Below are 57,671 nucleotides of genomic sequence, written 5' to 3' on the forward strand. Positions count from 1 at the left end.
GTGCTCATGCGCTCAAACGTTTCGGTGACGTACTGCGATGGGTAAGGGATCGCGGCGGCAAGCCGGCGACCAGCTTGTCAAGCACGGCCTTGGCGCGAAACAGGGCCATGCTGCGACGGGGGATATGATCGCACGAAACTAATCACCTACCTAGCCGTCCCGTCCATATCTGTTTGTTGACAGTGGCCTGGCGCCCAATCCGCCGATGAAGCAAATGCCATCAGCTTTGTCAAAGCCATTTTCTTTGCTCTATTCCCGTCCGCCTTGTGCATCTGTAAAGCCCGAATATGGCACGCAATGAAATCTGCATCTTTCCTATTCGCAGCCTCTGCTTCTAACTTTCTTAAAAAATGCATTACAGGATAACGAGCCAGTATTGCAGTATACCAATACTGCAATTCAGCTAATCTTCCGACTGCAAAACAAAGTTGGATTACACGTTCCAGTAGCTCTTTGTCTTTGAACTGCCTAAGAACAACTCGAAGACCAAGGGCGCGCGCATTGGCCTTGGGATGAGTAAGCAGCTGATTCACAATTTCCCAAACACTTTCAGTGTCTAATGTCTGAAGTAAAACAACGATCGAGTTTTCAAAGGCAGAATCCAAAGTGGCCGTTGAGATGCATTCCCGCGCCTCGGATAGAGTACTAAAGATAGTGGATTTATTAGTCATGCTTATACGCCTTAAATTTATCAAGCGGCAGCCTGACCGAACTTTCCCAACTCGATTGAATTGGCTCGGGAAGATAGTGCCCAGAAGTATTATCCCAAAAATTCAATATCCCTTTAGTGCTCTTGCCAGAACCAAAATAAATCTATCCAGCATAATCCACGGCATTACCACTCGCTATATCAACGTGTCCTTGGAACGCATCACCTGTGCCAACATACACTTTACCGTCCTGTACCACGAAGTTGTAGGAGCCTTTGGGGGTACGAGGTTTACCTGAGCCAAATATTTTCCAACGCCCATCACCAGTCTGCCGTAGTTCAGCCCGACCAAGATTAGTCGGATCAGGCAAGTCGTTCTCAAGCGTATTGACGAATTTCCCGTTTGCTCCACGCAGTTGAGATCCTTCGGCATTAAACAAAAACCGCTCACCTGAACCCACCGTGCTATTTGCTCCGTTAATTCTGCTCGCAAGCGGAATTCAACTGCTTACCGTACCTATTCACCCAGTCCAGTAACGGATACATGCTTTCATCAACGACCCAATGACCTTTTCGGACCATCGCGGGCACGCGATTGATTACCAGTCCGATTAATGGATCGAACATTGCCTCCCGTCCTATAGTAGACGGATGTCCCGACTCACATAGTGCCGCCCACTCCAACGCACGCATGACAAACACCTTATCATAAGAAAGTGGCGATTGCCCGGCCAATTTTTGACCTTCATCAGCGATCGATTGTTGAACATGTACATCTTGCACTCCCAATACTTGAAGTGGACTTGCAAACGGAGTCACCCCCTGATTCGAAGCCTGCTGATTCTCCAAGATAAAGCGCGCATACATTTGTAGGTATGCAGTTGTGCCCTCCAAATCCTTGTGATCCGCTGGTTGAGGTGCAGCAGCCCAATTTACAGCGCGGAGTGCATTCAATATTTTTTCAGTATTAGTCATAGAATTGGCGTTCCCGATGCGCCAGGTAATCCTTCACCTGCCCGCCCACCATATAGCAACCGTTGCACCGGTGACTCAAGTTGCGGGCCGACCAATGTATTTACTCCAATAACTTAATTCAAATTTGCGGGCTCCCCAGCACAGCCTCAATATCGATTAAAAAATTACTTACTTGATCCAGCGGACATTCAATGAGGCATGAATCAATCGTTTGCAGTAATTTTGGTTCATTGCCGATGGTCCGCAACTTCTCAACGACCTCTCGTGTGAAGTCGCGTCGGCTTTCGTCGAGTACGCAAATGCCACATCGCTCGTCCCCATATGCGACAACAGCGGTATGATTTCCTACCGTCCACCATTCGCGACGTCCCAAGATACCCTTGGCCTGTCCTTTAATTAATTTAATGGCCATCATTTCACCCGATAATTATCAAATTGGTCGAAGACGCTTCTACGTCCGGCACTATTAACGATCACACTCCGCTGCTGGTTGAGAAGATCGAGGACGTAGCGGTCGCCTTGTGGCTTCCCAAAAACGCCAGATGCATCAAGAACAATATCGCTTGTACCAGGATGCGAGTGGCCCGACCATTTGTATCCCTGCTCCCGCAAGGCAGTAATTTCCTCTGGCAACAATGGCACACCGCGATCACTTCCTCGAATTACCAATCGCTGACTTCCTCGTGTAAATAATGCAAATTCATCTCCTGTTTGGGCCGTCATTGCCGCCAGATCCGTTACGCTGACCTGTGACTTCCTAAATGTTAATTGTGACAACGTTTCGGGAAGCTGATCGAGTACTCCCTGTTGTCGCGTGGATAGTTTTCCGTATCCCCACGCGATTTCGGCCGGCGAACTTGCTGCAATCGTGGTATTTGCCCCTGCCGCCACCCACCGCGCCGCGTTAGCGGCGGCGGCCGTGGCCAGCTTGCTCACCGCGTTCACCCCGCGAACAAGCGCTCCGCCGCCCCCAAGCAATCCTGACGCGACATTCAGATCTTTTTCAGTCTTGCGCGCAACGGCCTCATTGTAAGCCTTGGTGCCATCATCCGGTATCGCATTGGCGATCGGATCGCCATTCGTGCAGCCTGCCGCCGGACAGGATGCGGCCAGCGGGTAATACGCGGTGCCATCGACCATCACCGTCACTCGTTGGGTGCCCGGTGGCGCTGCCGGCAGCGACGGTCCGTTCGTATACACTGGTCCAAACGTCAGAATGTATGGACTCGCTTTTCCTCCCGTGTTTTCGATAATAAAACTGATCAATTCATTGCTTGGGCGCGTAGGCGGCTTTTCGAGCAGCGTGACGGAGTCGCCGCCAACAAAAGGTATCGTGGGATCTTCTTTGACGGTGTCCTGCACCGATATACCCGTCTTGATATTGACGTTCTTGACGAACGTCTCTTGCGTTCCCTCCCCGACGATCACGTTGCCCTGGCTATCCTTGAGGCCGGAATAGCGTAACGCCGCCAAGACCTGCGCCGCCGAGAATTGGCCGCCACTCCTCGCCGCCAGTGCTTTGGCCGTCTTGCGATCCTCGCTATGCATCATCCGGTTGTTGACATCGGTATTGAACGCCCCCGCCACGCCGGCTCCGCCGCCCGCCACCGCGCCGATGGCGCCCGCCGCCGCCGCGCTCAGCGCCTGCCTGACCGGCTCAGGCAAACCCATGTCGTCGATCAGGTCGCCAATGACAGGCATCGCCTTCGCGCTGAGTCCCGCCCCGAGCGCACCGCCCAGGCCGCCGCCCAGCGCGCCCGCCGCAGCGTGCGCCGCAACGCGGTACGCGCCGCCCTCGTCCCATTTCGCCGCTTCGGCCGCGTCGCCGCGGGCGATGGCGGCATCGCGCTGCCTGTCCGCATAGTCGCCTATGCCCTTGGCCGCCGCCTGCCCGAATGCCGCAGTGATCTGCACCTGCGCCTGCACCTCCTGCTCCATGCGTTTGCCGTCCCAGCCCTTGGCCAGCGCACCGCTGCCGTCCTTCTCGCTGCTCACGTCCCGGTTCAGCCCCGCCACCGTCTCCTCGCCTGTCTTGCCGGTCAGCGCCGCTTGCTGCGCGCCGTCGCGTATCGTCACCGTCCCGCCGCTGATGCCGGCCGGCGTGCTGCTGTCCTGGCCGCCGCTGGCGCTGCCGATGCCGGCGCTGCCGCTCGGCGTGGCCTTCCCGTTCGCCGCGCTCTTGTCGGTTTCCGACGCGGCGCCGCTCTGGTCGCCCATCTTGCCGCTGAACGTCGCACCCAGGCTGAAACCGCTGGCCGCGTGCTCGTCCTTGTTCCGCAGGTCGCTGGTGCTCAAGGTGCCCGTGCTCAGCGCGTTTTTGCCTTCTCCTGCCGCCTTGTCCGAACTGGCCAGCACGCCCCCCTTCAAGTCCGTGTTGCCGTGGACCGCGACCTGGAAGCCGCCGTCGCCCGCCTTGATGCCGCTTTGCTCGGTCACGCTGGCGAAGTTACCCTTGGCCTTGCTTTGCGAGACACTGCCGCTGGCCGTGCTCACGCCGTAGCAGAACGGCGGAAGGCACAGGTTCACGCCGAAGCCGCCACCGCTTTGCTTGCTGTCGTAGCTGCTCGTGTCCTGCAGGCTGGCGATGCGCAGGTCGCCGCCCACGTCGGCCTTGACCGCGCCCGCCGCCAGCACGGCGCCGCGCAGCACGGTGTCGCCGCCGCTGCCCAGGCGCGCCGTATTGCCCGCCCGTACATCCGTGTTGCTCGCGTAGTCGTCCGCGCCGTTCGCGTTGCCGCGCGCATGGTTGATGCCCATGTTGAAGGTCATGCCGTTCTGCGCGCCGCCGGCCGCGAAGCCGACGCCGAAGCTGGCGCCGCTGCTGCTGTTTTTGCTCGTCTGCTTGCTGGTGTTGTGTGCAGCCAGCAGGGCGATGTCGCCGTCGGCCCGCAGCTCGACGTCGTTGCCGGCGTTGATCTTGCTGCCGACTACGGTCAGGTCGCTGTCCTTGCCCGCGCCGCCGGCGACGATGCTGACGTCGCCGGCGGCCTTCACCGCGCTGCCGACCGCCTCGCTGCCGGTTTGCAGCGTGTTGCTCTCACTCTTGCTGCTGCCCAGACTGATGCTGATGCTGACGCCTCCGCCCCCCTGCGCGATGGCGTTGTACGCGGCCTGGCCCTTCACCGCCACCGTCGCCGCCGCCAGCGCCTTCATCCGTCCGTCCTTGGTCTTGCCGGCCGCCTTGCCCAGCTCGACGAGGTCCTTGCCGGCGCTGATCGCGTCGATCAACCCGATGCTAGCGCTCGCGCCCAGCGACACCTTGCTGAATTCGGTGTGCTCGCGCGCCATGCTGGTGTTGTAGGCTTCGTTGATCAGCACGCTTTGGGCGCCGATCGCTATGTCGCCCGGCAAGCCACCATCCACTCCCGTTCCCAGCGCCAGCACCTCGCTGGCCGTCTGGGTGTAGCGCGCCCCCGCCGTCAACGCCACGTCGCCGCCCAGGCTGGCGATCTGGCTGCCCGCCTGGCTCACGCCGCCAGTCGTGCCGTCCTGACTCGATTGCATCTTGCCGACCCAGGGCTTGAAGAAGCTGCCCCCGAAGCCGGACTGGCTGCTGCTGCTCTTGGTCACGCTGCTATGCGTGTCCTGGGCGCTAAGCACGTTCAAGTCACGCCCGGCCGCCACGTCGACGTCACGGTCGGCGACGACCGTGCTGCCGCGCACGACGATGTCGCGCTCGCTGGCCAGCGCGACGCTCCCGCCGCTGACGCTGGCGCCCGCCTGCGTCGTCCCTTGCGCGCTCATGGTCTGCTTCGCCGCGCTGCGGCTGTAGCCGATGCCGGTATAGAAATTCCCCGAGAAGCCGCTCTTTTTCACATCGATGAAATGGCTCTCGCTGTGCGTGTTGGTGGCCGAGGCGATCGTCAAATCGCGGCCGGCGGCCAGGCTGGCGGTGTCGTCGGCGCGCACGGCCGAACCGTTCAACGCCAGATCGTTACCGGCCAGCATGGCCACCGTCTTGCCGCCCAGGCTGCTGCCCAGGGCCTCGACCGTGTCCAGCGTGTCGCGCTTTGTCGTCGTCTTGCTGGACCACATGCCCTCTTCCTTCTTCCGGCTCGCCGCGTCGAAGTGGTGGGTCGCCACGCCCGCCGTGACGTTGATGTTGTTGCCGGCGCTGACCAGCAACTGGGCGCCGGCCTGCACGTCGCCGGCGCGCACGTTGACATCGTTCTTGGCGCTGAGCGCCAGGCTGCCCGCCGCCTGGATCTGGCTGCCCGCTTCGCCGCTGCGGTTTTCCTTGCGGTAGTTGGCCTCGTCGTGGATGTAGTTTTGGCTGCTGGACGTGGCCAGCGTGCCCACATTCAGGTCGCGCCCGGCGACGACGCCGGTGGCGCCATCCTTGCCGGCGTTGCCGATCACGCCAGCCAGCAGCTTGACGTCGCGCCCGGCGACGACGTTCAGCGCGCCGCCATTCTCGTCCGTCACATACAGGCCCGCCACCTTGTCGACGTGGGTGCCGGCGAAGCTGGCTCCCCCGTATTTCAGTTCCGAACTGAGGGTGGTGCTGACGATGTTGACGTCGCGTCCCGCGCTGGCGAGCAACTCCTTCCCGGCCGTCAGCGTGCTGCCGCTGTTGTTGATGTCGTTGCCGGCCAGCGCTATCAGCGTCGCGCCCGCCTTCACCGTGGCCAGGGTGGCGTTGATGTCGTTCTTGGCGTCGAGGCTGACGCTGCCCACGCCGGCGATCTTGCTGCCCGTGTCGGCGCTGCTGCCGTCCCGGCCCTGGTAGTCGGCGCCCCAGACCATGCTGGCGCCGTTGCCGGTGGTGACGACGCCCAGGTTCACGTTGCCGCCGGCCTTGACTAGGGTGGCGCCGTCCTTGCCGCTGTTGCCGATGACGCCAGCTTGCAGCGTCACGTCGCGCCCCGCCGAGGCCAGCAGCGTGCCGCCGTCGCCCGTCACGTATAGGCCGGCGACGCGGTCGATGCCCGTGCCGCTCAGGTCGATGGCGCCCAGCTTGCCCCTTGTGCTGCTGATGGTGGCCGTCAGCTTGATGTCATGCCCGGCATCGACCGCCAGGGCGCTGTTCGCCGAAATGGCCCCGCCGATGTTGTTCAAGTCGTTTTTGGCGGCGATGCCGACGGCCTCGCCGTGGATGCGCCCGCCCAGGTTGTGTACATTGTCCGCCGTCAGCCGGACGACGTCGCGGCCGGCGATGGTGCCGCTGTTGCTCAGGTCGCCGCCGAGCTTGATGTCGATGTCTTTGCCGGCCAGCAGCGCGCCGCTGACGTCGAGGTCGCCTTCGCGCAGGCGCACATACACTTGCGGCACCAGCGCCTTCTGGGTCGAGCCGTCGGCCAGCGCCACGTCGCGCTCGACCAGCCAGACGATGTCGTTGGTCAGCCCGGCCATCTGCTCGGCGGTCAAGGCCACGCCGGGGCGCAGATGCCATTGTTTCGCGTAGCTGGCGGCGGCGTCCATCAGGCCGCGGTATTGCTCTTCGTCGGCGCTGTAGTTGCCCAGGAAGCGCTGGCCCGTCAGTTCGGCGATTTGCTCGCGCACCAGGCGCTGCTCGTAGAAGCCGTCGCCCAGGCGTTTTTGTGTCACGGTGGGGTCCAGTTTCACCAGGCTCAACAGATAGTCGGAGTTGCTCCATTCGCGGTAGTTGGCGAAGCGGGGGTCGGTTTCGACCAGGTAGCGCGCGTCCGGTGCCGGGCTGACCTTGAACAGGCTGGCGTTGGGCAGCGTCACGGCCGGCGGGACGGTGCGCACCAGTTGCGCGCCACCCGATGGCTTGGCCGGCGCAACGGGCGCAACCGTGCCCACGCCGGCGGTGCCGCCGACGGGTTTCACGTCGCCGGCTGGGATGCCGGGCAATACCAGGATCGCGATCTGCGCGCCGTCGCCAGCCGCCGTGCGGGCGCGCTCGGCCACGGCACCGGTGGCCACGCCGACGGCGCCAGCCGCGCTGAGGCCATCCGTGCGCGTCGTCGACAAGGAACCGCTCGCGCCCGTCGCCGCGCTCGCGCCCAGGCCGCTGGCGCTGTTCACGCCGCCCACCTGCGTCGGATCTTTCGCTATGCTCGACACGTTCACGCCGGCATTGGCGCTGCCGGCGGCACTGGTGTTGCCGCTGACGCCGGCGCTTGTCGCCGCCGCCGGCTTCGTGCCCGTCGCCGCCGCAAGCGTGTGTTGCTCGACGCGCGAACCGCTGAATGCCGCGGTGCTGGTGGTTTCCAGCTTGTACACCTCGCTCCGTATCATGAGGGGCGGCGCCATTTCAGTGCTGCCCTGATTGTCATTGAAGCGGTAGGTGGTGGCCGTGCCGACATCGCTCCTCGTTTGCGTGCCTTGCGTCGAGTTGTTTGTCAGCGTCGCCGGATCCATCGCCAGCAGGCCACCGGCGATAATATGGCTATTGTCGTTGAATACGTTTACCGCCTTGATCGCCAGGTTGCCACCGGCAACGATGCGTCCGGGGTCGGAGCTAAGAATGGTGCTGCCGCGCGTGGTGCGCGAGTACTCGTATTCAGTCCACTCATAATCTTTGTTAAATTTCCAGCATACCGAACCTGGCCCCACGCACGGCGGAGTGAGTTCCGAGGTGCGTTTCGACGCCCCCTTCGACTGGTATTCAAGAATCCATTCCGGCGTGTCGGCAGCGCCCGGCTGCGTCGAGAAATGGTTGTTCAGGTTGTTGACCTGGACCGCGTTCAGGTTCAAATTGCCCAACGCCTCGATGCTGGCGCTGGCGTTGGCGACGCTCCCCGCCTGCCCCGCCGCCTGCCGGCTCGCGTCGATGCTGCCGCCGATGGCAAGGTCGCCGGCGCTGAAGATCAATGCATGCTCGTGGTTGTTGATGGTTTGCGCGCCGATGTCGAGGCGGGCGCGGGCGGCGATGGTCGCCGCCACGCCGTTTTCGACATCGTTGTTCAGGACGCCGGCGGCCACGCTCAGTTGGTCGCCGTAAATACGCCCCGTGCCCGTGTTGTCGAGCCTGGCCGCGTTCAGTTCGACGCGCAGGCCGTCGATCACGCCCCGGTTGCTCAACATCCGGGCGATGCTGAGCCGCGTCAAGCCCGCGTTGATGTCGCCCGTCGCCGTGTTGTCGATATTGTCGGCGCGGATGTCGAGGGTGCCGCCGGCCTGTAATTTTCCGGCATTGCCCAGGTTGCCGGCGACGATAAGGCTGACGTTGCGGTTGGCCGCGATTTCGCCGCCCGCGCCGTGGCTGTAATTGCCCGTCACGTCAATTGTCAGGTCTTGCTTCGACAGCAGGCGACCGCCGCCGCTGATACTGGCGGCGCGAATGTCGAGGCTTTTCGCGGCGATCGCGGTGCCGTCCGCATTGGTGACGGCCAGGCTGCGGCTGGCGCCGTAGTCGCGCAGGCTGAGGGCGTTGCCCGCACTCAGCAGGCCCTGGCTGTTATTGACGGTGCCGGCCCCGTCGATGCTGAGATTGTTGTCCGCCCGGATGGCGCCTGTGGTGTTGTTCAGGTCGGCCGTCTTGACGACGACGTCCATGCCTTCGATACCTTGCTCGCTGCCTTTCGTCGCGCTGTTGTCGAGCGCCGCTGCGCTCAGCGTGACCGCAGCCCCGGTGCGCAGCAGTCCCTGGCGGTTGTCGATGCGGCCGGCGCCGGCGTTCAGGTCGATGTCGCCAACGGCTTGTATCTGCCCACCCTGGTTGTTCAGCCCGGCAAGATCAAGCTTCAGGCTGGAGCGCCCAACGATTTTCCCTGCGGCGGTATTGTCAATGTACCCGCTGCGCCCGCTGATGGCGCCGGCCGCGCCAAAATAGCCGCCCGCATTGTTCCAGTTGCCGATGTTCAGCTTGGCGGCGCCGCCGCTGCTGATGCCGCCCGCGCCGGTATGGCGCGCGGCATAGCCGGCTGCGTTGGTGTTGAGCAGCGCCTTGCCGCCGGTATCGATGGCGAGCGCCGTGCCGGCCTGGATCAGGCCCGCGTCATTGTCGATTGCGCCGCTTTGCAAGTCGACGCCCTGGATGCCGGCGATGGTTCCCAAACGGTTGTTCAGCGCCTGCCCATTGGTGTTGATCGCGACGTTGCCTCCGATGATGCTGGCGGCCCCGGTGTTTGCCAGCCCGCCATTGTTCAGGCTGACGTCGCCGGCGGCCTGGATTTTGCCGCCGTCGTTGCCGGTCGCGCCGATCGTAGCAAGCCGCACATTGCCCTGGATGGCGGCGAGTTTACCGCCGGCGTTATCGAAGCTTGCCGCCTTCAGGTCGACGTTGGCGCTGGCCGCCAGCAAACCTTGCGCATTGTCGAGGCCCTGGGCCGCAGCGAGGTCCAGATTGCCGCCGGCGGTGATCTGGCCGAGCTGGTTCAGGATCACGCCGCCGGCCACGGTGGCATTGCCGCCCGCGGCGATGGTGCCTTTGTTGCCATTGTCCAGCCTGCCGGCTGCGCTGATGTTCAAGCCGGCGGCGCCGGCCGCTTGCAGCGTGCCGCCCTGGTTATTCACCGTGTCGGCGCCGATGCTGGTATCGCCGTTGCTGGCGATGCCGCCGCCGCGGTTGTCCAGGTGACGGCCAACCACGATGCTGGTTTTGTCGCCGCCAAGCTGGGTAATGCCGCCCTGGCTGTTGTCCAGATTGCCTGCGGCGATGCTGATCTGCCGCGCGACGATGTTGGCGCTGCGGTGGTCGATGCTGTCCGCGCCCAGGTTCAGCGCGCCGTTGCTGACGATGCGTCCCCGTTGGCCATTGAAGGTGACGGCATCGATGGCAAATGCGCCGCCGCCGGCGTGCTCCATGCTGCCATCGACGTTGATGACGGTGTGTGCGCCTAGCGTCAGGTTGCGGCTGTTGACAGCGATGCGGCCGGAGGTATTGTCCAGTTGGCCGCTTGGCGAACTGACATTGATTGTCGTGTCGCCTGTACCGGTTTGGATGATTTTCCCTGTGCTATTGTTCAGTTTGCCAACTTGCACGGCCAACTGTCCCGCGCTCACGGCGCCGTGGATATTCGTCCAACTTTGCGCGTCTTGCGCCCGCGCGCTGATCGCCAGGGTGCCGGGGGTGCCCACTTCCGCGTTGCTGGTGCTGACGTTGCCGCTGTGGGCCGTGATGGCGATATTGGCGGCGCCGGTCTGGCTTCCCGCGATATCGACGAACGCTCCACCCAGCGTCATGTCGCCCGCCGCGAGGTTCTGTCCCAAGGCAGCGATGCCTTGCGCGGCGCTGACGCTCAGATTGCCCGACTGCGCCAGTGCGCCGTCGAGCTTGACGCCGGCGCCCAGCAGGCTGGCCGCGCCACTGTGCAGGCTGCCGGCGCGAATGTCGACGTCGCCCAGGGCTGCAATTACCCCCTTGTTGCCGACCGTTCCGCTGGCGAGCAGGGTTTGCTTGCCGGCGGCGTATAGGTTGCCGCTGTTGTCGACGTTGTCGGCAACGGTGTGCAAATCGGCCCCGGCCACGAGGTTTCCCGCCTCGTTGTTGAAGTCGGCCACCTGCAGCGTCGCGTTGCCGGAAACGGCTTGAAGCACGCCGCGGCTATTCTTGACGTTGCCTGCCGTTAGCACCAAGTCCTGGCTGGCGGCGATGGTGCCGTCGCTATTGTCCAGGCCCAAGACGGCGCCGACGCTGGCGCTTTGGCGCGACGTGATACGGCCCTTGCCATTGTCGAGGGTGGCGGCGGCGATGCTCGCCGCGCCGTTGGTTTCGATGCGGCCACCGGCATTGTCGAGTTTCTGGCTGACCTGGACACTGGTGTGGCTATTCCCGAGCTGAATGAGTTGACCCGCGCGATTATCCAGGTCGCTCGCCGTCACCGTGATCTGGCGCGCAACGGTGCTGGCGTCGCGGTGGTCGACAACGCCGGCGCTCATGTTCAAGGCGCCATTGGCGGTGATCTGGCCGCGCTGGCCGTTCAGGGTGGCCGCCTCAATTGCCAGCGTACCGGCTCCCGCGTGCTCAATCTTGCCGCCGGCATTGCCGAGCGTGCCCGCGCGCAAGCTCAAGTTTGCGCTGTTGACGGCGATGCGTCCCGCCGTATTGTCCAGCACGCCGGTATCGATGGTCGTGTCGCCGGCGCCGGTCTGCACAATGTCACCCTTGCCGTTACGCAGATTGGCCAGGTTCAAGAGCAACTGGCCCGCGCCCAGCTTGCCTTCGGTATTCACCAGGGCCTGGGCATTGTTCGCGTTCGCCGTGATGCGCAGCAGGCCGGCCGCCGACACCGTCGCCGTACTCGTGTTCACATCGCCGCTGGCGGCCGTCAGCGCGAGGTTGGCGGCGCTGGTCTGGCTGCCGCCGACGTCGACGCCGGCGCCGCTCAGCGCGGCATCGCCGGCGGCCAGGTTTTGGCCGCCCGCCTGCAAATTTTGCCGCGCAGTCAGCGTCAAATTGCCCGCCGCCGCGAGGCTGCCGTCGCCGTTGACGCCGGCCCCGAGCAGTCCGCTGCTGCGCAGGCTGCCGGCGGCGATCGCCGCGTTGCCGCGCGCCGCCATCGAACCGGTGTTCGACAGCGCGCCGCCGACCTCCACGCGCTGGTCGCGGCCGGCATACATCAGGCCGGTATTACGCAGGTCGCCGCGCATGCCCACGCTCATGTCGCCGCCCGAACGCAGCACGCCGCCGATATTGCTGGCGCTGCCGCCCGTCAAGCTCAAGTCGTGCTCTGCGGCGATCAGGCCGCCCGTGTTGTCGAGTACGCCGTTGGACGCGCTCAGCGCGATGCGGCTGTTGCCCGCGCCAACCTGGACGACGGTGCCGTCCGTATTCGTGAGGTGGCCGACGTTCAGCTCCAGTTGCCCGGCGCTCAAGCGGCCCTTGCTATTGTCCAGAGTCTGGCCGTCGTTTGCCGTCGCCGTCATGGCCAGCGTGCCGGCCGCGCCGACGACGGCGCCGCGGGTGGTGATGTTGCCGTTCAGCGCCGTCACGGCGAGGTTCGCCGCGCCGGTCTGGCTACCGCTCAGGTCGATCGAGGCCGCGCGCAAGTTTGCGTTGCCGGCGGCCAGGTTTTGGCCGCCGGCCCGCATCGCCTGCGTGCTGCTGACGTCCAGATTGCCTGTATTGCTCAGACTGCCATCGACCTTCACGCCCGCGCCCAACAGGCTGGCCGCGCCGCTGTGCACGAGGTTGGCGCTGATGCTGTTGTCGCCCTGCGCCGCGATCACGCCCGTATTGCTGACGGTGCCGCTGGCCCGCAGGGTTTGCTTGCCCGCCGCGTACAACTTGCCGCTGTTGCTGACGTTGGCGGCGCTGGTGCTCAGGTCGCGGCCGGCGTAGACGCTGCCGGCGCTGTTGTCGAGATCGTTTACCTGCAACGTCAGGTCGCCGGCGTAGGCTTGCAATATGCCCTGGTTGTTGTCGAGGTCGGCGGCGCGCAACACCAAGTGCTGGCCGGCGGCGATAGTCCCGCCGGCATTGTTCAAGGCCGCGCCGGTGGCGACGCGCACGCTCTGGGTGGATGTGATGCGTCCCTGGGCATTCATCAAGGTGGCCGCGCTGATGCCGGCATTGCCTGCAGTTTCGATTTTGCCGCCTGTATTGTCCAAGACCTGGCTGACGTTCAGCGTCGTTTGCCCCTCGCCCGTCTGGCTGATACGCCCCGCGCGGTTGTCCAGCGTACCGGCGTTGATGCTGAGCTGGCCGCCGACCATGGTGGCATCGCGGTGGTCGACGGTGCCGGCGGCGATGGCGACCCCACCGTTTCCGGCAATTTTGCCGCGTTGGCCCAGCAAGCTTGCCGCGGCAATCGTCAACGTGCCGGTGCCGGCGTGCTCGATCGAACCGGCGACGTTGCCGAGTGTGTCCGCGCCCAGGGTCAGGTTGTGGCTGTTGGTGGCGATGCGTCCACCGCTGTTGTCCAGCATGCCGGAAGTCTGTATCGACATATCCTGGACGCCAAGCTGCAGAATCTGTCCGCCGGCGTTGGACAGGTCGTGGGCGCGAATGCCGATTTGATTCGCCGTCAACGCGGCGGAGTCCGTGCGCAGGTCCTGCCGGGCAGCAATCTCCAGCGCGCCTTGCGTCGTGATGGCGGCATGGCTGGCGTCGACGCCGCCGTTGCTGGCCTCCAGCGTCAGGTGGGCGCCGCTGACGCCGGCATTGCGCAGGTCCAACTGGGCGCCCGAAATGCGGCCATGGCCGCCGGATGCGCTGCTGCCGTGGATGGCCACGGCGCCGCTCGCCCGCAGCTCCAGATCGCCCGCCGCGCCCAGCGTGTTGTCGGCGTTCAGGCCGCTGGCGACGACGGCGCCGGCGGCGATGTCGACGCGCGAACCCGCGCCCTCGGCCAGCACCGCCGTGTGGTTGCGCGCGCCGATCAGGCCGCTGCTGGCGATGTTCCCCTGCGCCGTCACGCGCGCGTCGCCGCCCGCGTAGATCGTACCGGCGTTGCCGATGTCGCCGGCGGCGCTGAGCGCGGCCTTGGCGCCCTCCGCCGTCGCCTGGATGTTGCCGCTGTTGCTCAGCCAGCCGTTCGACTGCAGCACGAGTTCGCCCGCGGACGCCGCCAGCACGCCGGCGTTGCGCGCGCCCATGCCGGCCTCCGTGCCGATCAAATGGATCTTGCCGGCGTACATGCCGCCCAGTTGCGCGACGTCAAGCGCAAACGTGGGCGCCGCGCCCGTCCCGGCCACGGCCGCCGCTGCGCCATGCCCGGCGTCGATCTGGTTGGCGCCCGTCACCACGCGCAATTCCTTGGCCCAGATGCCCGCGTTCACCTGCACGGCGCGGGCCAGGATGCCGGTGTAGTCGCTGGCCGCCGCGTCCAGGCCCTTGCCGTTGATGGTCACCATGCCGCGCTGCACCAGGTAGCCGTCCAGGCCGCCGCCATTGAACACGGGCGCGCCCGTCGTCAGCGTCACCCGGCTGGCGTTGATGAAGCCGGCGCCGTCGACATTGACGCCGGCCGGATTGGCGATGACGACCTCGGCGCGCTGGCCCGCCACCTCGACGTAGCCGCGCAACTGGCTGGGATTGCTCGAATTGACTTCGTTGAGGATCACGCGGGCGCCGCCGGCCGTCAGCCAGGGATTGCCCTGGAGCCAGCCGCCGAGCTGGGTTTGGGCGTTGTTGCGGCTGTTGTTGAGGATGGCGCCGCCGCTCTGCACGTCGAACTGGCTGTAGCTGTTGCGCGAGACGCCGGCGGCGCTCGGCGTCTGGATATTCACTTGCGTGACGCCGTTGGCCGTCTGCACCACCGTCGGTCGCTGGCGGGCCGGCGCATTCTGGTCGGCGACGATTTGCGCGTGGGCGGCGCCGCCGGGCAGGCCCATGCCCAAAGCCGCCAGCACGGCCAGGCCCAGCGGCCGCAGCGCGGCGGCCGGACCGCCACGCCAATCGATACCGGAGCCGCCGCCCGCGCCCACGCCTTCGCCGCCGGCGGCCTTGCCCTGCGAGGCCGCGCTTTCAGAAACGACCATCAACTGGCCGCGGCGTTTATTGAAGACGATCCGGTACAAATTCTTGTTCATGGCACGGCCTTTTACATTGAATGATTGCGTTTCGGTACAGTGACTTACTTAGAAGCTCATATTGCTGCTGAATCCAGCCGTGCTGGCGGCGCTCTGGAAGCGCTCCGGCTTGCGCAGCGGACGGCCAAAAAAGACCTCGTACTGGACTCTCCAGAGCTGCCCGCGCAGGCCGAGCGCCACGCCGCTCAGGCGTTTGTCGAGCAAGAATTCGCTGGAAGGGCCGGCCACTTCGCCATGGTCCAGCGCCACATAGCACTCGTGGCCGGAGCCGCCGAGGGTCACGCCCAGTTCGTTGCGCAGCACCCAGCCGCGCTCTGCGGACAGGCTGCTTTCGCCGTCATAGCCGCGCACCGTGTAGCGGCCGCCGATGGCGAAGCGGTCTTGCGGCACCAGCGGCGTGCGGTTGACCTGCATGCGCCAGGCCCCCGTGTATTTCAGTTGCAAGCCGCCCAGCTTGAACGGGGCGTTCAGATTCGCGTCGGCGGTGAACAGCGCGGCGCGCGAACTGCCTTCGCCGAAGGCTTCCTCCGGCGCCGCCAGCGAGCCCAAGGCCCCGGTGCCGCGCCGATAGTTGAGGTTGGCGTCGAGCGTGGCCGCGCCCAGGAACTCCTTGTGCGCCAGGCCCAGCTCCCAGCCGGCCGTGCGCCGGCGCTGCACTTCCACCTCGGTGTCGTCGATGAAGTTTTGCGAGGCGCGCATCCAGCCGCGCAGGGACACGGTGGTTTTTCTGGCGGCGTCGCGGTAGACCAGGCGCGACAACTTGACGTCGCCGTTGCGGCTGCTGCCCCGGTACAGATAGGTCTGGCTGGTGCCGGCCACTTGCTGGCGGTAACCGCCGCTGCTGGTGCTCAGCGCCAGCAGCCAATAGCCGAAAGGCAGCGAATAGTGGACGACCATGCCTTCCGTGCCGTGCCCGGCGGGCTTGGCGCCGTGCAGGTTGCGGTTCAGGCTGATATAAAACAAGTCGTTCAAGGTCCACCAGTTGTCATACGACAGTGTCAGGCCGCCCTGGTACTTGCCCGTTGCCGCGCTGCCGGAGTCGTCGGCGGAGACGCTCAGCCGGAACGGGAAGCCCTGGTGCCACTGGACCACCAGGTCGCTGTCGCCGGGCCGTCCATCGCCCCCCTCGGCCGGCGCGATCTGGATGTCGGCCTCGGCGGTCGGCACCCGCTTGAAGTTTTCCAGCGCCTGCTCGGTGTCGCGCAGGTTCAGCAAATCGCCGGGCGCGGCCGGCACCGCATTCCAGCGCGTGGCGCGGCCGTCGCTGCCGGGCGCGAAGCGGACGGCGCGGACGCGGCCCGGGACCAGCCCCAGCTTCAGTGTGCCGCCGCTCAAATCCTGCGGTCCGACCAGCACGCGGGTGGTCACATAGCCGCGCTTCAGGATGGCGTTTTGCACGCGGCGCATCAGTATATTGATGCCGGCCGTGCCCAGGCAACGGCCGGGCGCGGCGTCGGCCTTGCCGTCGGCGCCGCGGTTGGCGGCGGCCAACGCCCATTGAAACTGCTCGGAGGAATCGCCCTCCAGAACGATGCGCGCCACCGCGAAGCACGGCGTTTCCGCCTCGGGCAGGCGGTCGGCTTCGGCGACGCCGGCGGTGGGCGAGCGAACGTCGGGGTTGTGTTGCTGCTGCTGGCGCACTATGCGCTCGCGCTCCTGTTGGCGCAGGAATTCCTGGTTGGCGCCGGCCGCGCCGGCACCGGACTGGGCGTAGGCGGCCGGCAGCCAGGCCCAGATGGCGGCGGCCACCGCAGCGCGCAGCAGCCGCGCGCGAACCGGGCAACACTGTGTGGCAGGCAGATCGGGGTGGGAGGTGGCAAGCGGAGCACAGAAAGGAACGGACACCATGCCGCGCCGCAGCATGGGATGCTGATGCATATATTCCTAATAGAATTATTTAGAATATAGCAATTATATACTTTGCATTTCCGTATGGCAATTTTAAGTTTCTTTATGCAATATAATTTCTGAAATATTTATTGCGGATGTGGCGTTAACGTCACTCTTGCTTTGCCCGTCGGCCTGCCAGCCAGGGCCGCCCAGCTTTGGCGCTCGCTTGTGGCGCCATCAACACAAGCCAAGGGCGATTAATCGCTGCCTGCTCTTGCATCCCATCTTCACGTCAACAAATTTCTTGGCCCGCCAATTTGCTTATGCTATAAGGATAGTGTTAACTGCTTGACAATATGTTGAGCTCGCTTGCTTGATGGCCAGTCTTTTGCGGCATGGCGCGGCGGCCTTCGGCGCGGCCCTTTCCCATCCTTTGACTCATCAACTGCGGCAAGTCCGTGGCACTGAAAAGTATATCAATATTGCAATAATTGGATAGAATTTCCAACATTTAACTATGTGAAACTTATGAAATTATATTTACTTAATTACCATGAAAATTCACACGCCGACCACAGCCAATAGCCGCCGCGCCAAACAAGGTGGCCGTTCCACCAGCGCGGGAACTATGTCGGCAAGCGGAAATGGCGCGCCATGATTCACGCCGCCATCGAGCACCTGGCCCAGCACCTGAACCAGTTTTTGCGCCGCACCCACAAGCTGAGCGACGATATCGTCGTCGTCTCCAATGTCGTGGCACAGGACGGTACGGTGGCGCCGCATATTGCCAACAAGCTGGTGGTGTGTCTGGTGAACATAGAAAAGGACACGCTGCCCCAGCAGGCCCATGTCGCCGCCAGCGGCGCCGGCCGCGCGCCCGTGTATGGCAAGCCGCTGTTCCTCAATTTGTACATGCTGGTGGCCGCCAATTTCAGCGACAAGAACTACCCCGAAGCGCTCAAATTCATTTCCAGCGCCATCGGTTTTTTCCAGCACACGCCCGTATTCGACCACCAGGTCACGCCCGACCTCGATGAGCGCATCGACAAACTCCTGCTCGACATGGAGAACCTCAAGACCCACGAGCTCAGCAATCTGTGGAGCATGCTGAGCGGCCACTACCTGCCTTCCGCCCTGTACAGGGTGCGCATGGTCGGCTATGGCGCCGACACGCTGACGGGCCAGGTGCCGACCGTCGCGCAGCCTGTGACCAGCGCGGGCCACTGAGCGATGGGCGGCGCCTACTCCATCCTGCTGCAACTGTCGGCCGAGCACGCCTACTTTCCCGCCGCCTCGGCCGGCAACGTCCAGTTCGAGCCGACGCCGCAGTGCGCCGCCCTGCTCGACAGGCTGGGCATTCTGCGGCGCCCCGCCGCCAACGGCTTGACCCTGCTCGGCCAGCCGGCGGCGCGGGCCGCGCTGCTGGCCGCGCCGGAGCGGCTCGACGAATTCGAGTTCCAGGTCTTTGCCGTCGACCGCCACTTTTCCCTGTACACGGCCCTCGATGCGCCGGACGCCGAAGCCTGCCTGTATTTCCACAGCACCCAGGCGCGGCAGGAGCAGCCGGGCCGCTGGCGCCTGCACGCGGCGGAACAGGCCGACCAGACGGCCTGGAGCCAGGCCGTCGCGCCCAACAAGGCGGCGGCGCTGGCGGGGCCCAGCTTCCGTCCCGCCAGGCCGGCGTTCTTCATGGTGCTGGCGCCGGCGGATGTGGCCGCCGCCCTGGCCGGCGGCCAGGCGCCCGTCTTCCTGGTGCGTTTCGGCGCCCGCAAGAGCCATTGGAAATATTATTTTTTGAGCGATCCGGGCTTGCCGCATCCAGCCATCGTCGACCTCGACGGCGAGCTGCGCTTCACGGCGCGCGGCTACACCGCCCTGCCCGGCAAGCGTCCGGCGCTGACCTTCGTCAGCGAACAGGCCGTTGAAATGCGCCAGACCCATGCACAGCGCCTGCAATTGCGCGAACAGGGGGAACTGGGGGAAAGAATTCTCATCAAGCGGCTGCCCAATGCCAGCGTGGCCGCCGTCGGGAGGGAACTTGCAGAAGGCAGTACGGTAACAGTACTAGTGTCAGAAATCTATATCCCCTGATTCCACACTTAAAGGACGCAAAATGGCGCAGTATAAAACTCCCGGGGTCTACATCGTTGAGAAGAACGCCTTCCCCAACTCAGTCGTCGAAGTGGCCACGGCCGTGCCGGCCTTTATCGGCCATACCCAAAGCGCCAGCTACAAGGGCGCCTCGCTGCGCGACAAGCCTTGGCGCATCACCTCGATGGCCGAGTTCGAGGCGTGCTACGGCGGCGCGCCCGTGCCGAACTTCACTTTTGCCGTGGCCGGCGACAACGACAGCGCCGATTTCGCCGCCGTCGCCCCCGCCGACGCGGCGGCGGCCGCGCAACTGACGCTGCGCGCCAAGGCCGACGAGAGCGCCGCCGCGCTGCGCCAGGCCCGCGGCGCGCTCGCCGGCAGCAGCGAGGAAACCCGGGCCGAGCTTGAGGCGGCCTATACGGCGGCGCAGGAGGCCGCCAAAACGGCGGCCGAGGCGGCCGGTCTGACGCTGGACGCCGAGGCCAGCCAGTCGGCCCAGGACGTCGAACAGTCGGCCACGGCGAAGGCCATCAAGCTGCGCCGCGACGCCACGGCGGCGCAGGCGGAACTGGCGGCCGCCGCCGAGGGCGACGAGAAGACGGCCAAGGCCGCCGCGTACAAGAGCGCGGACGAGGCCGCGACGGCGGCCGAGGCCGGCGCGGCGCTGGAGGCCAAGGCGGCCGCCGAGAAGAGCGCGGCGGCGGCAGCCGAAAGCAATGCCGCCGCCGTCAAGGCCGAGGCGAGGCGCGCCCGCGCCGACTACGTGCTGACGCGGACCGCCGGCAAGCACCTGCTCTACCACAGCATGCAACTGTTCTTCCAGAACGGCGGCGGCGCCTGCTACATCGTGTCGGTCGGCGATTACCGGGCCGAGCCGGCGGCCGACAGGCTGGAGGCGGGCATCGACGCGCTGCTCAAGGAGCAGGAGCCGACCATGCTGGTCATTCCGGAAGCCATGCTGCTGGCGCAGAACGATTGCTACTCGCTGCAACAGCAGATGTTGATGCATTGCGGCTACAAGATGAAGAACCGCTTCGCCATCCTCGACGTCTACGACGGCGCCGCCGAGTTGCAGGACGGCCCCGTCAACACTTTCCGCGACCAGGTCAGCAGCAGCTTCCTGGCCTTCGGCGCCGCCTACTATCCGTGGGTGAACACCACCATCGTGGCCCTGAAGGATTTGAATTTCACGCATCTCGACCTGGAGCAGCGCGGCCGCCTCAAGGACTTGCTGCGCAACGAGCTGGCGCCCGTGCTGTACGCCGACACGACCAAGAACCCCAGCGCCAAGCTGAAGGCCGAGCAGATCGGCCGGATACTCGACAGCATAGAGACGGACTGGTCCAAGCAGGACGATGGCGCCAAGCAGGTCGAATCCATCCACAACACGCTGACGGCCATCAGCTCCCTGTACACGCGCATCCTGCTGGCCGTGCAGCGCAAGGTCAACCTGATGCCGCCCGGCGCCGCCATGGCCGGCCTGTACACGATGGTCGACAACACCCGCGGCGTGTGGAAGGCGCCCGCCAACGTCGGCCTGGCCTCGGTCAGCTCGCCGGCCGTCAACATCACGCACAACGACCAGGAAGACCTCAACGTCAGCACCACGGGCAAGTCCATCAACGCGATCCGCAGCTTCATCGGCGAAGGCACGCTGGTGTGGGGCGCGCGCACCCTCGACGGCAACAGCCTGGACTGGCGCTACATCAATGTGCGCCGCACCATGATCATGCTGGAGGAATCGCTGCGCCTGGCCAGCAAGGCCTATGTCTTCGAGCCCAACGTGGCCAACACCTGGGTCACCATCAAGAGCATGGCGCGCAACTTCCTGACCAGCATCTGGAAACGCGGCGGCCTGGCCGGCGCCTCGCCGGACGACGCCTTCAGCGTCGCCGTCGGCCTCAACGAAACCATGACGGCCGACGACATCCTGGAGGGCATCCTGCGCGTCACCATCCTGGTGGCCGTGAGCCGCCCGGCCGAGTTCATCGAAATCACCTTCCAGCAGCAGATGCAGAAATCCTGATACGCGCAGCGGCAATCCCCCCTTTGTACACCGACACATGAAAGAGGTTCGCGATGGCAGATGATGGCTCGAAACAATCCACGGCGGTATGGCCGCTTCCCAAGTTCTATTTCCAGGTGAAATGGGACTCCCAGGTGATGTCCTTCCAGGAGGTCAGCGGACTCGACATCCAGTCCGAGGAAATCAAGTACCGGCACGGCGACAGCCCGGAATTTTCGGTGATCAAGATGCCGGGCCTGAAAAAGGTCGGCAACGTGACCATGAAAAAAGGCGTGTTCAAGTCCGACAACAAGTTCTGGGACTGGTTCAACCAGATCAAGATGAACACCATCAAGCGCGTGCCCGTCACGATCAGCCTGCTGGACGAAACGGGCGCCCCGACCATGGTCTGGACCCTGGCCAACGCCTGGCCGACCAAGATCACCGGCACCGACCTGAAGGCCGAGGGCAACGAGGCGTCGATCGAGACGATCGAGATCGTCCACGAAGGCTTGACCATCGCCAACGGCTAAGAGGGCGGCCCGCACCATGTCCATGCTGTCTTCCCTGTTCGGCAAGGACGACTACCCGCCGTCCGCCTTTTACTTCAAGGTCGTGCTGGGCGCCACGCTAGGCATGACCGACGCCTCCTTCCAGGAGGTGTCGGGCATGAACGCCGAGCTCGACACGGAAACCGTCATCGAGGGCGGCGAGAACCGCTATGTGCACACGCTGCCGACGGGCATGAAGTCGCGCAGCCTGGTCCTCAAGCGCGGCATCGCCCCCTTCCACTCGCCGCTGGTGCTGTGGTGCCGCTCCGTGTTCGAACTCGATTTCATCGTGCCCATCGTGGCCCAGCCGGTAGGCGTCTACCTGATGAACGTCCACCGCCTGCCGATCCGCGCCTGGTCGTTTGCCAACGCCTACCCCGTCAAATGGGAGGTGGAGAAGTTCAACGCGACCAGCAGCGAGGTGGCGATCGAAAACATCACCCTCAGTTATACCTATTCCAACCGTCTGATTTAAGCCATGGCCATCGAGATCCAGCAATTACACATCAAGTCCAGCGTGGTGCAGGGCGCCGGAGGCGCCGCCAAAACCAGGCCGGCCGACGCCGCCGCAAGCGACTGCAGCAGCGCCGGGGACAGCTGCTCGGCGGCGCAGCGCGAGCTGGTACTGGCCGAATGCCGGCGCCTGATCCGCACCGCCCTCGGCCAACTGCAGGAGCGCTAGATGGCCGGACTGAGCACGGGCTTGAAGAACAAGCTGACGATCTCGCTCGTCGACAGGGACAATCGCACGGGCACCAGCCAGACCGGCGTCCTGGGCGAGTTGGCAAGTAAGGCGGCGTCCGTGGCGGGCAAACGCTTCGAGGTGCTGATCAACCCGTCCGGCTACCAGCATGAGCTGAACGTCAAGTACAACAAATGCCTCACCCTGGGCCAGAGCGGCAGCCACATCCAGTTCAACGCCGCCCACTCGGAGCAGATCAAGCTGCCGCAACTGGTGTTCGACGGCACCGGCGTGGTGGCGCTATATGGCATGAAAAGCGTCGCCACCCTGATCAAGGAATTGCTGACCCTGGTGTACTACGTTAACGGCACCAGCCACGAGCCGAATCTGGTGCGCTTCCAGTGGGGCGCCGGCATGATGTTCATCGGCCGCGTCACCAAGATCGACATCGACTACACGCTGTTCAAGCCGAACGGCAATCCGCTGCGCGCCAAGGTGACGCTGCACGTGCTCTCGGACATGAGCGTGCAGGAGATTTTACTGCGTGCCAACAAGTCTTCGCCCGACCTCTCCCACCTGGTGGAAGTGCGCGCCGGCGACACCCTGCCGCTGCTGTGCAACCGCATCTACCGCGACCCCGGCTACTACATGGCCGTCGCCAGGTTCAACGGGCTGGTCAATTTTCGCGACCTGAAGCCGGGCACGCAGCTGCGTTTTCCGCCATTAAGCTGAAGCCATGTCCAAGCCGCCCCCCTCCCCCGCACTCGCCGCCAACGGCGTCCTCAACCTCATCATCAGCAGCAATGGCGCGGCGCTGCCCGGCACCTTCCGCCTGATTTCCTTGACGGTGACGAAAACCGTCAACAAGCTGTCGCAGGCGCGCCTGATATTCAGCGACGGCGACATGTCGGCGCAGGAGTTTGTGCTCAGCGACAGCGACAGCCTGGTGCCGGGCGCCAGCATCGGCGTCGAGGCCGGCTACGGCAGCGACGCGGTGCCGATCTTTGCCGGCGTCGTGGTCCGGCATGGCCTGCACGTCGCCGCCGATAACCAGGCCCACCTGATTGTCGACTGCCGCCACCCGGCCTTCGCCCTGACACTCAGCCGCAGCAACGCCAATTTTATCGACAACACCGACAGCGCCGCCATCACCACCATCCTGCAAAGCTGTTCCGGCCTGAAGGTCGACGTCGCCGCCACCCAGGCCAGCTACCACGGCCTGGTGCAGTACTACAGCAGCGACTGGGACTTCGTGCTGGCGCGGGCCGAGGCCAACGGCCTGCTCGTCATCACCGCCGACGGCGGCGTCACGGTGCAGCCGCCCAAGACCGACGGCGAGCCGGTGCTGAGCGTCGCCTACGGCACCGACCTGATGCACTTCGAGGCCGACATCGACGCCCGCACCCAGTTCAAGCAGGTCGTCGGCGTGACCTGGGATCCGGGCGCGCAAGCCATCGCCGAGCAGAAGGCGCCGGCCGTCGCGCTGAAGCTGCAGGGCAATCTGGCCGCCGCCGCGCTGGCCGCCGTCGGCGGCGTCGAGACGCTGCGCCTGCAAACGCCGGCGCCACTGGAAACGACGGCATTGAAGGCTTGGGCCGACGCGCGCCAGCTCAAGGCGGCGCTGGCCAGGGTGCGCGGCAGCATGCGTTTTCAGGGCAGCGCGCTGGCCGTGCCGGGCGCCCTGATCGCGCTGGCCGGCGTCGGCAAGCGCTTTAGCGGCAAGGTGTTCGTCAGCGGCGTCGAGCACGTCATCGCCGACGGCAACTGGTACACCGACGTCGTTTTCGGCCTGGCGCCCGACTGGAACGCCGCGCCCCAGGGCGGCGCCGGCGAGGCGGCGTCCGGCCTGACGCCCGGCGTCGGCGGCCTGCAGATCGGCGTGGTGAGCAAACTCGACGCGGACCCGGCCGGGCAGCACCGCATCCAGGTCACCATCCCGGTGCTGCAGGACAAGAGCGCGGGCGTGTGGGCGCGCCTGGCCAGCGCCTACGGCTCGGAGCAGGTGGGCGCCTTCTTCATTCCGGAAATCGGCGACGAGGTGATCGTCGGCTATTTGAACAACGACCCGTCCAACCCGCTGGTGCTCGCCAGCCTGTACAGCAGCAAGCGCGCCCCCCCTTACAGCCTGACGGCGGAAAACTACATCAAGGCCATCGTCACCAAGGGCTTGCTGAAGATCGAGTTCGACGACGAGAAAAAGGTCATGACGCTGCTCACGCCGGCCGGCAATTCGGTGGTCATGAGCGACGACGCCAAGTCCATCGTCGTCAAGGACCAGAACGGCAACAAGGTGGCGCTCGACCAGCAGGGCATCCTGCTCGACAGCCCCAAGGACATCGTGCTCAAGGCCGGCGGCAAGATCACCCTGCAGGCCGGCACCGACATCGAGGCGAAGGCCATGAATATCAGCAGCAAGGCGTCGGCGGCGCTGACGGCCGAGGGCACCACCAGCGCCGAACTGTCGGCCTCCGGCCAGCTCACGATCAAGGGCGCGACGGTGATGATCAACTGAGTCCGCCACCGCGCCGCCCCCTCCCAGCCAATAGAAAGGAACTGCCATGCCGCCCGCCGCCCGCCTGACCGATATGCACCTCTGCCCGATGCAGACGCCGGCCGTCCCCGCGCCGATTCCCCATGTGGGCGGCGCCGTGGTGGGACCGGGGGTGCCGACCGTGCTGATCGGCAAACTACCCGCCGCCGTCGTCGGCGACCAATGCCTGTGCGTGGGGCCGCCCGACAGCATCGTCATGGGTTCGACGACCGTCATGATAGGCGGCAAGCCGGCGGCGCGCGTCAACGACCCCTGCGCCCACGGCGGCTCGATATCGCTGGGCTGCGCCACCGTCATCATCGGCGGCTAGCGCACACCACGATGAGCATCGACCATTCCTTTCTCGGCCGCGGCTGGGCCTTCCCCCCGACGTTCAGCAAGGACGAGCGCGCCGGCGGCGGCCGGGCGGCCATGGCGGCCGGCGAGGACGACATCCGCCAAAGCCTGTTCATTTTGCTGTCGACGGCGCCGGGCGAACGGGTCATGCGCCCCGAGTTCGGCTGCGGGATCAAGACCCATGTCTTCGACAACGTCCACGACGGCACCCTGGCCGAGATCAAGGACTTGATCGAGCGCGCCATCCTGTTCTTCGAGCCGCGCATCACCCTCAACGACATCGAGGTCAGCGACCTGGAGATCGGCAACGGCCGCCTCGACATCAGCCTGCATTACACGGTCCGCATGACCAATACGCGCAGCAATATGGTATATCCCTTCTATTTTGTGGAAGGCAGCAATGTCAGCCCCTGAGCCGGACCAGCCGCAACTGTTTGTGCGCGACGGCAGCAGCCAGGAGCAGCGCCAGCTGCAACCGCTGCAGGAGGGCTACTTCGCGCTGGCCGAGATGCCTTTCCCCGACTTGCTGGCGATGGCCGGCGAGTATGCCCGCCTGGTCAAGTTCTACCAGCTCGACAACACGCCCGACGGCGACTGGCAGGCGTATTTCTCGGCCGACGAAACCCTCGTCATGGCGCGCATCCTGTCGACCAGGCTGGCGCCGCTGCAAGCGCCGTTCGAGCAGTGGTGGGACGGCGCCGCGGCCCGGTCCATCGAGCAATTACCGATGACGCCGCTGGCCAGGCTGCTCGACGGCTGGATCGGCGACCTGGCCGGCGCGCAGGGGCGCGCCGGCCGCAAACTGTATGCGCTGCTGGCCGACGTGATCGCCAGCCTGTGCGAGGACGGCCACGGTTTCGCCGCCCTGCTGCCGGCGCCGCAACTGGGGCTGCGCGCCCACTGGCGCCGCCCGCCCGGCGCCAGCGCGCGGCCGACCCTGAGCGGCATCAAGTCCAACTACTACGCCTTCGTCAAAGCCATCGAGATGGTGCAGCAGGAGGCGGCGCGCGAACTGCCCGGCTCCCTCGTCAGCGGCGAGCACGAACCCGGCGCGGCGCTGCTGATCGCCTTCATCCGCATGGCCGAGCGCCTGAACGCCAGGCTGAACCGGTTTACCGGCCAGCACCTGGACTTCTATTACGACCGCATCCTGCGCGCGCCCGCCCTGCCCGCCGTCGGCGACCACAGCTATCTGGTGGTGGCGCCCTGCGCCCCCGGCGCCAGCGTCGAAATCCCCGCCGGCACGGCCTTCCTGGCCAAGCCGCCCGGCGGCGGCCCCGAGCTGGTCTACCTGAGCGACACGCGCCTGCTGGTCGGCGACGCCAGCGTGCAGGCATTGCACACCCTGTATTTCAACCGCGACCGCAACGTCTCGCCGGAGACGGAAATGGACAAGGGCGGCAGCGCGCCGGCCCGGCACGCCTGGCCCAGCCATGCCTGGATCGAGCACATCGCCCCGCCCGGCAAGCAGGTCACTACCGACCCGGCCCTGCTGCGCGCCGTGCCGCTGATGGGCGCGCCGAAAAACCCGGCCGCCGCCGGCCAGGCGCGCCATGCACGTCTCGGCTTCGCCCTGGCCAGCAACGTCCTGCTGATGCGCGAAGGCCGGCGGCGCCTGTCCCTGACGCTGCAGTTTGCCAACCAGGACTTGCAATGGCGCCTGCGCCAGCTGGAAAGCGTGATCCGCCACAAGAAGCAGCAGGCCGGCGACACCATCGACGCGGTCGAGCAGGAGGATGTGTTCCTGCGCATTCTGGGCAGCCTGTTCACCATGGAACTGACGGGGCCGGCCGGCTGGATCGCGCTGCCCGCGTATCATCCGTCCACGCCGGCGGCGGGCGGCCGGCATGCGGCGGGCTACACGCTGCGCCTCGAATGCGAGCTGGCGCTGGAGGTGCCGCCGGTGGTGGCGTATACCCCGGCCCTGCACGGCGAGGACTTCCAGGTGGAAGTGCCGATGCTGCGCCTGCTGCTCAATCCGGATGGCTATGTCTATCCCTACGGCCTGCTGCGCGACCTGAAGCTGAGCGCGGCGAGCATCGAGGTGGGCGTGAGCGGCTGCCGCCAATTCTCCCTGAACAACCAGATCGGCCAGTTGAGCCCCGCCGCGCCGTTCCAGCCCTTCGGCCCCGTCCCCGTGGTCGGCTCCTACCTGATCGTCGGCGCCGGCGAGGCGGCGGGCAAGGAATTGCGCCACTTCCACGTCGACCTGGAATGGGGCGAGCTGCCGGCCGACAGCGGCGGCTTCAAAACCTATTACCACGACTATTCCACCACGGTGGAGACGGAAGACTACGTCGCCGGCGTGGCCGTGCTGGCCGACGGCGTCTGGCGGCCGGACGAGGACCAGGCCCCCCTGGCTGCGCTGTTCGGCAGCGACTACGCGCGCACGGCCAGCCGGCGCGTGCTCAAGCATAGCCGGCTTTCCTGCGACGCGGTGCTGGGGCACATCCGGCCGGGCGCCGCCCTGCCGGCCAACGGCGCCGCCTACAGCGCGGCCTCGCGCAACGGCTATTTCAAGTTCACGCTGGCGGGTCCGCGCTTCGCCTTCGGCCACCGCGAGTATCCGCAAGCCCTGGCGCACGCCATGAAGCGCAATCTGCGCGGCAAGGGCGACAACTTCATGGCCGGCGTGCCCGAGCTGCCCTACACGCCGCTGGTGGCCGCCATCACGACCAGCTACGAGGCCGTGGCGCACATCGCGCTGCAGCAGGGCGGCGCGGCGCCGGACGGCGGCTGGAACAACACGCTGCTGCATCTGCACCCGCAGGGCTGGGAGGCGGCCAACGCCTCGGCCGCCGGGGGCGCCACGCTGATTCCCAGTTATACCGAGCTGGGCTACCTGCATATCGGCCTGTCGGCCAGCGAGCTCGACACCACGCTGACGCTGTTCTTCCACCTGCAGGACGACTCGCTGCCGGAGCAGCCGGCGCCGGTGCGCTGGTCTTACCTGAGGGGAAATCAATGGCTGCCCCTGCCGCAACGCAACATCATCTCCGACAGCACCGACGGTTTCATGAGTTCGGGGGTGGTGGCGCTCACTATCCCGGCCGACATCAGCCTGCAGCACACGGTGATGGCGTCGGGGCTGTACTGGCTGCGCATCAGCGCCGCCGAAGGGCTGCGCAACTTTTGCAGCGTCTACACGGTCTGCACCCAGGCGCTGCGGGTGCGCCGCGAGGCGGCCGACATGCAGTCGACGTCGCTGCTGACGCTGCCGGCCGCCAGCATCGAGCGCAGCCGCACGCCCATCCCCGGCCTCGGCAAGCTGACCCAGGTGATCGCGACGCGCGGCGGCCGGCTGGGCGAGAACCGCGCGCAGCGCCACACGCGGCTGGCCGAGCGCCTGCGCCACAAGGGCCGCGCGGTGACGCCGGCCGACTACGAGGCGCTGATCCTGCAGCAGTTCCCAGAGGTCTACAAGGCCAAGTGTTTCGCCAATCTGCGCATGCAAGGGCAGACGCCGCGCGACTGGGTGCGGCCGGGCAATGTGCTGATCGTCCTCGTGCCGCCGCTGCCAGCCGGCGCCGCCGCCCACCGCATGCCGCAGTTGAACGGCAAGCTGGTGCGCGAGGTGGAGCGCTATGTCACGGCGCTGGCGCCGCCGGCGGCCGCCATCGCGGTGCGCCATCCCGTCTACGAACAGATCCAGGTGCGCTGCACCGTGCGCCTGAAGGACGGGCTCGCCGGCGGGCTCTACATCACCCGCCTGAACGAGGACATTTCGCGCTTCCTGTCGCCCTGGAGCGCGGTCGGCAACCGCATCCACTTCGGCTGGAGCGTGCGGCTGCACGAGGTGGTCTCCTACATCATCGGCCTCGATTACATCGCCGACGTCAGCGCCTGCTCGATGCTGCGCATCGCCCCCACGGACGAGGGCCGCTACCTGCTGTCCGACACGGCGGCCGAGCAGAGCAGCGCCATCGCCTGGCAATACCCGTGGAGCGTCGCCGTGCCGGTCGACAAACACCTGATCGCCATCAGCGACAAGGAGGGCACGCTGCACAGCGCCGACCTGCAGACGCTCGATATCGGTTCCACATTTATCATTTCAACGAAGGCTTCCGATGGCACAACATAGCCGCGACACACTCAAGCGCCTGTTTCAGCAAGGCGCCATGCCGGCCCAGGGCGCGTTCGCGGCTCTGATCGAGTCGATGCTCAACATCGTCGACCAGCAGTTCGACAAGACCCCGACGGACGGCCTCAAGGTCGGGCAGATCGGCCAGGGGCGCCTGCTCAGCTTTTACCAGGACATCGCCCACAAGAGCGCGATCTGGTCGGTCAGGATGGACGCGCCTAGCCGCAGCCTGGTGTTCGGCACCGGCGGCATGCAGGAAGACGACGGCAAGCCCGGCGACGGCTACCGCAAGGCGATGGAGCTGCGGCCGGCGCCCGACAACGTGGCCTTTGCGCCGCTGGTCGGGCCGGCCGGCCCGCCGGACAGCCAGTTCCAGCTGGACGTGCAGGGCCGCGTGGTGGCCGACGGCCGCATCGGCCGCGCCGTCGCCACGGTGCCGGCGGACGGCGCCTGGCACGACATCACCTGCGACTTGAGCGGTTGCCACGCCTTCGAGGTGATGGCCGGCACCGGCAAGCAAGGCTCCGGCAAGTATGCGCTCATGCACGCCTACGCGCTCAACGCCTTCCAGGGCGGCAAGAGCGAAATCACCTACCACCAGGCCCATTGCGGCAGCAAATGCAGCCGCATCGCGCTGCGCTGGACCAGGGAAACGGCTTCGGCCAACGATCCCTACCGCCTGCAGATCCGCACCGGCTGCGCGCTCGACGAGGCCGGCACGCCGGAGGCGCGGCGCACCTGCATCCGCGTCTACCTGACCCAGTTGTGGTTCGACCCGAGCATGGCGCAGTGCCAGCCGCAGGCCGGCAAAGGCGCCCGCTGATGCCGGCGCTGACCCTGGCATTGCGCACCGACGAGGGCGCCCTGGTGATCGAGGCGCTGGCCGAGCTGCCGTTCAAGCACGTATACGATTTGATCGGGCGCCTGAATCACCAGGCCAACGCCGGCGCCGCCAGCGACGGCGGCGGGCCTGGCCGCTATGTGCTCTGTTGGGCCGACGCGGAACTCATCGTCGCCGCGCTGGGCCGGCTGCCCTACCAGCGCGTCCACGCCCTGCTGGCGGCGCTGCGGGAACAGCTCGGCGAACGCCTGCCCGGCCCCGCATGATCGCACCGGCCACCATTGCCCGGCTCGAAGCGGACCGCGACGGCCTCGACTTCGCCTCCCTTCAGCAGGCCGGCATGGCGCTGCTGCAGGAACTGTGCGGCCGGCACTGGACCGACTACAACGCCCACGATCCCGGCGTGACCATGCTCGACCAGCTCAGCTACGCGCTGACGGAACTGGCCTTCCGCTCCGCGCTGCCGCACGAGGACTACCTGGCCGGCGGCGACGGCGCCATCGACCTGGCGCGCCACGCGCTGCATCTGCCGCAGGACATCTTCCCCAGCGAGGCGGTCACGGCCGACGACTGGCGCCGCCACCTGTACGACCGCGTGCCGCAGATCGAGGACGTCTGGATACACGAGAGCGGCGCCCGCAACGGCCTGACCAGGATAGAACTGAAACTGGCCGACAACGGCGCCGCCGCGGCGCCCGAGGCCGCCGTCGCGCCCGCCGTCGACGCGATCTTCACGGCCGGACGCGCACTGTGCCAGGACCTCAGCCGCATCACCGTGCTGCGCACCAAGGACTTCTACCTGGCGGGCGACATCGAAATCCACAGCCTGCGCGACCCGGCGGAAATCTACGCCGACATCTTCTTCCAGTGCGCGCACCAGGTGATCTCCGGCCTGCAACTGGGCGACTACGAGCATGCGGCGGCGGACGGCGTGCCGCTCGACGAGCTGTTTTCCGGCCCCTACACCGAACACGGCCTGATTCTGGAAAGCGGCCAGCGCGACCCGCGCGCGGCCATTTCGCTGGTGCGCCTGATCGGCCTGATACGCGGCATCGAAGGCGTGCAAAAGGTCCACGCGCTGCAGCTGTGCGACCAGCATGGCCAGTTGCTGACCGAGGAGTCGGCGCGCCAGCTGGAAGGCGACGTGCCGCGCCTGCGCTTTCCCGACACGGCGCAATTGAAACGCCAGTTGCGGCTGCACTTCATACGCAATTCCGACAATTCCGACGCCGCGCCCGGCGACGACGGCGCCAACGCCGCCGCGACAGCCGCCCTGGCCGACGAAGCCTGGGCCAGCCTGAAAAAACTGCAGTTCGAGTCGCGCGCCAAGCGCGAGCGCAAGGCATCGCTGGAACACTTCATCAACGTGCCCACCGGCGCCGGCATGCCGCTCGACGAGTATTACTCGATCCAGCAGCAGTTCCCCGCCATCTATGGCATCAACGCCTACGGCCTGCCGGCCAGCGCCACGCCGGCCGAGCGCGCCAGCGCCCGTCAATTGAAAGCGTATCTATACGTATTCGAACAGGTGATGGCGAACTACCTGCGCAATCTGGCCAGCATCCGGCGGGTGTTTTCCGTCGACGCGGATTTGCGGCAGTCCTATTTTTGCCAGCCCATCAGCAACCGGATGCTGCCCGATATCGAAGCGCTGTACACCCGCGACAACGACGGCATCGCCCGGGAACTCGACGCGATACGCGAGCGCTTCGACCCCTTCGACGAGCGCCGCGACCGCGTGCTCGACGTCATGCTGGCCATGTACGGCGAACGCTACACGCAACAGTCTCTGCGCAAGTTCAACTTCTATTTCGCCGGGCGGCGCGAGCTGCACGCCTGGCTGCTGGAAAACAAACTGGCCTTCCTGACCCGCATCGTCACCCTCGGCAGGGAGCGCGCCGCCGGCTTCCGCTACGACAAACCGGCCTGGGACACGGACAACGTCAGCGGCGCCCAGCGCAAGATCGCCATTTTGCTGGGCCTGCACAAGCTGCCCTGCTGCCGCTCGCTGTGCGAACCGATGCGCCGCCACGGCCTGCGCATCGTCGCCGACGAACACCCCGCACCGGACACATTGGCGCAGTTGCTGGCGCGGCTGCAAACGCCGGCGGCCGCGCCGGTGCTGCATATCTCCGCGACGCTGCTGCGCAATGTGTGCGCGCGCGGCGGCCACGGCGCCGATGCGGAGAGCGCGGCCTTGACCCCGCAGCAGAACGCGCAACTGCGCCAACTCAATATGGATTGCGAAGGTTTCCATCTGGTCGAACACACGCTGCTGCGCCCCCGCGTCGCCGGCCATGCCAGCCATCCGGAGACGGCCGAGGGCTTTTACGCCTTCCAGGTCAGCGTCGTGTTTTCCGGCTGGAGCGCGCGCTTTGCCGACCCGGAGTTCCGCAAGCTGGCCCAGGAAACCGTCAGCCTGAACCTGCCGGCCCATGTGCTGCCCACCTTCTTTTGGCTGGGCGACGTCGAGATGCAGGATTTCGAGGCCCGCTTCCGCAGTTGGCTCGACAAGCTGCGCGCGGCGGCCCTGGCCTGGCAGCAGAGCACCACGCCGGCCGGCGCCGCGCTGCACGAGCTCGACGACGCCTCGGCCTACCTGCTGCGCTTCCTGCTGTCGCCGCGCCGCCGGCCGGTGTTCAACAGCCATTGGATGTGAGCCGATGAACCCCGCCCACCGCATCGGCGCCCTGCATCTCGACCTGACGTTCGAGAGCGACGCCCCGCGGCTCGTCGCCATGGCGGAGGACCAGTTGCTGGCGCTGGCGCGCGAACAGGTGCTGCCGACGTTGGAGCTGGCGCTGGACGAGGCCGACGATGGCCGGCTGCGGCGCATCGGGCGGCTCGATATCGACCTGGGCGAGATTCCCGCCCACCTGCTCGACTCGGAACTGCCGCGGCGCCTGCACGAACTGCTGCGCAAGGCGCTGGGCGAGGCATTGCGCGACAGCGCGGACGACGCGCAGGCGGGGACGGCGGCGCCAGCCGGCGATGGCGCTCAGCTCGAACGCTTCCTGCGCACGGGCCGCATGGCAGGCGCCCGGACGGCGGGCGACACAAGGACGCACTGGTCGCACCCCGAAGGACTGCTGGCACACCTGCTGGAACGCCCCGACGGCGCAGTGCCGGCCATGTTGCGCCGCAGCGCCGCGCAGCCAGGCGTGCTCAAACGCCTGGCGCAGCAGTTCGCGCCGCAGCATCTGCGCCAGTTGCTGCGCCTTGCGGCGGACGCCGGCACGGCCGACGGCTGGCTGGCGCTGGTGGATGATATCGAACGCGCCCTGCCTCCCGGCGAAGCGGCGCGGCGCCAGCAATTGCGCCTGCTGTGGGAGCTGGTGCTGGCGCAGATACTGGGCGGAGCGCCCGTGAGCGCCACCGCGCCGCTGCGCGCGGCCGCTGCCAATGCCGGCATCCGGCAGCGGCATGCGGGTCCACAAGCGGCCGCCTTGTGGCGCGCTATCGATGCCGGCGATACCAGCCGGCGGCGCGCTCCGGACACGATGAGCGGCGCAACAGCGCCATTCGATGTGCCGGCCGAGCGCCGCCCGGCGGCGCTGCGCGCATGGCTGCGCGCGCCGGGGCATGTCGCCGCCGGCCAGTACTCGACCGGGCAATTACAGGAGCTGCTGGACGCCTTCCCCGGCATGCCAGACGAAACGCTGGACGCCATCGCGCGGCATCTGCCGCGCACGCAGGACCGGCAGCGCTTCCTGGGCGCGGCGCTGCAGCGCCTGCTGCGCAACGGGGCCAGCGCCAGCGAGCGGCAGCGCGAACCCGGCCGTGCCGTCGCCGCCGGCAATGCCCTGCCGTCCAGGGAGGAACGCATGGCACATGCCTTGTCGACGGCCGACGCGTCGGCCATCCGCGCCGACTGGGACGCGCTGATGGCCGGCGGCGCCGCGCTGCTGCGGGCCGCCCTGGTGCGCCATGGCGCCCGCCGGGATGCCTGGCGGCGCATCGCCGATCATTTCCCCCGACCTATGCTCGACGACATCGCCGCCCTGCTCGCCTCGCCGCGCAGCATGCTGGCGCCCGCGCCGGCCGGTTCCGCACCGGACGCAGGCACCCGCGCGCGCTGGCTGGACGCGGTGCTGGCAGGGATCGAGGCAAGCGCCGATACCGGAACTGACGTCGAAGCCAAGGCCGCATCGCGCTCGGTCGGCGCCCGGCGCCCAATCGAACAGCGCATTGCCGCCGCTCGGGCGCGGCGCAGCAACCACGCGCAGCGCTTCCTGGCAGCCGTCCGCAACGATCTCAAGCAAAGCCGAACTGCGGATGACGGCGCCAGCGCCGCTCCGCGCGACAGCGCCCCGACGCTCGCGGAGCGTCTGGAACATGCCTTGTCGACGGCCGACGCATCGAGCATTTACGCCGACTGGCACGCGCTGGTGCGCGACCATGCCGGACTGCTGCGAGCCACGCTGCTGCGCCACGGCGCACACCGGGACGCCTGGCAACGCATCGCCGAGCGTTTTCCTCCGTCCATGCTCGACGATATCGCCGCCCTGCGCGCCGGACCACCAGCCTTGCCTTCGCCCATGCAAGCCGGCTTGGCCCCGGACGCCGGCGCCTTGCCCGAGCTTGAACTGGACATGGCGGCCGCCGACGCAAGTCCGGGCGGCGGCTTCCTGCAGCGCGCCATCGCCGCCCGCGCAGCAGGCAGCGGAAATGTGCAGCGCTTCCTGGAAATCGTCCTCGACGATCTGCGGCAGGGCCGCATGATCGACCTGGAGGATATTGCCGAACGCGCCTGCAACGCAGACATCGCCCAGTTCACGCAGGCGCTGCTGGACGGCGCACCGGAGCACCTGCCGCCGCAATGGCCGGCATTGCTCAACGCACGTGCCGATCTGCTGGCTGACGCAATGCGCCGCATCGGCGCCCAGGATGACATATGGCGGCGTGTGGAGCAGCGCTTCCCGCCTGCCTTGCTGGCCGAGCTGACGGCACTGCTGTCGCCGCTAGCGCCGTCCATCCTGCAAGAATGCGAGGACGAAGCGGCACCGTCCATCCCCGTGCGCAGCCTGTGGCTGGCCAGCGTCATGCATCTGTCTGCCACGGCATTCGACGCGCCGCGCTACCGCGCCGCATTGCACGCCGCCAGTAGCGCCCAGACCACGCAGGCGCCGCAGTTCAAGGCGGACAACCCGCCCCGCGCGCATGCCGCGCCGGACGTTCCGGCGGCCGTGGCGCCCGGCGGCCTCGCCGCCGGCGCCATATCTGACGCGCGGCCCAAACGGGCGAGGCCGGCGCACAGTGCGGCGAACGGCATCGCGGCGCGCGTGAAACGCTGGCGCCGGGCCGCGCGGCATGCCCCCGGCAAGCTATTGCATACCCTCCTGCCTGGCCTGGCGGCGCATGCCGGCCAGCGGCCCCTCGGCGCCACCGCGACCACCTTGACTGCGCCCGCTGCAGCCCTGGGCGACAACAGCTCTCCGGTACAGCGCATCCGCGCCGCGCTGCTGGCCGGCGATCCCGGCGGCCTGCCTGCCGCCATGCTGGCCGACCACAGCGAGGCGGCGCGGACCGCCATCGCGCACATCGGCCCCCGCCTTGACGTGTGGCAAAACGTCGCGCAACGCTACCCGCTGGCGTGGCTCGAAGAATTGACGGTTCTGCTGGCGCCGCAAGCGGCCGTCATCCTGCGCCAAGGCCAGGAAAGCGGCGGCGCAGGAGCAACGGCGGCATCGGCCCCGCAGCGCCAGCGCTGGCTGGCCAGCATCATGCAACTGACGGCCCGACCTTTCGATATAGCACGCTACCGCTCCGCGTTGCACGCTCCCGCCGCCTTGCCGCACAGCGTCGCCGACGACCAGCGGCATGCACGTAGCCACGATCTGGACGTCATCGACAGCCGCACGCGCACGGCCTTCATAGAGCAGGCCCTGCTTGACGCGCAGGCATCGGAACTCACGCCAGCGCTTCTTGCCGAATCGGGCGCGGCAACGCAAGATGCGATCCGTCGGATTGGTCCCCGCGCCGACGTGTGGCGGCGGGTGGCGCAGCGTTTCCCGCCGGCGCTGCTGGAAGCGCTGAGCAACGCTATCGCGCCCCAGGCGGCGGCCGTGCTGCGGGCATTGCAAGCCACGACCGGGAGCGGTATCGATGCGCCTGGCCGGGTGCTCGGCGGCGTGCCGACGCCGTCCGGACGCCAATTTTGGTTCCTCGGCATCATGTACCTGGCAAAACAGCCATTTGACGCCACAGCCTATGCGGCGGCCCTGCGCACGGCAACAGACAGGCCCGCGTTGCTTGACGATGCACCGGCCGGTGCGCGACTCCCAACCGCGATGCCAGCGACGCCGCAACCGGCGCCAGTCAGTCCCGTCCGCATCGACGTTTCGTCACAAACAGGCGCGGGCACCGGCGGCAGCCGGATGGCCGGACAGCAGAAAAAAGACAAGCCCGAACGGCTTATCGACGCCACGAAGGCCGGAACGACACGGCAGGCACCGGTAGGCACGATCCAGGCACAGGCAATTGCAACGCACGCAGCGCCCAGCGCCAGCCCGAGCGATATTCCGCGCCGACCGCCGGAACATGCGCTGGAACCCGGCGCCATGGAGGCATCGACCGGCACGCAGGCGGAAGCGCTCACGCGGCAACCAGCCGCAAATGCGTCCGCCCGCCAGACAATCCCCGCCGCCGCGTCATCCAGCATGGCCAGCCAGACGCTGCGGGAGCAGATCGCCTCCCATCTTGCGGCTGCCGGCGGCCATGGAAGGAGTCTGCTGGATGCCGCCGAGGCGCATGCCGCCTGCAGCGCCGCGCCGGACGCCTATCTGCGGCAGGTGCTCGACGCCTTGGCCACGGGGTGCGAGGTTGACCTTGAGGCGCTCGACGCGCGCTTCGCCGCACCAGCGCCGTATGCCGATGATCAGGCCAGCGGCGTACCCGTCCTGACCGCCGCCGCGCCACCGGCCCCCATGCCGCCACGTTACGACCTCGACGTGGCCGGTTTCGCCGCTCAGCATCGGCCCGACACCACGGCGGACCACCTCTGGCCCGACACATCGCAGGATGTGCCTGACCTCGATTCGACCGGCCAGCAACTAGCGCTGCCCACCGCGCCGCAAACCGGCGAGCATATCGAGGCGCACACTGCCGCGTCGCCGGCTGAGCCGCGACTCCATGCCATGCCCCCACGAACCGCCGCCAATACGGCGCCCAACGACAACCCGGCCGAACTCCCGCAGGCACTGGCCGGCCGCCGCCCCCCGGATCATGCGCTGGAGCCGGGCGCCATCGCCGCGCACCTCCCGGCCGCGCCGCAAATGACGCCGGCGGCTATCGCTCGGGATGCCCGCGCCGAAGCACGGCAAACGAACCAGACGATAACGCCTGCCGCCGCGCCGCCCGGCCTGCCCAGCCAGACGCTGCAGGACCAGATCGCCGCCCGGCTGGCGGCCGCTGGCGGACATGAAAGGAGTCTGCTGGACGCCGCCGAAACGCATGCAGATAATCAGGCGAACGACATACCCGTCCTGGCTGCCACCGCGCCGCCGGCACCCATGCCGCCACGTTACGACCGCGACGTGGCCGGCTTCGCCGCTCAGCACCTGCCCGACACCGCCGCGGACCGCCTCCGGCCCGGCACATCGCAGGAAGTGCCTGACCTCGATGCGACCGGCCAGCAATTGGCGCTGCCCACCGCGCGGGAAACCACTCCGCAAACAGGAACAATGGGAGCGCATGAGGCCGCGCCGCTGCCAATTGTAATAGACACAGAACAGCTATGGCGGAAAATCGGCGAGCATATCGAGGCGCACATCGCTGCAAGCGACGCTGCGTCGCCGGGCGAGCCGCAACTCCATTCCATGCCCCCACGAACCGCCGCCACCCCGGCGCCCAGCGACAACCCGGCCGATCTCCCGCAGGCGCTGGCTGGCCGCCGCCCCCCGGAACATGGGCTCGAACCAGGCACCACCGCCGCGCGCCTCCCGGCCGTGCAGCAAACGACGTCGGCGGCTATCGCTCGGAATGCCCGCGCCGAAGCAGGGCAAACCGGCCAGACGATGGCGTCCGCCGCCGTGGCGCCGAGCATGGCCGGCCAGTCGCTGCGGGACCAGATCGCCGCCCGGCTGGCGGCTGCCGGCGGGCGTGGCAAGAGTCTGCTGGACGCCGCCGAGGCGCATGCCGCCCGCAGCGCCGCCCCGGACGCCTATCTGCGGCAGGTACTCGACGCGGTGACGATGGGACGCACAGTCGACCTTGAGGCGCTCGACGCGCGCTTCGCGGCGCCAACGCCGCATGCCGATAATCTGGCGAACGACATCCCCGTCCTGGCCGCCACCGCGCCGCCGGCACCCATGCCGCCGCGCCGCCCCATTGGCGGCGAACTCGGACGCGCGCTGGCGGGCCACCCGCCGGCACAGCGCGCCGCCCTGGCGCCACTGCTGCACGACGCCGGCGACGACAGCGCCCAGCTAGCGCCGGCGCTGCAGCAAAGCGTAGTCAGCCTGTTGGCCGGCAGCGACCTGCCCGCGCTGCTGCGTTACGCCCGCGACGTGGTCGGCATCGCCGCGCAGCATCTGCCCGGCACCACGGCGGACCGCCTCGGGCTGGACGCGCTGCACTTCAACTTCGCGTGGTTCTTCGTGCAACGCAGAGCGTTCGCGCCGGCCGACTACGCGCATGCGCTGGCCGCCCATCTGGCACGGCAATACGATGCGGCGGCCGCCGCGCAATTGCACGCGGCGCTGCATGGCCGCCTGGGCATCGCGCAGCCGCCGTCCTTGGCCACCCCGCCGCCACCGGCCACGGACAAGGCGGTGGCGGCGGCCGAAATCGAAGCCGAAACGCTGTACGTCGGCAATGCGGGCCAGGTGCTGGCCGGCCCCTACATGCCGCGCTTGTTTTCCATCCTGGGCCTCACCGAGGCGGGCCGCTTCAAGGATAGCGAGGCGGCCGAGCGCGCCGTCCACCTGCTGCAATACGTCGTCAGCGGGCAGAGCGACAGTCCCGAGTATCTGCTGGGCTTGAACAAAATCCTCTGCGGCGTGAGCGCCAGCACGCCCATCGTGCGCGAGATCGTGCCCAGCGACGAGGAACGCGAGGCCATCGACATGATGCTGTGCGCCATGATCGAACACTGGAAGAAAATCGGCAACACCTCGCCGGACGGATTGCGCCAAGCCTTCCTGCAGCGCGCGGGCAGCCTGCGCCTGCAGGACGACGCCTGGCGCCTGACGGTGGAACCGGGCGCCTTCGACATGCTGCTCGATACCCTGCCGTGGTCGTTCTCGATTATCAAACATCCGTGGATGGAAAGGGCCGTACATGTCAACTGGCGCTGACACGCTGGCGATGCAAGCCAACGCCCGCAGCCTGGAGCGGGAAATCGCCTGGTTCGCCCAAGTGCTGGCGAGCCGCTTCGATACCTACTTCGCGGCGGAGGGCGCGGCCGGCGACGGGCACAAGCACGCGCCGCCCGACCTGGCCGACGACTCGTCCATCTACGCCGAGACGGTGCGCGGCGCCGTCCAGGGCGGCATGAGCAGCGACGAACGCCTCGTGCTGGTGCTGGCGCTGCTGCCCCATGTGCGGCCGCAGGCGCTCGACCTGCTGCTAACCCACAACAAGCTGATCGAACGCACCTTCACGGAGTTCGGCGGGCTGCGCGGCAATGGCCACAACGGCCACCTGCCCACCTGCGAAACCGCCGTCTTCCTCCTTGCCGGCGACGATCTGCGGCGCCGCTTCGAGGTGATGCGGCTATTTGAGTCCAACCACTTCTTCGCGCTGATGGGCATGCTGCGCGTGGTGCCGCCGGAGGGCGGCGAACCGGCGCTGCGCGCGCCCCTGGTTCTGGAAATGAATTACCTGAACCGCTTCACCAACGGCCAACACCACAAGCCCGACTTCGGCGCCGGTTTTCCGGCCAAACTGATCACCACGCCGCTGGCATGGCAGGACCTGGTGGTGGCGCCCGAGGTGATGGACGAGATCGAGCAAATCCGCGCCTGGCTGCGCGAGGGCACGCAACTGCTGCGCCGCTGGGGGCTGGAAAAGATGGTCAAGCCCGGCTACCGCACCTTGTTCTACGGCCCTCCCGGCACCGGCAAGACGCTCACCGCCACCCTGCTCGGCCAGTCCGTCGGGGTTGACGTCTACCGCATCGACCTGTCGATGCTGGTTTCCAAGTACATCGGCGAGACGGAGAAAAACCTAGCCAACGTCTTCGACCAGGCACAGAACAAGAACTGGATCCTGTTCTTCGACGAGGCCGACGCGCTGTTCGGCAAGCGCACGGAGGGCAGCAGCTCGAACGACCGCCACGCCAACCAGGAAATCGCCTACCTGCTGCAACGGGTCGAGGACTTTCCCGGCGTCGTGATCCTGGCCACCAACCTCAAATCCAACCTGGACGAGGCGTTTTCGCGCCGCTTCCAATCGGCCGTCTACTTCCCCCTGCCGGACGCGCTGCAGCGCGAGCGCCTGTGGCGCCAGCTGTTTCCCGACCCCGCCAAGCTGGCCCCCGACGTCGACCTCGCCGCGCTGGCCGAGGCGCACGTACTGTCCGGCGGCGCGCTGGCCAACGTGGCCCGCTACGCCGCCATCCGCGCGGCGCGCCGCCAAGCCTTGCTGCCGCCGCAACAGGCGCGCATCGAGGCGGACGACCTGCTGCGGGCGATCAAGAAGGAATTCATCAAAGAAGGGCGCACTCTCTAGGTCACCATGAAACTACATACTCGCTGGTACTCCCTCCCCTGTGCGACGCTGGCCCTGATGCTGGCGCTGGCCACACCGGCCGCGCATCCCGCCGAAGCGCCGGCACCGCCGCCGCAGAACACCGTCCGCCTGCTATCCGTCGAGGTGCTGCAGCATTACGACCGCGCCCGGCGCCAGCGCATCCAGGACGCGCTGGCCTTCGTGTTCGATGGCGACCCGGCCTATGCGGCGGCCTACGGCACGCCGAACAAGCCGCTGTCAGACAACGTGGTGGGGCCGATTACCCTGTCCTTCGTCAACCGCTTCTGGCTCTACTACAACATGGAGCCGGCGGGCAACGTGACAGAAGGCTCGGTCGACGCCCTGCTGCAGTTTGCCGAACGACTCAAGCGCCGCCCCGCCTGGCGCAGCGACGTCGTGAGCGCGCAGTTCGGCCGCTGGATAGACCTGCAAGCGGACAGGGCCGACCTGTACCGCATCCGCCTCGCCGTCGATCCGGTTCGCCTGCCGCCCGTGCTGGTACGCTATCGCGCCTCGCTTGCCGGGCCGGCCAGCGGCATCGACGTCGAGAACGCCCCCTTGTCCGTGTACTGGTACGGCTTGACGGCGGAGGACCTGGCGGCCATCGCGGCGCTACCGGCCTACCCGCCGAAACTGCTGCAGGCGCTCGATCCGCTGCTGGAGGCGGAGGTGTTCAAGACGGCGGCCGACTTCAGCGACGCCGTGCGCGCCACGCTCAAGCACACGGGCCAGGATGCCGGCCCGCTGATGCCGCAGCTGGAACAGGCCGCCAAGTCGGAGAGCGGTTACGCGCTGACCGAAGACATCCTGGCGGAACTGCACAAACAACCCATGCTGCCGCCCCAGATCGCCAAGATGCTGGGCGACCTGGTCGGCATGCAGTATGTGCGCCGTTCGCTGTTCGACCTGGCGCTGATCCAGCGGTTGCGGATCGGCCTGGGCGCCTGCAGGGCCTATCTTTCGCCCGAGGAAAGGTTGCGTCAGCAGTCCAAGCGGCTGAGCGAGGAAGACATGCGGGCGCTGCTGAGCGCCGTCGATGCCCAGGCGGGCGATGCGGCCGAGGCGCGCCTGGGCAGCCAGTTGCAAGCGCTGTGGGAGGGCGGCCATTGCACCGTGGCGCGCAGCGAAGACGTGCCGCTGGCCGCCCTGTACGCGCGCTACAGCAAACTGTTCGACTCGCGCGTGCGCAAGGCGCCCGCGTACGACCAGGCCCAGCCGTATCGACTGAACTCCGACCTGTGCGGCTGCAACACCGACAATCTGAAGCAGCAGGTTTACCACTTCCTGCCGTTCTGGCTGGGCGGACCGGCGCAAAAAATGGATTTCAGCCTGATGTCGCGCATCAATTACTACGGCGTCACGTTCGACAACAACGGCGACCTGCGGATGGCGTCCAGCGGCCAGAAGGCCACCGAGCTGTTCATGGGCAATCAGGCGCAGCAACTGGCCTTCGTCACGGAGGCGCGCCGCCACCGTGTCAAGGTCGACTGGGTCATCCACCGCACCGACTGGGCGCCGTGGCAAAAGATCGAGGTCAAGAACAGACAAGCGATCCTGAACCGCCTGGCGGCCAACATCATCGGCCTGCTCGACACGCCGATGACGGGGCTGCGCTCGGAGCTACTGCCCTGGCTGTCGTTTGGCACGCAGGACGTGCCGGGGCGCGGCGACGGCGTGACCCTGTACTTTGACGGCTATCCGACCGACGACAACTCGGTGGCCCTGTTCGACGAGTTCATCACCACCCTGCGGCAGCGGCTGACGGCGGGCGGCTTCGACCTGAACATCATGATACGGCACGCAGAATTGAACAAGGGTATCTATCGCTTTGACAAGCTGGCGGCGATGGTGTCGCTGCCGGAGCGGACCTCCCAGTCGGCCCTGTACGGCTGGGCCAAGAACAAAATCAAGCACAATTTCGGCCCGTCGCCCTCCTCCGCCGATTTTGTGCAGCCGCACTACCTGATGCTGCTCGAAGAACCGACCATGGATAACAAGAAGACGCTGCGCTCCGAGGTGGAAGACGCCACCCACGGTCTGCCCCGCATGGCCTTGCTGCGGCGCATGGTTCCGGTGATCAATTTCGACGGCCTGGCCTGGCCCCAGTTGGAGGAAGAATTGATCTATTTCAACGACAATTTCGGCGGCGTGGCATTCTGGCCTAACAGCAAGCGCAACACGGCGGAGCCGAACAAGACGGCCGTCGCGGGCGTGACGCTATGCAGCGCGTCGCAGCTGCTGGATGATTGCATCCAGGACCACTTCCGCGATCCGCCCGGGGAAGCCGACAGCCTGGCCTGCAAATTCATCTGCGAAAACCGCTGGCCGCTGCGCTTCCTGTTCAACGTGCTGGTGCTGGCGCTGGCCGCCACCCTCGTCGCCTATGTGCGCTGGTGCGGCGTGCGGCCGGTACTCCAGAAATACTACCTGCTGGCGCTGGGCGTGGCCGGGCTGGCCATCGCCATCTTCGTGGGGCTGATGATATGCGACCCCTTCCTCGCCCACCTGTCGGACGGCATCGTCATTCCCGCCACCCTGGTGCTATGTATGGTGGCGATGTATTTCTATTTCCGCAACATGCTCAAGGAGCGCGATGCCCGCCCTTAGCGCGCAGGATTGGCAGCTGGGTTAACTCAGCGCAAAATGTGGCGGAAAGTCGGCTCGATATTGCGCGCGTGCAGGAACTGCACGATATCCTCAAGAGTCGCATCCTGCAACAGCAAACCAGCAGGTGCGGCCGTTGCGGGCGCGGGTGCGACCGGCGCCGCTACCGCCACCGTCGCGCCCTGCCGTTGCTGCAAGCTGGCCAATGCCTGCGCAAACTGCGCAATCGGGATGCTGCGCAAACCTTCCAGGAAGCCCAACTGGGCGGCCAGCGGCGGTGCCATGTCCAGCCCTGGATCGTCGGCAAACGAGGCGCCCATGCCGGGATGGATGAATGCCGCCCACTTGCCCGAGGCTTGCCGGCATGGCGGCAACTCGGCCACCGCCAGGTACGCAGCTTCGGCGGCAACGCCCCGGCCCGGCTCGGCGGGCAGACAGGCGGCGCGCAGCAGTTGCAGGAATTGCGCGGCCTGCGCGACCGGCACGGGAGCTTCCAGCGACAGCCATAAATGGTAAGCCGTGCGCCCCGAAATGCTCACGGCCGGCGCCGGCAACCCCAAGTCTTCCTGCAAGGCATTGGCGATCGCGCACAAGGCACTCCAGTGCCGCTCGCCGCCGCCCTTGCCGTCGAATGCCATCACCAGCGCCCGCGTCAGTCCGGCGTCTGTCGCCAACCGGATGGCGACCGTGTGCTCGCCCGACAGATGCCGCTCCAGCACCGCCGGCGTCAATGGCGCCGCATCGCCTTGCGCATCGTACTGCTGGCCATCGACCAGATACAGCCGGCTTAATTCAGAAATCAATTTTTGCATACCTGGTCCTGTGACAACGTGGCGGCTCGCCCGCTGCGCCCGGGATCGGCGCAGACAGCGTGCGATTATAGCCGACGGGTATGGCCGGCAAGACGCGTTCCCGGCTCAGGACAGCGCTTGCAACTCCGCCTCGGTGAAGCCGGCCTGGCGGCGCGCTTCCAGGTTGAACGGGCCGCGCAAGGCCGGCGCCGCATAGCGCACGGCCAGTTCGGCGTAGGTGGCAACTGGTTCCAGGCCCCGTTGCTGGCACAAATAGCAGTACCAGCGGTTGCCGATCTCCACATGCCCCACCTCGTCGCGCAAAATGATGTCGAGGATCTTCGCCGCGTCGAGGTCGCCGGCCTGGGCCAGCTTGGCGCGCAGCGGCGGAATGGCGTCGAGGCCCCGCGCCTCCAAAGTGCGCGGCACCAGCGCCATGCGGGCAAGCGGGTCGCCGCAAGTCTTGCCGACCATTTCCCACAAACTGTCATGGGCGGGAAAGTCGCCATAGCGGTACCCCAGCACCTGCAGGTGCGCCGCCAGCAGCGAAAAATGTGTCGCCTCCTCGGTCGCCACGCGCAGCCAGTCCGTGTAATACGCAGGCGGCAGGCCCGGGAAGCGCCACAAGGCATCGAGGGCCAGGTTGACCGCGTTGAACTCGATATGCGCCAGCGCGTGGATCAGCATGGCGCGTCCTTCCAGCGTCGTCATCGCGCGCCGTCCCACCAGTCGCGGCGGCACCAGCTCGGGCCGCTCGGGGCGCCCCGGCACGGGCGCGTCGGGCTGCAATGCGACATGCACGTCGAGCGCGACATCGCCCGCCCCCATCGCTTCGGCCATCGCCGCCACCGCCAGCACCTTGGCCGCAGGGTCCGGCTCGACCAGGCATTGCAGGGCTAATACGCGCAAATCGGGCGTCGTCGTGGCCTCAGTTGCCATGGCGGGCAAGGTGAAAGATGCACAGCATGGTGTTTCCTGACGCGAAAGAAAGGGCGCAGTGTACCACCAGTCCCCTCGCAATGATTCATGTCAATGTCGCCACTCCTTTGGAGTTCAAATCAAATGCATCAATTTCCTGTTCGATACCATCACCAAATTGATGCGATGGGAGACTGGCATGGCCTACGTTGCAGACAGAAAGTACGCGGACCAGAAGGACATAGTCGGGAACGGCGAGTGCGTCGCGCTCGTCAAGCAGTTGACCGGCGCCTGCGCCTCCTCGCTTTGGTGGAAGGGAGATTCCGTAGCTGAATTGATCAAGAAGGGAACAATTGCCGAAGGAACGGCGATCGCCACACATTAGCGCTCATCGGCGCAGGCTGGCCAGTCAAGCCGACCGATATGCCCGCTTGCGTTCAAATTCCGCATAGCCACTCGCGACCTTCGGGTCGGCATAACCCGCAGCGGCGTCCGCTTCGACGTTGGTACCGTCGAGTCCAGGCATGGTTGCCACTGAAGCCTGCCATTGTTCACGCGGAATAGGTGAGCCTATGAACGGAAGCAGATAGGTATCCAAGTGACCTGAATTTGGTGACTCGAGTTCAAGCGTGAGGGCCCGCAAGTACGGTTCCTTTTGCGTGCGTGTCCAGTCGATGGACATGCCCGCGCGAAAGCAGAGTTCGGAATGTACCAATAACATGGTCCGTCCATTACCATCGAGGAAAGGATGTCCATATGCGAATAATCCCATGATGAAGCCGGGACGGGTTGGCATCTGCCCTTTTTCCTGCGCCCGTGTCAAACCGTCCTCCACCGCCCGACGGCAATCGCGTGGATGACAAAAGTAGACATCTCCCTTGGAAATCGCCTTCTCTGGCATCACCGCAGCACGATCCAGGCCTGCCCAAGGATACAATCCGCTAAAAAGCAGTCGATGGGCGTTGAGGAAGTCGTCGTATCCAATCCTGCGGCATTTTGCCAAGTAGTCAAGCGCGGCCGGAAGTTGGGCACGAAACAAAGCGTGTTCCGCAACCTTAACGATGCTCAGGTCCTTTTCCGCACCTGTATTGCGCAGATAGCCCGCAGTCTCAAAATCATCGAACGGATCAAACATGCGATTTAAGTATACGGTGATGCTCCATGACTAGCTTGGCCATGTCAGTCGGCGATAGTTTTCCTGCTCGAGTTAGCGCCACGAGCAAGTCATCAGTAGTATCACTCGAGACTTCATCGCCGGCAAGCCGAGTAACCGCAATGGCCCATCGATCACTATAGGTAGGCGTGTAACTTATCCCCAAACGCTTGGCCAAGGAAGCTACATAGCGCGCCGTCGGAGTCAAAACCCGTGCTTTCCGCCTCCTGTGTGTTGCAAGCGTTTGGCGCAATTTCGATTGCCGCTGATGTGCATTGGCAAGCACCACTTGCTTACCGAGCAACTCCAATTTCTGAGGTGTGACGTATACGCCGCGCTCAATTCGCAGAATCAAGCCCTTGCGGCCTAGCTCCGCGAGAGCTGCCGAAACTTGACTGCTACTACCCATTGCGCTCACATCAGAACGCAACAAAAGACCATCCTTACGGGGACGGATTGATTGCAATATTCGGCCTTGGATGTCCATGCGGATCATTATACCTGATATGATTTTTCTTTGTATATCATGGACTTACTACATTTTCCAATGCCGGACCCAATAAAGGTAATTTGCGGTACATCAAGCACAGAGCGCACGCCCCGATGCGATGAGCTCGACCGGGCATCGACATGGCATCAACATCACACAGTAGCGATGAGCAGTTCAATACCATGAAAAACGCCATTGATGATATGGTCAGGATCATCAATGGCGCGCATCTAAGGCAATAAAATCAATACACTAGAGAACAAGCTCACTCCCATTCGATGGTCGCCGGCGGCTTGCCCGAGATGTCGTAGACGACGCGGTTGATGCCGCGCACTTCGTTGATGATGCGGTTCGACACCTTGCCCAACAGCGCATGCGGCAGATGCGCCCAGTGCGCCGTCATGAAGTCTTGGGTCTGCACGGCGCGCAGCGCCACCACGTATTCGTATGTGCGGCCGTCGCCCATCACGCCCACCGATTTTACCGGCAGGAACACGGCGAATGCCTGGCTGGTTGCTTCGTACCAGTTCTTCGGCAGTTCCTCGATATTCACGGCCTGGCCGGCCACGAACTCGTACGGCGTGTTGCGCAGTTCTTCGATGAAGATCGCGTCGGCGCGGCGCAGCAGCTCCGCGTATTCCTTCTTCACTTCGCCCAGGATGCGCACGCCCAGGCCCGGGCCCGGGAACGGGTGGCGGTAGACCATGTCATGCGGCAGGCCGAGCGCGACGCCCAGCTTGCGCACTTCGTCCTTGAACAGTTCGCGCAGCGGTTCCAGCAACTTGAGCTTCATGGTGTCCGGCAGGCCGCCCACGTTGTGGTGCGACTTGATGGTCTGGCCTTTCTTGCCCTTGCCTGCGGACTCGATCACGTCCGGATAGATGGTGCCTTGCGCCAGCCATTTGGCGTTGACCAGCTTGCCCGACTCCACCTGGAACACTTCCACGAACTCGCGGCCGATGATCTTGCGCTTCTGCTCGGGATCGGTGACGCCGGCCAGGTGGCCCATGAACTGATCTTCCGCATCGATACGGATGACTTTCACGCCCAGGTTCTTGGCGAACATGTCCATCACCATCTGGCCTTCGTTCAGGCGCAGCAGGCCGTGGTCGACGAACACGCAGGTCAGCTGGTCGCCGATGGCGCGGTGGATCAGCGCTGCCGCCACCGACGAGTCAACGCCGCCGGACAGGCCCAGGATCACCTCGTCGCCGCCCACTTGCGCGCGGATCTTCTCGACGGCTTCGGAGATGTAGTCCGGCATGTTCCAGTCGGATTTGCAGCCGCAGATCTCGTGCACGAAGCGGCCCAGGATGGCCTTGCCCTGCTCGGTGTGCGTCACTTCCGGGTGGAATTGCACGGCGTAAAAACGGCGCTCTTCGTCCGCCATGGCGGCGACCGGGCAGCTCGGCGTGTCGCCCATCAGCTTGAAGCCCGGCGGCATGTCCAACACCTTGTCGCCGTGGCTCATCCACACTTTCAGCATGCCGTGGCCTTCCGGCGTCACGAAGTCGTTGATGCCGTCGAGCAGCTTGGTGTGGCTGCGCGCGCGCACTTCGGCGTAGCCGAATTCGCGCACCAGGCCGTTTTCGACCTTGCCGCCCAACTGGGCCGCCATGGTCTGCATGCCATAGCAAATGCCCAGCACCGGCACACCCAGCTCGAACACGGCCTGCGGCGCGCGCGGCGCGTCGCCTTCCAGCGTGGAGCTGTGGCTGCCCGACAGGATCACGCCGGCGGCGCCGTAGTTGCGCACGAACTCGTCGCTGACGTCATACGGGAACACTTCGGAGAACACGCCGGCGTCGCGCACGCGGCGGGCGATCAACTGGGTGACTTGGGAGCCGAAATCGAGGATGAGGATTTTAGAATGCATGGAGTGGGCACTTTTTAATGAATACATCGGGGGACAGGCGCTCTGCCCCGCTGGAAAACGGTGCGCGCCCCGCCGTGGCGGGGCGGCTGCCGGCGCGACGTTGCCGCGCCAGCCGGTGCTGCATCAGTCGCCGGAGCGGTAGTTCGGCGCTTCCTTGGTGATTTGCACGTCATGCACATGCGACTCGCGCATGCCGGCCGACGTGATTTCGACGAATTCCGCCTTTTCGCGCAGTTCGTCGATGGTCGCGCAACCGCAGTAACCCATCGACTGGCGCACGCCGCCCACCAGTTGGTACAGAATCGCCAGCACGCTGCCCTTGTAGGCGACGCGGCCCTCGATGCCTTCCGGCACGAACTTGTCGGCCTTCATCGTCGCATCCTGGAAATAGCGGTCGGCCGAGCCGTCCGTCATCGCGCCCAGGCTGCCCATGCCACGGTAGGATTTGTAGCTGCGGCCCTGGTACAGGATCACTTCGCCCGGCGCCTCTTCGGTGCCGGCGAACATGCTGCCCATCATCACGGTCGACGCGCCGGCGGCCAGCGCCTTCGAAATGTCGCCCGAGAAGCGGATGCCGCCGTCGGCGATGCACGGCACGCCGGTGCCGGCCAGCGCTTCGGCCACGTTGGAGATGGCGGTGATCTGCGGCACGCCGACGCCGGCGACGATGCGGGTGGTGCAGATCGAGCCAGGGCCGATGCCGACCTTGACGGCGTCGGCGCCGTATTCGACCAGGGCCTTGGCGGCGGCGGCCGTGGCGATGTTGCCGCCGATGACGTCAACGTGGGGGAATTTGCTCTTGATCCAGCGCACGCGGTCGAGAATGCCTTGCGAGTGGCCGTGGGCCGTGTCGACGACCAGCACGTCGACGCCTGCGGCGACCAGCAACTCGATGCGCTCTTCATCCTTGGCGCTGACGCCGACGGCGGCGCCGACGAGCAGTTTGCCCTGCATGTCTTTCGACGCGAACGGGTGCTCGGTGGCTTTCTGGATGTCCTTGACGGTGATCAGGCCGCGCAGCTCGAAGGCGTCGTTGACGACCAGCACGCGCTCAAGGCGGTGCTTGTTCATCAGGCGTTTCGCTTCCGACAGGTCGGCGCCTTCGGAGACGACCACCAGCTTCTCGCGCGGTGTCATCTTGGCGCGCGCCTCGGCGTCCAGCTCCTGCTCGAAACGCAAATCGCGGTTGGTGATGATGCCGACTACTTCCTTGCCCTCCACCACGGGGAAACCGCTGATGCCGTACTGCGCCGTCAGCGCGATGACGTCGCGTATCTTCATTTCCGGCGGAATCGTGATCGGGTCGCGCAACACGCCGGCCTCGAAACGTTTAACCCGCGCCACTTCGCGCGCCTGATCCTTCGGCTTCAGATTCTTGTGAATGATGCCGATGCCACCTTCCTGCGCCATGGCGATAGCCAGACGGGCTTCGGTCACGGTGTCCATCGCTGCGGACAGCAAGGGAATATTCAAGGTGATGTTGCGGGTCAGGCGGGTTTTGAGGGACGTATCGGCAGGCAGAACGTTGGAGTACGCTGGGACGAGCAGCACGTCATCGAATGTGAGTGCTTTTTGAAGTAGACGCATAGCATTTCCTATTGGCGCAAAAGTGAATTATACAGAACAAAGTCATGTTCGTCCCTGCCGTAGGGAAAGATATCGGCAAAAAAGTTCGCGTTCGCCGCACCATGATTGACTTCCGTGCAGAAACATGGCGAAATCGATACACATGATCCACCGAAAGATGCAGATGAACAGCAAACCAACATCGGCATGGCCGCGCCTGCTACTGGCCGGCGCGCTGCTCGCCGCGGCGGCGCTGGCGCAGGCGCAATACGTGTGGCTCGACGACAAAGGCTTGCGGCAGTATTCCGACCGCCCGCCGCCGCCATCGGTGCCGGCCAAACGCATCCTGAAGGCGCCCGGGGCGGCGCAGCCGGACGCGGCCGGCGCGCAGGCGCCCGCCGACGTTGACGCGGCGCCTCCCGCGACGAAGGCGGCGCCGACCACGGCGGAACGCAACGCCGACTTCCGCAAGCGCAAAACCGAAGCCGCCGAGCAAGAGCAAAAAGCCGCCGATGCGGCGCGGCGCCAGGCCGACATCGACAGCAACTGCGCCAGCCTGCGCCAGAACAAGCAGATGCTGGACTCGGGCCGGCGTATCGGCGTCACGGACAAAGCCGGCCAGCCCGGCTACATGAGCGACGACGAACGCGCCCGGCAAACAAAACAAGTCCAGCGCTCCCTGGCCGACTGTAAATAAGCCCCGCGCCAAGCCGGGGTCTTGGCCACGGCATCGCAACATTGTCAATACACGAACATTCACCTAGAATGGGCGCGGCAAGACTCCCCAACATCTAGAAAGTTCCCCACATGAACGCCACCCTGCTCGGCTGCGCCCTGCTCGTCGCGGCGGGCGCCAGCGCGGCGTCTCCGGCCACCAACCAACAAGTCGACTCCGCCGCCGCATTGATGTTCGCGGCCACCGGCGCGCCGGGCATGGTCATCGCCGTCGTGCGCGACGACAGCGTGATCGTGCGCGGCTACGGCGAAAGCGCGGCCGGCAGCGGCCGCAAACCCGACGGCAATTCCCTGCTGAGGATCAACTCGACATCGAAGGTGTTGGCGGCGGAGGCAATGGTCATGCTGGCCGACGAAGGCAAGCTGCGCCTCAGCGATCCCTTGCAGCGCTATGCCGAGCCCGGCTTCAAGGTGCCGGAACTGAGCAAGCACCGGCCCATCACCCTGCTCAGCCTGGCCACCCACACCAGCGGCCTGGCGCGCGCCACGGATGTCGCCGCGCCGCCCCATGCGGCGCCGAACACCTGGCCGGACCGCGCCGGCCGCTGGGGCTGGCTGGCGCGCCAGCAACCGCGCACGGCGCCGGGCGAGGCGGCGCTGTACTCCAACGTCGGCTTCGACCTGCTGGCCGACGCACTGGCCGCGGCGGCCGGCCAGCCCTACACCGAGCTGTTGCGCGAACGCGTCACGGCGCCGCTGGGCATGCACGACACCACCGCCACGCCGAACGCCGGCCAATGCGCGCGGCTGCTCGGCGGCGCGGCCGACGGCCCGACCGGGCCATGCAGCGACACCAGCGCCACCGCCGGCACGGCCGGCATGTACTCGACCGCGAACGACATGGCCACCTGGATGCAGCATTTGCTCGGCGTGCGGCAGGCGATGCCGCATGCGCTGAAAGCAATCGCGCAGGCCGCCTACGTGCAGCGCCAGGAGCTGGCGTCCATCGAGGGCCTCGATCAGGCCGGTCCGGCCAGCGGCATGGGATTGGGATGGGTGCATCTGGCGGCGTCGGCGAAGGCGCCGGGCATGCTGCAGAAAACCGGCGGCGGCGGTGGCTTCATGAACTATATGGTGCTGGTGCCGGGGCGCAAGGTCGGCATATTCGTCGCGGTGACGAAGGCCGACCGCCCAATGGCGGCGGAGATGGCGCGTTCGGCCAATGAACTGGCCGCCGCCCTCGCTCCGCAGTAAGGCGGCCTGCCCGGCAGGCGCAAGCGAGCCCCGCTTGCGGGGGCCGCTAGCTGGGCTCGCTAGCGGAGGCTTAAACCTTGCTTTCCCTGGCCTTGGCGCCGGCGCGGCGACGCCGCGATTCCTTCGGGTCGGCCAGCAGCGGCCGGTACACTTCCACGCGGTCGTGTTCGCGCAATACCGTGTCCAGCGGCTTTTTCTTGGCATAGATGCCGACGGCGCTGCCGGCCAGGTCGAGCTGCGGCACTTCCTGCAGCAAGCCGCTGAGCCGCACCGCCTGCTCCAGCGTCGTGCCGGCCGCCACCCGCAGCGTGCGCAGGAATTCCCAGGTCGGCGTGGCGTAGCACACCTGCACCGTGATCTGTTCGCTCATCATGTCACCCATACACCGTTTCGGCGCGTTTGCAGAAGGAGTCGACCATGCTGTTGGCGATCATGCCGAACACCGGCCCGATGATTTGCTCCAGCACGCGGCTGGAAAATTCGTAATGCAGGTCGAGTTCGATTTTGCACGCGTCCGCGCGCAATGCCTTCAAGGTCCAAACCCCGTCCAGGGACTTGAAAGGACCGTCCACCAGCCGCATCTTGATACTGGTCGACGGCGTATTCTCGTTCGACGTCGTGAAGCTTTGCCGCACTCCGTGGTAATGTATCGCCAGGCTCGCCACGACGCTGTTCTCGCCCCGCTCACGCACCTCGACGCCGCCACACCACGGCAAAAATTTGGGATAATCCTCGATTGCCGCCACCAGGGCGAACATTTGTTCTGCGCTGTATCCCAGAAAAACCGATTTATGTACTACTGCCATTGAAGAACCGTTTGCTATGATGTTGTATATCTCAATTGATTTGATCGCGCTTGCGCGAGACAGTAGTTTAACCGACCCGCGCACATTTACCATCTCATGACCATAGCTGACAATAAAAAAGCCTTCCACGACTACTTCATCGAGGATCGCTATGAAGCGGGCATCGTGCTCGAAGGCTGGGAAGTCAAAGCCATCCGCGACGCCCGCGTACAGATCAAGGAAGCCTATGTCGTCGTCCGCGGCGAAGAGCTGTTCCTGTTCGGCGCCCACATCAGCGCCCTGCCGACCGCCTCGACCCATATCCATCCGGAAGCGGTGCGCACGCGCAAGCTGCTGCTGCACAAGGCGGAGTTAAACAAGCTGATCGGCAAAGTCGAACGCTCCGGCTATACGCTGGTGCCGCTCAACCTGCATTACAAGGGCGGCCGCATCAAATGCGAAGTCGGCCTGGCCAAAGGCAAGAAGCAGCACGATAAACGCGCCGCGGAGAAAGACCGCGACGGCGCCCGCGAAGTGCAGGCGGCAATGAAAACCCACCGTCGTTAATCGCGGCTGTTCCGCCTGCGCCACAAGCCCGGTCATGCGCCGGGCTTTTTTTCCGCCGCGCAGCCACAGCGCAGAGTTGATCAATTGCCACGCAGAAACACATGTGCTACAGTCCCGAGGCAAAATGTATGCGCGAACCGTCGCGCCCGCCGGCATCGCCGGCGCGCCATACATTGGGCGCCACTTTTACATTACCGGATGAGGCAATAATGGTCATAAAAACCGCGATTACGCTTTTGAGCGCCACCCTGATTGCCGGGTGCGCGGTCCCCCATTCCCCCGCCCCGCTCGCCACCAATTTCGCGACCAGCAAACAGGCCAAACTGCAGGCCGTCGCGCACTGGAATGCCATTTCCGCGCACATCGACCAGCAATTGGCGCCGGCGCTGAAAAACAGCCCGGCCATGCCGCTCTACGTCGAGGCACTGCAGCCGACCGCATTCAATCAGGCGATGAGCGGGCGCCTGATCACCGCGCTGGTCAACAATGGTTATGTGGTCAACAAAACACCGGCGGCGGCATTGAAAGTCGACATTGATACGCAAGTCGTGGCATTCTCCGGCCGCCGTCCCCAATATAGCTTCGCCGGCGAGCGTTCCGCGCTGGCGGCGGGCGCCTGGGTATTAACCGGCGTGCAGCACAGCATCGCCGGACTGGCAACGGCGGCCGTCGTCGCCGACGACGCCTATACCTGGTTCCGTTCCGAATTCGCCTCCGGCGCAACGCCCAAGACCGAAATCGTCGTGACCGTCTCGGTATCCGACGAACACCGCTATTACGCCCGCTATACTTCGGTCTATTACGTCACCGACGACGACCGCCTGCTGTATGAAGTGGCGCCACCAAAAGACAGTCCGCAGATCACGAAGTTATTCACGGTCAAAGGCGGCTAACAAGGAATATGACAATGAAACGACGCGCCTCCCTTTCCCTGCTGGTCCTGCCATTGCTGCTGGGCGCCTGCGCCACCGACCGCAAAGCGGAAGACAGCAACTATTCATCCGTGTCGTCGAACGCCTTCGTCGCCGCCAATTACAAGGCGGCCGACGCCTTATTGGCGCAGCTCAACGGCAAACTGGCGGCCGACAAGCCCTTAATCATGGCGACGGTCGTCAACATCGACGCGCTCGAACAAACGTCGACGCTGGGACGGCTGGTGTCGGAACAGATTTCGACCCGGCTGGCACAAGGCGGATTGAAGATGCTGGAAATGAAGCTGAGGAATAACGTCTACTTCAAGCGCAATCAGGGGGAATTAATGCTGACCCGCGAAATCGGCGAAGTCGCGCACACCCACAACGCGCAAGCCATCGTCGTCGGCTCGTATGCGGAGAGCAGCGATACCGTGTTTGTCAATATCAAGGTGATTCAGCCGAACACCAATTTCGTCTTGGCGGGGCAGGATTTCGTGCTGGCGAAAGAATCCATCGTGCGGTCCATGCTGCAGCGTAACTGAGCACCCAGGGCGCCGGCGCAAGCCGCGCTCGGTATAGCTTCCCCACTCCGGCGCACAGGCCGGGAGCCTGGGCGGAAAGCCGGATGCTTGCAGAGAAACCAGGCAAGCATCCGAATGAACATCTCTTAAATCTTCAACAAATCGCGCGATTTGCCCGAGTCAGTCCATTCTTTTACCCATTTCGGTTGGCGGCCACGGCCGGTCCATTGCTGCGACGCGTCGTTTGGATTGCGATAACGCACAGCCACCGTGCCGGTTTTTGCGCGGATACCCGTGCCAACCAGGTCTTTGACGGAAACACCAACGCTCTGGGCGATTGCCAGGATTTGTTCGCGGGCTTTCGACAGATCGTCCTGTTCACGTTTTTTCATTTGTTTTTTGATGTCGTCTTGCAGATTGCGCAGATCGGTGAGGGATAAAGTGGATAGATCCATGATGTCTCCTTTAGGTGAGTGGAATGATGACAGTGAAGCAAAACAAGATTCTATCCAATTGTAACGCGGTTTGCGCGTTTTTTAATGCTTTTTACAATTCTTTTGACTCGCCGCCTTCACATTTCCGCGAAATGCATGTCGTCTTGCACCAAAGCGGCAGGCCACCGGCTGAAATCACCCCCTGCGCCGCCAATTCCAGGCAGTTTCAAAAAAAAGCCACCATCAGTAAGCCTTGTGACGGATTATGATGCAGTTCTTGATATCTTGCACATTTTAATATCGCTAATTTGCAAGACCAGTGCGTCTGCCGCAAATAAGATCGACGAAAATTTTCCGGATGGGGAATTGAACCACTACAGTAACGGCATCAGGCCAGGAAAGGCAATTAAACATCGGCGCGGCGCTTGTCCTAGGTCTAGACAAGCGTTGTTTTAATGCCATAAGAAAAAAGCAAGGGCATATAAGCGGAATCAGGCCCTGAAGGCTGAAGCCGGCTGTATGCCCTTGCTGTTCCGCGGCGCGCCTTGGCGCCACCGCCTCCCGCCTTGCTTACTTTTGCGTTTTCACCACCTGCATTGCGGTGGCGATCAAACCGCTGATATCGCCCAGATTCGCCGGCACGATAATCGAGTTATTCGTCTTCGCCAATTGCGCGAAGGCTCCGACATATTGCTCAGCCACTTTCAGATTCACCGCGTCCGAACCGCCCGGCTCGCGAATCGCCGCGGCCACCTGGCGCAAGGCTTCGGCATTCGCTTGCGCCAGCGCGACAATCGCCGTCGCCTGCCCCTGCGCCCGGTTAATCGAGGCCTGCTTTTCGCCTTCCGAACGGGCAATCGCCGCTTCCCTCTCGCCGCTGGCAATATTGATCTGCTCCTGGCGACGCCCTTCCGAGGCGGCGATCAGCGCGCGCTTTTCCCGTTCGGCGGTGATCTGCGCCTGCATCGCGTGCAGGATTTCCTTCGGCGGCGTCAAATCCTTGATTTCATAGCGCAGCACTTTCACGCCCCAGTTCGCGGCCGATTCGTCGATCGCATTGACGATCGTGGTATTGATGTGGTCGCGCTCCTCGAAGGTTTTATCCAGTTCCATTTTACCGATCACCGAACGCAGCGTCGTTTGCGCCAGTTGCGTGATCGCCGCGATGTAATTCGACGAACCATACGAGGCACGCATCGCGTCGGTGATCTGGAAGTACAGAATGCCGTCGACTTGCAACTGGGTGTTGTCGCGCGTGATACAGACCTGCGGCGGCACGTCGAGCGGGATCTCCTTCAAGGAATGCTTGTAGGCGATGCGGTCGATAAACGGAATGACGATATTCAAGCCCGGCCCCAGCGTTGCATGGTATTTACCGAGGCGTTCGACCACCCAGGCATGCTGCTGCGGCACCACGTTGATGGTCTTGAAAACGAAGACCAAGGCGAATATAAATAAAACAAATGTGACGCTGCCGATACTAATTTCCATTGCCTGCTCTCCTGTTGAGTGAATCTTTTGCCGCCCGCCCGAGCGTCTATTTGACGATCAGGCGGCTGCCGCGCACTTCCTGAATCGTATAACTGCCGGCCTCGGGGTTGCCGCCCGGCGCCAACTGCACATCCCACTGGGCGCCGCGGTACATCACGCGGGCCGCGCCGTCGACCCAATGGGCTACGCTCAGGCTCTGGCCGATGTCCATGTTGACGTTGGCATCGCGGCCGGCGTCGGAACGCGCCGTTTGGCCGTACTTGCTACGCCGCAGCAGCAAGGTGGCCAGCACGCCAACGCCGGCGGCCAGCGCCGTCTGCGCCGGCCCGCCGAGGCCCGCCAGCGCCGCGACGCCGCCGGCCGCGATGCCTATCGCTATCATCAGCAAATAAAACGTTCCGGTAAATAACTCCAGTATCACCAGCAACCCGGCCGCCAAGAACCAACTGACCCAATCCGACATCATGCCTCCCTGCTCAAGTAACAACGTTAAAACGACAAAACCCCCGCAGCCCACTGAAGGCGACGAGGGTTTTTACTGCGTATGGGTATGTATTAATAGTTTTTTGCCAGACACTTATATACAAGCAGTCTAACGCAAATCCAGCCCACGTCAATATGACAATGTTCTTTTTTTACTATTGCATCCCCATTCAGCCGGCCATTACTGCAATGCGGCCAGTTTTTGCCATGTATCAATGACCGAATCGGGATTCAGCGACATCGATTCAATGCCCTGCTCCATCAGCCAGACGGCGAAGTCCGGATGGTCCGACGGCCCCTGGCCGCAAATGCCGATGTACTTGCCCTGCGCGCGGCAAGCCTTGATGGCCAGCGCCAGCAAGGCTTTCACGGCCGGGTCGCGCTCGTCGAAATCGGCGGCCAGCAAGGCCATGCCGGAATCGCGGTCCAGGCCCAGCGTCAGCTGGGTCAGGTCGTTCGACCCGATCGAGAAACCGTCGAAA

Annotated in this window: 41 protein-coding genes (1 of these 41 running past the window's edge); 24 read left to right on the forward strand and 17 right to left on the reverse strand. The window is 65.4% G+C overall.

Annotation, left to right across the window (positions count from 1 at the left end; translation table 11 throughout):
- Window positions 1-146 precede the first annotated feature (146 nt).
- The 5 genes from OIK44_RS22275 to OIK44_RS22295 form a co-directional block, all read right to left on the reverse strand.
- Complete coding sequence (locus tag OIK44_RS22275; RefSeq protein ID WP_273674049.1) at window positions 147-671, reverse strand: hypothetical protein; 525 nt, start codon at window positions 669-671, stop codon at window positions 147-149.
- Window positions 672-1,126: 455 nt separating this feature from the next.
- The gene (locus tag OIK44_RS22280; RefSeq protein WP_273674050.1) at window positions 1,127-1,624 is read right to left on the reverse strand and encodes a hypothetical protein; all 498 of its coding nucleotides are present in this window, start codon (window positions 1,622-1,624) and stop codon (window positions 1,127-1,129) included.
- Window positions 1,625-1,742: 118 nt separating this feature from the next.
- Window positions 1,743-2,039 (reverse strand): hypothetical protein, encoded by a 297-nt coding sequence (locus OIK44_RS22285; RefSeq protein WP_273674051.1) that lies wholly within the window; start codon window positions 2,037-2,039, stop codon window positions 1,743-1,745.
- Window positions 2,036-15,007, reverse strand: a complete 12,972-nt coding sequence (locus tag OIK44_RS22290) for a hemagglutinin repeat-containing protein (RefSeq protein ID WP_273674053.1) — start codon at window positions 15,005-15,007, stop codon at window positions 2,036-2,038. Before OIK44_RS22290 ends, OIK44_RS22285 begins: the two co-directional genes overlap by 4 nt.
- Before the next feature lie 48 nt (window positions 15,008-15,055).
- Window positions 15,056-16,756, reverse strand: coding sequence for a ShlB/FhaC/HecB family hemolysin secretion/activation protein (locus OIK44_RS22295; RefSeq protein WP_273674055.1), 1,701 nt, complete (start codon window positions 16,754-16,756; stop codon window positions 15,056-15,058).
- 735 nt (window positions 16,757-17,491) lie between these two features.
- On the opposite strand from OIK44_RS22295, the gene OIK44_RS22300 reads away from it, so the two are divergent.
- The 17 genes from OIK44_RS22300 to OIK44_RS22380 are packed head-to-tail and all read left to right on the forward strand — an operon-like array spanning window position 17,492 to window position 43,274.
- Window positions 17,492-18,064, forward strand: a complete 573-nt coding sequence (locus tag OIK44_RS22300) for a Pvc16 family protein (protein ID WP_273674056.1) — start codon at window positions 17,492-17,494, stop codon at window positions 18,062-18,064.
- A gap of 3 nt (window positions 18,065-18,067) precedes the next feature.
- On the forward strand, window positions 18,068-18,928 hold the full coding sequence (locus OIK44_RS22305) for a hypothetical protein (RefSeq protein ID WP_273674057.1): 861 nt from the start codon (window positions 18,068-18,070) through the stop codon (window positions 18,926-18,928).
- A gap of 22 nt (window positions 18,929-18,950) precedes the next feature.
- Complete coding sequence (locus tag OIK44_RS22310; RefSeq protein WP_273674058.1) at window positions 18,951-20,954, forward strand: phage tail sheath family protein; 2,004 nt, start codon at window positions 18,951-18,953, stop codon at window positions 20,952-20,954.
- Between the two features lie 53 nt (window positions 20,955-21,007).
- On the forward strand, window positions 21,008-21,466 hold the full coding sequence (locus OIK44_RS22315) for a phage tail protein (protein WP_086147712.1): 459 nt from the start codon (window positions 21,008-21,010) through the stop codon (window positions 21,464-21,466).
- A gap of 16 nt (window positions 21,467-21,482) precedes the next feature.
- On the forward strand, window positions 21,483-21,959 hold the full coding sequence (locus OIK44_RS22320; RefSeq protein WP_273674060.1) for a phage tail protein: 477 nt from the start codon (window positions 21,483-21,485) through the stop codon (window positions 21,957-21,959).
- A gap of 3 nt (window positions 21,960-21,962) precedes the next feature.
- Complete coding sequence (locus OIK44_RS22325) at window positions 21,963-22,166, forward strand: DUF5908 family protein (RefSeq protein WP_273674062.1); 204 nt, start codon at window positions 21,963-21,965, stop codon at window positions 22,164-22,166.
- The gene (locus OIK44_RS22330; protein WP_273674064.1) at window positions 22,167-22,898 is read left to right on the forward strand and encodes a CIS tube protein; all 732 of its coding nucleotides are present in this window, start codon (window positions 22,167-22,169) and stop codon (window positions 22,896-22,898) included.
- Window positions 22,899-22,902: 4 nt separating this feature from the next.
- Window positions 22,903-24,678, forward strand: coding sequence for a type VI secretion system tip protein VgrG (gene vgrG / locus OIK44_RS22335; RefSeq protein ID WP_273674066.1), 1,776 nt, complete (start codon window positions 22,903-22,905; stop codon window positions 24,676-24,678).
- A 46-nt stretch (window positions 24,679-24,724) separates the two neighbouring features.
- Complete coding sequence (locus OIK44_RS22340; protein ID WP_273674068.1) at window positions 24,725-25,027, forward strand: PAAR domain-containing protein; 303 nt, start codon at window positions 24,725-24,727, stop codon at window positions 25,025-25,027.
- Window positions 25,028-25,038: 11 nt separating this feature from the next.
- Window positions 25,039-25,467, forward strand: a complete 429-nt coding sequence (locus tag OIK44_RS22345) for a GPW/gp25 family protein (protein WP_273674070.1) — start codon at window positions 25,039-25,041, stop codon at window positions 25,465-25,467.
- On the forward strand, window positions 25,454-29,134 hold the full coding sequence (locus OIK44_RS22350; RefSeq protein WP_273674071.1) for a baseplate J/gp47 family protein: 3,681 nt from the start codon (window positions 25,454-25,456) through the stop codon (window positions 29,132-29,134). Before OIK44_RS22345 ends, OIK44_RS22350 begins: the two co-directional genes overlap by 14 nt.
- Window positions 29,121-29,957 carry a hypothetical protein gene (locus OIK44_RS22355; protein WP_273674073.1) on the forward strand — a complete coding sequence of 279 codons (837 nt, stop codon included), beginning with the start codon at window positions 29,121-29,123 and terminating at the stop codon, window positions 29,955-29,957. The genes OIK44_RS22350 and OIK44_RS22355 overlap by 14 nt, the downstream gene beginning before the upstream one ends.
- The gene (locus OIK44_RS22360; RefSeq protein WP_273674074.1) at window positions 29,957-30,241 is read left to right on the forward strand and encodes a hypothetical protein; all 285 of its coding nucleotides are present in this window, start codon (window positions 29,957-29,959) and stop codon (window positions 30,239-30,241) included. Before OIK44_RS22355 ends, OIK44_RS22360 begins: the two co-directional genes overlap by 1 nt.
- Window positions 30,238-32,634, forward strand: coding sequence for a hypothetical protein (locus OIK44_RS22365; protein ID WP_273674076.1), 2,397 nt, complete (start codon window positions 30,238-30,240; stop codon window positions 32,632-32,634). Before OIK44_RS22360 ends, OIK44_RS22365 begins: the two co-directional genes overlap by 4 nt.
- A gap of 4 nt (window positions 32,635-32,638) precedes the next feature.
- Window positions 32,639-39,271 carry a contractile injection system tape measure protein gene (locus OIK44_RS22370; RefSeq protein WP_273674078.1) on the forward strand — a complete coding sequence of 2,211 codons (6,633 nt, stop codon included), beginning with the start codon at window positions 32,639-32,641 and terminating at the stop codon, window positions 39,269-39,271.
- Window positions 39,255-40,646 (forward strand): ATP-binding protein, encoded by a 1,392-nt coding sequence (locus OIK44_RS22375; RefSeq protein ID WP_273674080.1) that lies wholly within the window; start codon window positions 39,255-39,257, stop codon window positions 40,644-40,646. Before OIK44_RS22370 ends, OIK44_RS22375 begins: the two co-directional genes overlap by 17 nt.
- 6 nt (window positions 40,647-40,652) lie before the next feature.
- Entirely contained in the window at window positions 40,653-43,274 is a 2,622-nt protein-coding gene (locus OIK44_RS22380) for an MARVEL domain-containing protein (RefSeq protein ID WP_273674081.1), read from the forward strand.
- 26 nt (window positions 43,275-43,300) lie between these two features.
- Here the strand turns inward: OIK44_RS22380 and OIK44_RS22385 are convergent, their stop codons facing one another.
- Together OIK44_RS22385 and OIK44_RS22390 are read right to left on the reverse strand one after the other, a co-directional pair.
- Complete coding sequence (locus OIK44_RS22385) at window positions 43,301-44,083, reverse strand: TOTE conflict system archaeo-eukaryotic primase domain-containing protein (RefSeq protein ID WP_273674083.1); 783 nt, start codon at window positions 44,081-44,083, stop codon at window positions 43,301-43,303.
- A 105-nt stretch (window positions 44,084-44,188) separates the two neighbouring features.
- Complete coding sequence (locus tag OIK44_RS22390) at window positions 44,189-45,001, reverse strand: ferritin-like domain-containing protein (protein WP_273674085.1); 813 nt, start codon at window positions 44,999-45,001, stop codon at window positions 44,189-44,191.
- A 178-nt stretch (window positions 45,002-45,179) separates the two neighbouring features.
- Between OIK44_RS22390 and OIK44_RS22395 the strand changes: the two genes are divergently transcribed.
- Window positions 45,180-45,365: a BPSL0067 family protein gene (locus OIK44_RS22395; RefSeq protein WP_273674086.1), complete on the forward strand. Its 186-nt coding sequence runs from the start codon at window positions 45,180-45,182 to the stop codon at window positions 45,363-45,365.
- 24 nt (window positions 45,366-45,389) lie between these two features.
- Here the strand turns inward: OIK44_RS22395 and OIK44_RS22400 are convergent, their stop codons facing one another.
- From OIK44_RS22400 to guaB, 4 genes are all read right to left on the reverse strand, one after another.
- The gene (locus tag OIK44_RS22400; RefSeq protein ID WP_273674087.1) at window positions 45,390-46,115 is read right to left on the reverse strand and encodes a Fic/DOC family protein; all 726 of its coding nucleotides are present in this window, start codon (window positions 46,113-46,115) and stop codon (window positions 45,390-45,392) included.
- Window positions 46,108-46,620, reverse strand: a complete 513-nt coding sequence (locus OIK44_RS22405; RefSeq protein WP_273674089.1) for a DUF6088 family protein — start codon at window positions 46,618-46,620, stop codon at window positions 46,108-46,110. Before OIK44_RS22405 ends, OIK44_RS22400 begins: the two co-directional genes overlap by 8 nt.
- A 268-nt stretch (window positions 46,621-46,888) precedes the next feature.
- On the reverse strand, window positions 46,889-48,499 hold the full coding sequence (guaA, locus tag OIK44_RS22410) for a glutamine-hydrolyzing GMP synthase (protein ID WP_273674090.1): 1,611 nt from the start codon (window positions 48,497-48,499) through the stop codon (window positions 46,889-46,891).
- 123 nt (window positions 48,500-48,622) lie between these two features.
- Complete coding sequence (gene guaB, locus OIK44_RS22415; RefSeq protein WP_273674092.1) at window positions 48,623-50,086, reverse strand: IMP dehydrogenase; 1,464 nt, start codon at window positions 50,084-50,086, stop codon at window positions 48,623-48,625.
- Window positions 50,087-50,249: 163 nt separating this feature from the next.
- Between guaB and OIK44_RS22420 the strand changes: the two genes are divergently transcribed.
- Complete coding sequence (locus OIK44_RS22420; protein ID WP_273674094.1) at window positions 50,250-50,762, forward strand: DUF4124 domain-containing protein; 513 nt, start codon at window positions 50,250-50,252, stop codon at window positions 50,760-50,762.
- A 110-nt stretch (window positions 50,763-50,872) separates the two neighbouring features.
- On the forward strand, window positions 50,873-51,994 hold the full coding sequence (gene ampH / locus OIK44_RS22425; protein ID WP_273674095.1) for a D-alanyl-D-alanine-carboxypeptidase/endopeptidase AmpH: 1,122 nt from the start codon (window positions 50,873-50,875) through the stop codon (window positions 51,992-51,994).
- Between the two features lie 70 nt (window positions 51,995-52,064).
- Here the strand turns inward: ampH and OIK44_RS22430 are convergent, their stop codons facing one another.
- Window positions 52,065-52,367 carry an RnfH family protein gene (locus OIK44_RS22430; protein WP_420213883.1) on the reverse strand — a complete coding sequence of 101 codons (303 nt, stop codon included), beginning with the start codon at window positions 52,365-52,367 and terminating at the stop codon, window positions 52,065-52,067.
- 1 nt (window position 52,368) lies between these two features.
- Window positions 52,369-52,800: a type II toxin-antitoxin system RatA family toxin gene (locus OIK44_RS22435; protein WP_273674099.1), complete on the reverse strand. Its 432-nt coding sequence runs from the start codon at window positions 52,798-52,800 to the stop codon at window positions 52,369-52,371.
- Window positions 52,801-52,896: 96 nt separating this feature from the next.
- On the opposite strand from OIK44_RS22435, the gene smpB reads away from it, so the two are divergent.
- From smpB to OIK44_RS22450, 3 genes are all read left to right on the forward strand, one after another.
- Complete coding sequence (smpB, locus tag OIK44_RS22440; protein WP_273674100.1) at window positions 52,897-53,346, forward strand: SsrA-binding protein SmpB; 450 nt, start codon at window positions 52,897-52,899, stop codon at window positions 53,344-53,346.
- Between the two features lie 128 nt (window positions 53,347-53,474).
- A complete protein-coding gene (locus OIK44_RS22445) occupies window positions 53,475-54,239 on the forward strand; it encodes a hypothetical protein (RefSeq protein WP_273674101.1) in 765 nt (254 codons plus the stop codon).
- An 8-nt stretch (window positions 54,240-54,247) separates the two neighbouring features.
- On the forward strand, window positions 54,248-54,802 hold the full coding sequence (locus OIK44_RS22450; protein ID WP_420213881.1) for a FlgO family outer membrane protein: 555 nt from the start codon (window positions 54,248-54,250) through the stop codon (window positions 54,800-54,802).
- A 125-nt stretch (window positions 54,803-54,927) separates the two neighbouring features.
- Here the strand turns inward: OIK44_RS22450 and OIK44_RS22455 are convergent, their stop codons facing one another.
- A complete protein-coding gene (locus OIK44_RS22455) occupies window positions 54,928-55,236 on the reverse strand; it encodes an H-NS histone family protein (RefSeq protein WP_273674104.1) in 309 nt (102 codons plus the stop codon).
- Between the two features lie 23 nt (window positions 55,237-55,259).
- On the opposite strand from OIK44_RS22455, the gene OIK44_RS22460 reads away from it, so the two are divergent.
- Complete coding sequence (locus OIK44_RS22460) at window positions 55,260-55,484, forward strand: hypothetical protein (RefSeq protein WP_273674105.1); 225 nt, start codon at window positions 55,260-55,262, stop codon at window positions 55,482-55,484.
- A 301-nt stretch (window positions 55,485-55,785) separates the two neighbouring features.
- Here the strand turns inward: OIK44_RS22460 and OIK44_RS22465 are convergent, their stop codons facing one another.
- The 3 genes from OIK44_RS22465 to ppsA all read right to left on the reverse strand — a co-directional run.
- On the reverse strand, window positions 55,786-56,706 hold the full coding sequence (locus OIK44_RS22465) for an SPFH domain-containing protein (protein ID WP_273674106.1): 921 nt from the start codon (window positions 56,704-56,706) through the stop codon (window positions 55,786-55,788).
- 46 nt (window positions 56,707-56,752) lie between these two features.
- Complete coding sequence (locus OIK44_RS22470; RefSeq protein WP_273674173.1) at window positions 56,753-57,169, reverse strand: NfeD family protein; 417 nt, start codon at window positions 57,167-57,169, stop codon at window positions 56,753-56,755.
- Window positions 57,170-57,370: 201 nt separating this feature from the next.
- Window positions 57,371-57,671: the 3' portion of a phosphoenolpyruvate synthase gene (gene ppsA, locus OIK44_RS22475; RefSeq protein ID WP_273674175.1), read on the reverse strand. Its footprint extends 2,057 nt past the window's final position; 301 of the gene's 2,358 nt are visible here — the last part of the coding sequence; the start codon falls outside the window, past its right edge; its stop codon occupies window positions 57,371-57,373.

Origin of the sequence: Janthinobacterium fluminis (assembly GCF_028595325.1) — a bacterium.
GTDB lineage: Bacteria > Pseudomonadota > Gammaproteobacteria > Burkholderiales > Burkholderiaceae_D > Janthinobacterium > Janthinobacterium fluminis.

Excerpts from the sequence above, each read along its gene's own strand:
- OIK44_RS22470 (WP_273674173.1), bottom strand. The coding sequence starts at position 57,169 with ATGTCGGATTGGGTCAGTTGGTTCTTGGCGGCCGGGTTGCTGGTGATA.
- OIK44_RS22455 (WP_273674104.1), bottom strand. The coding sequence starts at position 55,236 with ATGGATCTATCCACTTTATCCCTCACCGATCTGCGCAATCTGCAAGAC.
- OIK44_RS22400 (WP_273674087.1), bottom strand. The coding sequence starts at position 46,115 with ATGTTTGATCCGTTCGATGATTTTGAGACTGCGGGCTATCTGCGCAAT.
- OIK44_RS22435 (WP_273674099.1), bottom strand. The coding sequence starts at position 52,800 with ATGGCAGTAGTACATAAATCGGTTTTTCTGGGATACAGCGCAGAACAA.
- OIK44_RS22405 (WP_273674089.1), bottom strand. The coding sequence starts at position 46,620 with ATGGACATCCAAGGCCGAATATTGCAATCAATCCGTCCCCGTAAGGAT.
- OIK44_RS22460 (WP_273674105.1), top strand. The coding sequence starts at position 55,260 with ATGATGACAGTGAAGCAAAACAAGATTCTATCCAATTGTAACGCGGTT.
- OIK44_RS22320 (WP_273674060.1), top strand. The coding sequence starts at position 21,483 with ATGTCCATGCTGTCTTCCCTGTTCGGCAAGGACGACTACCCGCCGTCC.
- OIK44_RS22350 (WP_273674071.1), top strand. The coding sequence starts at position 25,454 with ATGTCAGCCCCTGAGCCGGACCAGCCGCAACTGTTTGTGCGCGACGGC.
- vgrG (WP_273674066.1), top strand. The coding sequence starts at position 22,903 with ATGTCCAAGCCGCCCCCCTCCCCCGCACTCGCCGCCAACGGCGTCCTC.
- OIK44_RS22450 (WP_420213881.1), top strand. The coding sequence starts at position 54,248 with ATGACAATGAAACGACGCGCCTCCCTTTCCCTGCTGGTCCTGCCATTG.
- guaA (WP_273674090.1), bottom strand. The coding sequence starts at position 48,499 with ATGCATTCTAAAATCCTCATCCTCGATTTCGGCTCCCAAGTCACCCAG.
- OIK44_RS22285 (WP_273674051.1), bottom strand. The coding sequence starts at position 2,039 with ATGATGGCCATTAAATTAATTAAAGGACAGGCCAAGGGTATCTTGGGA.
- OIK44_RS22355 (WP_273674073.1), top strand. The coding sequence starts at position 29,121 with ATGGCACAACATAGCCGCGACACACTCAAGCGCCTGTTTCAGCAAGGC.
- OIK44_RS22465 (WP_273674106.1), bottom strand. The coding sequence starts at position 56,706 with ATGGAAATTAGTATCGGCAGCGTCACATTTGTTTTATTTATATTCGCC.
- OIK44_RS22275 (WP_273674049.1), bottom strand. The coding sequence starts at position 671 with ATGACTAATAAATCCACTATCTTTAGTACTCTATCCGAGGCGCGGGAA.
- OIK44_RS22365 (WP_273674076.1), top strand. The coding sequence starts at position 30,238 with ATGATCGCACCGGCCACCATTGCCCGGCTCGAAGCGGACCGCGACGGC.
- OIK44_RS22375 (WP_273674080.1), top strand. The coding sequence starts at position 39,255 with ATGTCAACTGGCGCTGACACGCTGGCGATGCAAGCCAACGCCCGCAGC.
- OIK44_RS22300 (WP_273674056.1), top strand. The coding sequence starts at position 17,492 with ATGATTCACGCCGCCATCGAGCACCTGGCCCAGCACCTGAACCAGTTT.
- OIK44_RS22280 (WP_273674050.1), bottom strand. The coding sequence starts at position 1,624 with ATGACTAATACTGAAAAAATATTGAATGCACTCCGCGCTGTAAATTGG.
- OIK44_RS22310 (WP_273674058.1), top strand. The coding sequence starts at position 18,951 with ATGGCGCAGTATAAAACTCCCGGGGTCTACATCGTTGAGAAGAACGCC.
- OIK44_RS22420 (WP_273674094.1), top strand. The coding sequence starts at position 50,250 with ATGAACAGCAAACCAACATCGGCATGGCCGCGCCTGCTACTGGCCGGC.
- OIK44_RS22290 (WP_273674053.1), bottom strand. The coding sequence starts at position 15,007 with ATGAACAAGAATTTGTACCGGATCGTCTTCAATAAACGCCGCGGCCAG.
- OIK44_RS22445 (WP_273674101.1), top strand. The coding sequence starts at position 53,475 with ATGCGCGAACCGTCGCGCCCGCCGGCATCGCCGGCGCGCCATACATTG.
- ampH (WP_273674095.1), top strand. The coding sequence starts at position 50,873 with ATGAACGCCACCCTGCTCGGCTGCGCCCTGCTCGTCGCGGCGGGCGCC.
- OIK44_RS22385 (WP_273674083.1), bottom strand. The coding sequence starts at position 44,083 with ATGCAAAAATTGATTTCTGAATTAAGCCGGCTGTATCTGGTCGATGGC.
- OIK44_RS22430 (WP_420213883.1), bottom strand. The coding sequence starts at position 52,367 with ATGATGAGCGAACAGATCACGGTGCAGGTGTGCTACGCCACGCCGACC.
- OIK44_RS22315 (WP_086147712.1), top strand. The coding sequence starts at position 21,008 with ATGGCAGATGATGGCTCGAAACAATCCACGGCGGTATGGCCGCTTCCC.
- OIK44_RS22395 (WP_273674086.1), top strand. The coding sequence starts at position 45,180 with ATGGCCTACGTTGCAGACAGAAAGTACGCGGACCAGAAGGACATAGTC.
- OIK44_RS22380 (WP_273674081.1), top strand. The coding sequence starts at position 40,653 with ATGAAACTACATACTCGCTGGTACTCCCTCCCCTGTGCGACGCTGGCC.
- OIK44_RS22390 (WP_273674085.1), bottom strand. The coding sequence starts at position 45,001 with ATGGCAACTGAGGCCACGACGACGCCCGATTTGCGCGTATTAGCCCTG.
- OIK44_RS22370 (WP_273674078.1), top strand. The coding sequence starts at position 32,639 with ATGAACCCCGCCCACCGCATCGGCGCCCTGCATCTCGACCTGACGTTC.
- guaB (WP_273674092.1), bottom strand. The coding sequence starts at position 50,086 with ATGCGTCTACTTCAAAAAGCACTCACATTCGATGACGTGCTGCTCGTC.
- OIK44_RS22305 (WP_273674057.1), top strand. The coding sequence starts at position 18,068 with ATGGGCGGCGCCTACTCCATCCTGCTGCAACTGTCGGCCGAGCACGCC.
- OIK44_RS22340 (WP_273674068.1), top strand. The coding sequence starts at position 24,725 with ATGCCGCCCGCCGCCCGCCTGACCGATATGCACCTCTGCCCGATGCAG.
- smpB (WP_273674100.1), top strand. The coding sequence starts at position 52,897 with ATGACCATAGCTGACAATAAAAAAGCCTTCCACGACTACTTCATCGAG.
- OIK44_RS22360 (WP_273674074.1), top strand. The coding sequence starts at position 29,957 with ATGCCGGCGCTGACCCTGGCATTGCGCACCGACGAGGGCGCCCTGGTG.
- OIK44_RS22330 (WP_273674064.1), top strand. The coding sequence starts at position 22,167 with ATGGCCGGACTGAGCACGGGCTTGAAGAACAAGCTGACGATCTCGCTC.
- OIK44_RS22325 (WP_273674062.1), top strand. The coding sequence starts at position 21,963 with ATGGCCATCGAGATCCAGCAATTACACATCAAGTCCAGCGTGGTGCAG.
- OIK44_RS22345 (WP_273674070.1), top strand. The coding sequence starts at position 25,039 with ATGAGCATCGACCATTCCTTTCTCGGCCGCGGCTGGGCCTTCCCCCCG.